This is a genomic window from Pleomorphomonas sp. PLEO (genome assembly GCF_041320595.1).
Lineage (GTDB): Bacteria > Pseudomonadota > Alphaproteobacteria > Rhizobiales > Pleomorphomonadaceae > Pleomorphomonas.
Genome location: NZ_CP166625.1, coordinates 5,224,313 through 5,281,505, shown reverse-complemented (window position 1 = coordinate 5,281,505; position 57,193 = coordinate 5,224,313). Strand labels below are relative to the sequence as shown.

The window sequence follows — 57,193 nt, the reverse complement described above, 5'->3', positions numbered from 1 at the left end:
CGCAGAGCCTGCGCGTCATCGTTCAGGCGCCCTGGCTGCTGCTGCCGGGCTTGGCGATCGTCATTATCGTTCTGGGCTTCAACTTCCTCGGTGACGGTCTGCGCGACGCTGCCGACCCGTACGGCCGGTGAGCATGCTTATGACTGAAGACACTCCTCTCGTTGAAATCACCGACCTTGGTGTCGAGTTTCGCATGCGCGAAGGCGTGGTGCGGGCCGTCGATGGCGTCTCGCTGCACGTCCGCAAGGGCGAAGTGCTCGGCATCGTCGGCGAAAGCGGATCGGGCAAGTCGATCTCGGTCCGGTCGATCATGCAGTTGTTGCCGAAAACGGCGTCGCTGTCGCGTGGCAGTGTTGTGTTCCGGACCCCCGAGGGCCGTGAAGTCGATATCGCCAAGCTCGATCGCAAGGGCAAGGAAATTCGATCCTTGCGCAGTCGGCATATCGGCATGATCTTCCAGGAGCCCATGACGGCGCTGTCTCCGGTGCACACCATCGGGCACCAAGTGATGACGCCGATCCGTCTGCATCTCCGCCTCGGCAAGAAGGAGGCACGCGACCGGGCGCGCGAACTCCTGCAACTCGTGCAGATGCCGCGACCCGACCAGATGCTCGATGCCTATCCGCATGAGCTGTCCGGCGGCATGCGCCAGCGTGCCATGATCGCCATCGCGCTTGCCTGTAATCCGAGCCTGCTGATTGCCGACGAGCCGACGACGGCGCTCGACGTCACGACTGAGGCGCAAATCCTCGATCTGCTGAAGTCGTTGCAGGAGCGGCTCGGCATGGCAATCATCTTCATCACCCACAACTTCGGCGTGGTGGCTGATATCGCCGATCGCATCGCGGTGATGTACATGGGGCGCGTCGTCGAAAGCGGACCGGTGGACGATATTTTCGAAAGTCCCCAGCATCCTTATACCCGGGCGCTGATGGCTTCGGTGCCGCGCCTTGGCGCGGAACGCCGACGCCGGCTTACTACCATTCCCGGTATGGTGCCGGATCCGTTCGAACTGCCCAAGGGCTGCTCCTTCCACACCCGCTGTTCGGAGGTGGTTGCCGGTACTTGCGACCGGCTGGATGCCCCTCTCATCAATCTTGCCGGCGGCCGCAATGTTCGCTGCCATCTTCACTCTCAGAACCAGACCGGAGGACCGGATGTCGGTTGAGCCGCTCAATTCCGAGACCTTGTTCGCGGTCGAAGGTCTCAGCAAGCATTTCGGCGGCGCGGCCAAGGGCTTGTTTCAGAAGGCGAAGCCGGTCGTCAAAGCCGTTAACGACGTGAGCTTCACCATTACCAAGGGCGAAACCTTCGGCCTGGTCGGCGAAAGCGGGTCGGGTAAGTCGACCGTGGCTCGATTGATGCTGCGCGCCTACGATGTCACGGCCGGTTCGATCCGTTTCCGCCGTGACGACGGCAACACCGTCGAACTGGCAACCGCTGGCAAGGCCGAGCTGCAGGCGCTGCGGCGCCAAATGCAGATGATCTTCCAGGATCCCTATTCGTCGCTCAATCCACGCATGACCTTGCGGGAATTGGTCGGCGAACCGCTGCTGGTCCACGGCGTCGCCAGCGGGTCCGAACTCGACAACCGGGTGGCTGATCTGCTGAAGCTGGTGGGTCTCCGGCCGGAGTTCCGCGGCCGCTACCCGCACGCTTTCTCCGGCGGTCAGCGCCAGCGTATCGGCATTGCCCGCGCGCTTGCCCTCAATCCCGCCTTCATCGCCGCCGACGAGGCCGTATCGGCCCTCGACGTCTCGGTGGCGGCCCAGAACATCAATCTGATGCAGGACCTGCAAGAGCAGTTCGGCCTCACTTATCTGTTCATCACCCACGATCTCTCGATGGTGCAGCATATCTCCAACCGCATCGGCGTCATGTATGTCGGGCGATTGATGGAGGTCTCCGGCACCGACCCGATGTTTGAGCAGCCGCTGCATCCCTACACCGAGGCCCTGCTGTCGGCGGTGCCGCAGCCTGATCCGAAACGCAATCGCGGCCGCAAGCGCATCATGCTGAAGGGGGAAATCCCCGATGCGTCCAATCCACCGACCGGCTGCGCTTTCCATCCGCGTTGTCCGTACGCCAAGGATATCTGCAAGGTCGAAGAGCCGGACCTGCGGGAGGCTCTGCCGGGCCGCTTCTCCCGCTGTCACTTTGCCGGCGAACTATCGTTGACCGGGGCCTACTGATGGGCGTTTGGGAAAAGCTGGTCGCCGACCACCGGCCAGTCCTTTTATGCTGCCGGACGGAGCCTTATCCACCGAGCCGGCTCGGTTGGTTCGTGACAACCGAACCGGCGCGGTCGCCATCCTCGTCCTTCGACCTCGTCCCGCGTGGCGCGGCTGTGATCGAGTATACTGTTTGGTGCGATTGGGACATCGGCCATCTCTACGACCTAGAACACGTCTGGGTGCATGTCGACGCCGCTGGAGATGTGATCGCCGTCGAAGGATCTCAGCACGGTCGGCGTGTCGATCTGACGGGGTGCGCCGTCGACGCCGGCCGGCCGGTCGTTTATCTTGAGCCCGGCAAGCACGCCATCTGGTCGAGCCCCGTCGCAATGCAGCCGGCGTTTGCGCGCATCGCTGCCCAGTGCGGGCCGTTCGCCGGAAATGACGGCGTGCATGTCGACAACCCGTTCGGCGATCGCGGCGAAATCACTGCGACGGCCCTTGACCACCGGCTCGCCGCGCTGAAGCTGAAGAGGGATGCCTTTCGTCCAGCTTTCGAGTTCTCGGCACCTTCGCCCTGTGAGGCCGCGCCGCTCGCTCCTTGGGCGGACCTTGCCGCGTGGATTCCAGGTCGGATTCAGTCGCTGATCTCCGACATTCGCCAAAGCGTGCCACATCTCGAGGCCGTCTTTCTCGACTGCGGCGACACATTGGCCGACGAAAGCACCGAGGTGAAGGACGAGACGACGGAGATCGTCAGTTCGGCGGACCTCATTCCAGGTGCTGAAAATCTCACCCGCCGCCTCATGGCACGCGGCTACCGCTTGGCACTGGTTGCCGATGGGCCACGCGAAACCTTCGTCAATATCCTCGGCCAGCATGGTCTGTGGAACGACTTCGAAGCGCACGTGATCTCGGGCGATCTCGGAGTCGCCAAGCCGCACCGCCGCATGTTCGAAACGGCGCTGGCCGCGCTCGGCCTTCCCGGTGAAGCGGCAAACCGCGTCGTCATGGTCGGCAACAATCTCGAACGCGACATCAAGGGGGCCAACGAGGCCAGCCTGATCAGCGTCTTCATGCGCTGGTCGACCCGGCGGACGCACACACCGAGGGACGCTTCGGAAAAGCCGCGCTTTGCCATCGACTATATCGAGGACCTGCCCGACCTTCTCGAGCGGATCGAGCTGTCGCTCTAGCAGTTTTGCCACGCTGAGCTGGCTCGCCAGTCCCCCGGCCTTTATCGCCTCGATTGTTGCAGGATCACGTGCGGGGCGATGTCTTCGAGCGACAGGACGGTGTCGACGCCGCCGCGCGCGATGGCTTCCTTCGGCATGCCGAACACCACGCAGCTATCCTCGTCCTGCGCGATGGTATAGGCGCCGGCCTCTTTCATTTCGAGCATTCCGCGGGCGCCATCATCGCCCATGCCGGTCATGATGACACCGATGGCGTTGGGGCCGGCTGCCCGGGCGGTCGAGCGGAACAGCACGTCCACGGAAGGTCGATGGCGCGAGACCAGCGGACCGTCCTTCACCGTGACGTAGTAGCGCGCGCCCTGTCGTTCGAGCAACAGGTGACGCCCACCCGGCGCGATTAGCACATGGCCGCGCAGCACCGGATCGCCGTCTTCGGCCTCCTTGACACTCACTTGGCACAAGCCATCGAGCCGCTTGGCAAAGGCAGCAGTGAAATGCTCCGGCATATGCTGCACGATGACGACGCCGGGGGAGTTGGCCGGAAGGGCCACGAGAAATTCGCGCAGAGCTTCTGTTCCGCCTGTCGAGGCGCCGACGGCGATGATGATCTCGGTCGTCTTGGCCATGGCGCGGTGCCCCGCCGGCGGCAGCATGGCGTCGGCCGTGAGTTTAGGCGCTGGTGTCTTCATTCCCGTTGCCATGGTGGTGGTCGGGGACTTGTTGCGCCGCGCGCCCACGCGGGCACGGGCCGCGCTCTTCACGGTATCGCAAATCAGCAGTGCCTGCTCAGCAAGGTGATCGGCGGCGGCGATCTTCGGCTTCAGAATAACGTCGACCGCGCCGGCTTCCAGCGTCTGCATCAGCGTTTCCGAGCCCTCTTCGATCAACGAAGAACACATCACCACCGGAATGGGATGCTGAGCCATCAACCTCTTGAGGAACGTTATGCCATCCATGCGTGGCATCTCGACGTCGAGCGTTATGACGTCGGGAATGTCTTCCCGCAGGCGCTTGGCCGCCACGAAGGGATCGGCGGCCACACCAATCACCTCTATCTCGGGATCATTGCCGAGAATGGTGGCCAATGTCTGCCTGACGGATGCAGAGTCGTCGACAATGAGGACGCGGATGCGCTTTGGGCTGGTCAACGTCACCTCGTTCAAAAAACGGGCGGGGGCTCGGCGGTGGTAGCTCATGCCTGCTGCTAACGGGCGCGCTAGACCCATTTGGCCTATCACGGTGGTAATCGAAGCAGCAAGTCAGCTTTGGACCCAGTCGATCGCCGCCCGAGGATGGGCGGCGCTTCGTGGCAGTGCGTCCTATATCTTCTGGAAGATCGTATTCGCCACCGTGCGAACAGGCAGGTTGAAGCCGGTGATCGATTCCGAATGACCGATAAACAGATATCCCCCCGGCGCCAGGCGGTCACACAAGCGCCCCAGAACCTTTGCCTGCGTCGGCTTGTCGAAGTAGATGAGGACGTTGCGGCAGAAGATGACATCCATCGGTTCGCCGACCGGATAAGCGTCATCCATAAAGTTCAGGCGCGCAAAACCGACCTTGGAACGGAGGGCCGGCGCTATGCGGACGAGGTTGTTGTTCGGCTCGCTTGAGCGTTTCACGAACCGTTGCATGTAGGCGTTTGGCACCGGCGCCAGCATGCCTTCGGGATAAATGCCCTTTCGAGCCGCGGCAAGAACGTCTGTGGACAGGTCGGTCGCAAGAATGAAGTAGTCGATAGGCCTGGACCGTTCGGCAAACCCGGCCATGACCATGGCGATGGTATAGGGCTCGGCTCCCACCGAACAGGCTGCGCTCCATAGCCGAAATGAGGTCCGGCCACCGCGCACGAAGGCTGGCAGTACCTGCCGTTCCAGATATTCGAAGTGTTTGGGTTCGCGAAAGAAATCGGTCTTGTTGGTCGTCACCGCGTCGATGAGCGCTACGGCTTCGGTATCGAGGCCGCCATTGTCGAACAAATAGGCGCAATACTCGTCGAGCGACTCGAAGCCGGTTGAGCGCATGCGGCGACGCAGGCGCCCTTCCAGCATCGTCTGCTTGCCCGAGGGCATCTTGATGCCGCTATAGCTGCTGACAAACGCCGACAAACGCCGAAAATTCTTGGCGCTGAGCTGGTCGACCGAACGATCGGAATAAGTAGCCTGGACAGACGACAAGGGCTCGGTCCCCATATGTGAAGGTTTGGTCTGATTGAAGGCCCGGCTCCGCCTTATTGGGCGGAGCCGGGCAGTGTTGTATCGGGTCAGGCAACGGCGCGGTTGGTATCCGCACCCCCAAGGGCGACAAGATCGCTGGTGGCCAGCAGTCTTCCGAGATCGATGACGACCACGAAGCCCTGATCTCGCCGGACGACGCCGTCGATATAGTCCGAGTTCCAGCGGACGCCGATGTCCGGCGCCGCCTCCATCTGATCACCCTGGAAGGCTACCACCTCGAACACCCGGTCGGCGACGAGGCCGAGCGACAACTGACGCTCGCCGAGTGTGATGTCGACCACCAGCACACGGGTGTGGGGGGTCGGCACGGTAGGACTGAGGCCGAGCTTCAGCCTGAGGTCGATCACCGGCACGCCCTGTCCACGCACGTCGCGCAGGCCGACCAAATAGTCCGGGCCGTTCGGGATGCGGAAGGCTTCCTCATGGTCGAGGATCTCCCGCACCACGGCGACGGGGACCGCGAACACCTCACTGCCGAGGGCGAAGGTGACGTACTGGGTCTCCGAAGAACGGGCCGTCATCATCAAGCGCTTTCGCGGAAGTCGGCGTCCTCGTCGTCAGGGCCGCCCATGTCGAGATCGAGCGCGAAACCACGCACGGCTTCCTGCTGGGCCTTCACCGTCTGACGCTGCGGCATGCCTGAACCATTGGCCCGCTTGACGAGCGGCTGCGCACGGCGTCCGGCTGCTTGGCCGCTGGCCGGCTTGGAGGCCCGTCCAGGTGCCTTGCGCTGGGTAGCCTTGGTATCGGTACTCGCGTTGTCGACGCGGAAGAAGGCGATCGAGGCCTGTAGTTCCTCGGCCTGGGCGGCGAGCTCTTCCGAGGTTGCCGACATCTCTTCGGAGGCGCCTGCGTTCTGCTGCGTCACCTTGTCGAGCTGCTGGATTGCCTGATTGATCTGCGCGCCGCCGATGTCCTGCTCGCGGCAAGCGGCGGAAATCTCCGACACCAGTTCGGCGGTCTTGCGGATGTCCGGCACCAGACGGTTCAGCATGTCGCCGGCTTGCTGGGCGGACGACACCGTGTCGACCGACATCTGCGAGATCTCGGTGGCGGCGGCCTGCGAACGCTCGGCGAGCTTCCTGACCTCCGAGGCGACGACGGCAAAGCCGCGGCCATGCTCGCCGGCACGGGCTGCCTCGACGGCGGCGTTGAGGGCGAGAAGGTCGGTCTGGCGGGCGATCTCCTGGACGATACCGATCTTCGCGGCGATGGTCTGCATGGCGGCGACGGCCTGGTTGACGGCCTGACCGGAGATCTCGGCGTCCTTGGCGGACTGGCGAGCGATCTTCTCGGTCTGAGCGGCGTTGTCGGCGTTCTGCTTGATGTTGGAGGCCATCTCTTCCATCGACGAGGACGCTTCCTCGGCAGATGAAGCCTGCTCGGTCGCACCCTGGGCAATCTGCTCGGAAGCCGACGACAGCTGCTGGCTACCGGCCGAAACGTTGTCGGAGGCAACGAGCGCATCGCTGACCACCGAGCGCAGGCGCTCCACCATGGTGTTCACGAGCATAAGCAGGTCGCCGATTTCGTCCTTCGGCAGCTTCTCCGCTTTCCATGTCAGATCGCCATCGGCAACCCGACCCATCACATTGCCGGCGTTGCGCAGGCTGCGGCTGATGGAAACGGACATCCACACGGCAATGACCAATGAGAATAAGCAGAGCAGGCCGATAGCGCCGATCAGCAGATTACGCGATGAGACATACTGTTCATTCGTTGCATCGTCGGTTTTGTTGAGATTGTCGTTGATATTCGCAGACATTTCATCGAGCAAAGCGTAGATCGCGTAGCCGACCTCAAGAGCTTTGCCCATGCTCGCCTGCGAAGCCTGCTCGTCTGCCTGATCTGTGTTCAGCGCGGCGAGATCGAGTATCTGGCTGGATAGTGGCGTACGCTGATCGAAGAGCGACGTGAATTTGGCAATTTCGGCGACGATGTCCGGGTCGGTGGATGTCGCGATCTTGTCGGCTAGATCGTGGATCGTCTGATTGCTCTGATCGATCTTCTGGCGGAAGGACGCGATCTGGCCCGCGTCGGAGCTCATGATTGCGTTCTTTTCGTTGCGGACCTCGGCATTGAATTCGTTGGTCAGGACTCGAATGTTCTCGAGGTCGGTCGTCGGCCCATTGACCAAATTGGTGACCGCCGTATTCAGCGAAGAGAGGTCGTTGACGGCAAGGGCCGCCATGGCCGCCGTGAGCAAGATTACGAAGCCGAAGGCGAACCCCAGCTTCGCTTTGATGGTGATACGCATGAACTCAATCCCCTATTTCGCTTGCCTAAGCTGGGTTTGATCTCTTGTTCAGCAGGGGCTCCCCAGTCCTTTTCGGTGTCGATAGCGTCGGCGCGAAATAGGGCTTGGTACCGGGCGAGCTCATTATGCTGCATGTAATGGGTATCGGGGGCAGCCGAAGGTGCTGCCCCACACGTTCTTCAAGCGACGGCGCGGGTTTTGTCTGTGCCGCCGAGAGTGGCGAGGTCTTTAGCGCTCAGCAGTCTTCCGAGATCGATGACGACTACGAAGCCCTGATCTCGCCGGACGACGCCGTCGATATAGTCCGAGTTCCAGCGGACGCCGATGTCCGGTGCCGCTTCCATCTGATCGCCCTGGAAGGCTACCACCTCGAACACCCGGTCGGCGACGAGGCCGAGCGACAACTGCCGCTCGCCGAGTGTGATGTCGACCACCAGCACACGGGTGTGGGGGGTCGGCACGGTGGGACTGAGGCCGAGCTTCAGCCTGAGGTCGATCACCGGCACGCCCTGTCCACGCACGTCGCGCAGGCCGACCAGATAGTCCGGGCCGTTCGGGATGCGGAAGGCTTCTTCATGGTCGAGGATCTCCCGCACCACGGCGACGGGGACCGCGAACACCTCGCTGCCGAGGGCGAAGGTGACGTACTGGGTCTCCGAAGAACGGGCCGTCATCATCAAGCGCTTTCGCGGAAGTCGGCATCGTCGTCGTCAGGGCCGCCCATGTCGAGGTCGAGCGCGAAACCACGCACCGCCTCCTGCTGGGCCTTCACCGTCGGACGCTGCGGCTTTGCAGCGGGCGCGCTCAGCTTCTTGGAGGTTGGAACCGATTGGGCGGGACGCCCAGTCGGCTGGCCGGAAGCCGGTCTGGCGGCTGCTCGTCCTGCTGTTTTGCGCTGGGCGGTCTTGGAGCCAGCTGCGGCGTTGTCGACACGGAAGAAGGCGATCGAGGCCTGTAGTTCCTCGGCCTGGGCGGCCAGTTCTTCCGAGGTTGCCGACATCTCTTCGGAGGCGCCGGCGTTCTGCTGCGTCACCTTGTCGAGCTGCTGGATTGCCTGATTGATCTGCGCGCCGCCGATGTCCTGCTCGCGACAAGCTGCGGAAATCTCCGACACCAGTTCGGCGGTCTTGCGGATGTCGGGCACCAAGCGGTTCAGCATGTCGCCGGCCTGCTGGGCGGACGACACCGTGTCGACCGACATCTGCGAGATCTCGGTGGCGGCGGCCTGCGAACGCTCGGCGAGCTTCCTGACTTCCGAGGCGACGACGGCAAAGCCGCGACCATGCTCGCCGGCACGGGCTGCCTCGACGGCGGCGTTGAGGGCGAGAAGGTCGGTCTGGCGGGCGATCTCCTGGACGATACCGATCTTCGCGGCGATGGTCTGCATGGCGGCGACGGCCTGGTTGACGGCCTGACCGGAGATCTCGGCGTCCTTGGCGGACTGGCGGGCGATCTTCTCGGTCTGAGCGGCGTTGTCGGCGTTCTGCTTGATGTTGGAGGCCATCTCTTCCATCGACGAGGACGCTTCCTCGGCCGATGAAGCCTGCTCGGTCGCACCCTGGGCAATCTGCTCGGACGCCGACGACAACTGTTGGCTACCGGCCGACACGTTGTCGGAAGCAACGAGCGCATCGCTGACCACCGAACGAAGCCGCTCGACCATATCCAGCAGCGACTTGCCGAGAATGTCCTTGTCCGAGAGTGGCTTCGGCGTCACGGTGAGGTTGCCGTTCGAGATCTCGGCAGCCATGCCGGCGGTCTCGCGCAGATTGGCGGTCATCTTCTGCATGGCAGAGATCAGGTCCTTGATCTCGTCATTGGCCTTGTGGGCGACATCGTGGCTGAGATCGCCGATGGCAACCGCTTCCGCCAGCTCGACACCGCGCTTAAGACCGCGGGCGATGGAAAGTGACATCCAAAGAGCGATACCGATGGAGAGGATCGCAACGGCGGTAATGAAGGTCAGCAGTATCGTGCGGGACTGGGCGTAGAGGTCGTTTGTCGCCTGGTCTGTCGCATGAAGGTCATCGGAGATGTTCGACGACATGGAGTTAAGTAACCCGAACAACGTATCGTTCAGCTGCTTCACGCCGACCATGCTGATCTGCGCAGCTTCGGCATTACTCTCGGTCGTATTGCGCTGGCCGAGCTCCAGGATGCGCTTCCGCATAGGCTCGCGATCCTGAAATGATTTCAAGAAATCGCTGGCTGCTGCGACGACTTCGGGATTGGTCGACTTTTGAAGGCTCGCCACAAACTCCTGAACTTTGTCCGCACTCGTGTTGGATGTTTTGACGTATCCGTCGATCTGGGCTGCATCCTGGTTCAGGATGCTGTTCTTCTCCGCCCGGATACTGTCATTGAATGCCAAGGCGAGCCCGCGGATATTGTTGAGGTCGGCGGCTGGACCGCTGACGATGTCCGAGATGGCCGAATTGAGCGATGCCAGGTTGGAAATGGCGAGTGTCGCCATGCCGGCCACGAGAGCGATGATGACGGCAAAGGACAGTGCAAGTTTGAGCTTGATGGTGAGACGCATGATACTGGTGTTTCCTATGCTGTGCCCGGACTTCCTGATCCAGGCTCGACATGGAGAAGTTTGGTGGGGGGCTACGGCTCAGTTCGGCTGGCTCGTGCGGCCCTTTGAAGCAAAAATTGCCATGAGATCGGGGAAGATGATGAAGCTACCTTCCCGATGAATCAGGCATTCGATGAACTGCGGCGGCCACTTGAGGCCGACGCGCGGTGGTGGTTCGCCAGCTGCTTTCGACAGCGTGGTAACTTCGTTGACGCGATCGGTTCTGAGCCCGACAAGCGAAGGCGTTCCATCGAGATCCAGCTCGACCACCACGATGCGGCTATCGATGGTGGTGGCAGCCATCGGCATGCCCATGGCGACACGGATATCGGCGAGCGGTATGACCTTGCCGCGGAAATTGATCACCGCGTTGACGAATGGCCGGCTGCCGGGAACGATCGCTTCCGGCAGAAGATCGAGAATCTCGCGGACGATGGCCGCCTCGAGGGCAAAGGTCTCGCCGCCGATCTCGAAGGTCAGTACTTCGATCTCATCGGCGGAGACGTTCTGAACGGCCTTGATCTTGAGGGCTAAATCACTCATGCGATTGCGCGCAATTGCGCCTCCTGCTCCTGGCCGAGCGATACCAGGTTGCCCACGTCGAGGATGAGCGCCACGGAGCCATCACCGAGAATGGTGGCGCCTGAGAACGTGGTCACGTCGTCGTGCAGCTTGGACATCGACTTGATGACGGTCTGGTGGTGACCGATGATCTGGTCGACGATCAGGCCGACGCGCTCCTCGCCGGTCGAAATAACCACCATCTTCTGGTAGAGATCGGGCTTCGTGCCGGTGGCGAACAGCTCGCGCAGGCGGATGAAGGGCACCAGCGTGTCGCGAAGCGACAGGAAGGCACGGCCGCGCGAGCGCAGATCCTCCTCCTGGCTGAGTTCGATACATTCCTCGACGGCCGGCAACGGGATCACGTAGTGACCTTCGCCCACCCTGACGAGCAGGCCATCGATGATGGCCAGTGTCAGTGGAATGCGAAGCGAGACGGTGGACCCTTCTCCGGGACGGCTGGTGAGGTCGATTGAGCCGTGGAGCGACTCGATCGCTTTTTTGACGACATCCATCCCGACGCCTCGGCCGGATAGATTGGTGACCGACGAGGCAGTCGAGAAACCGGGCTGGAAGATCAGCTGGAGCAGCTCCTGATCGGCAAGGGTCGCGCCCGGCTGGATCAGCCCGGCGGCTTCCGCTTTGGCCCTCACCCTGGCGCGATCGATGCCGCGACCGTCGTCGGTCACCGAAATGATCACTTCGCCGCCGGTTTGACGGGCCGACAGGCGAATGCTGCCGGCCTCGGACTTTCCTGCGGCACGGCGAGCTTCGCTGTCCTCCAGGCCGTGGTCGGCGGCGTTGCGGACGAGGTGAACCAGCGGATCGGCGAGACGTTCGATCACCGTCTTGTCCATCTCGGTGCTCTCGCCGTCGGTCGAAAGTTCGATCTTTTTGCCGGTGTCGCGCTGAAGATCGTGCACGAGACGGCGATAGCGATCAAACAGCGTAGCGACCGGCACCATGCGCAGCACCATCATGGTAACGCGCAGTTCGCTGCACAGGCGCTCCATCTCCTCGCTGACGGTACGAAGACCGATATCGCTGCTGGTGGCGGCGATCTGCTGAAGACGGGACTGGACGATGACCAATTCGCCGACACGATCCATCAGTTCGTCGAGACGTTCGGCGGGAACGCGGACGCTTTCCACCTTCCGACGTAGTTTGGGGTCGGCGGGGTCGGCAACCGGACGCGCAGCCACTTCGGAGACTGGCGGCTCCATTGGCGGTGGTTCGGCGGTAATAACGGTCGGCGGCGTGTCGACATTCGCGACGCCCTGCGACCCAGCATCTGTGGACGGCGTACTATCGCTCAGTGCTTCGATTTCGAGGGTCATGTCGTCCATGACGAACAGGAACACATCCTCAATGTCGGCGCGGCTCCGGTCGGTGATCAGCGTCACCTCCCAGGCGAAGTAGAGCGTCGTCGGATCGAGTTTTTCGAGGGGCGGAAGCGCCGATTTGTCGAGTACAACGTGGCATTCGCCCATCGCCCTCAACTCATCAAGGAAGCTCAGCGGATTGGTGCCGTTGATGAAGGTGTTGTCCGGCAGCCCGACCTTGATGCGCCAGGTGGTTGGCATAGTCGGGGTTGCCGCCTTGGTTGGCGTATCCGCGACAGATGTTGCGGCAGGCACAGCCTCGGCGCCGGAAACGGCTGCATGCAAGCGCTCGAGAAGATAGCGCTCCTCGGCAGCGTGGTCGCCGCTGGGATCTTCCACCAGAGCCCGCATGTGATCGCGGGCTTCAAGCACAGCCGAGACCAGCCCTGGTGTTGCTTCTGCCTGCCCTTTGCGGACGCGGTCGAAGGCCGTTTCGCAGTGGTGGGTGAAAGAGGCAAGTCGATCGAAGCCGAACATTGCGCCCGACCCCTTGAGGGTATGCAGGGCGCGGAAGACGGCGTCGACCAGCGTGCGATCGTCGAGACGATGCTCGAGATCAAGCAGACCTTGCTCCATTTGCTCGAGCAGTTCGGCCGCTTCGATGCGGAAGATATCCGCGGGATCGGGATTGCTCATTTGGCGAGCACCTTTTGCACGAGGCGGATCAGCTGATCCGCCTCGAAGGGTTTGACCAGCCAACCGGTGGCACCGGCCGACTTGGCGCGTCCCTTGAGAGCGGGGTCGGATTCCGTGGTGAGAAACAGGATGGGCACGCCGATCTGGTTCGGCAGACGCCGAAGCTCCTCGATCATGCGGAGGCCATCCATGTTTGGCATGTTGAGATCGGTAATGACGAGATCGAAGCGGGTCGTTCGGGCTTTGTTGAGGCCGTCGAGACCGTCGACCGCCTCCGTCACTTTATAGCCGGCTCCGGTGAGGGCGATGCGCGTCGTCATGCGCACCGACATCGAGTCGTCGACGGTCAGAATACTCGCGGTCACTGGGCGGTCTCCTCGTGGAGCCAGAATGAACGATCGGCAATTGTCGCGGCTGTCAGAAGACCGCTGCGGTCTAGCGCGCGCCTAAGCTCGCCGCTGGCCGGCTCAAGAAGAGAAAGGGACTTGCCCTGCTCGGTTGATTTCAGCCTTGCGGCTTCGATAATCTGGAGGAAGCTAAGGTCAACTGACGCGTCTGCGGGTATGGCCAGTTGAAGACTCGAAGATCCTTCCATCGCTTCTACGAGAGTAGAATAAGATGCGCGGATGTCTGAAACGCAAAGATTTGGATGCATCCGAATGACGGTTGGTTTCTCCATTGGACGGCTCCTGATAACGACGAAAATATGGAGCGCAATTGCTAAATTTCGATAAATCTCCCCATTTTGCTATCGAATTAAAAGAGAGGAAGTTCGATATAGATTCATGAGGATCCGAACGTGTGCGTTAATACTCCAGAGTCAACAGACTCGTATTGCGAGTACTAAGCTTGTAACAAACCGCAAGAATCGCGAACATTTAGCGGGGAAACGCTTTTGGTTCGGCGTCTGCGGACTCGTAAAGGTTGTCGCGGTAGTAAACGAAGGTGAGAGCCCTTAATGATTGTGAGGCCATGAAAAAAATGCCTACGTAGTATTACTTATTCACGTAGAGGTTAGCGTCGTTGGCCTGGGAATTATTGCCAAACGGACAACTTATCGATCGCGCCGTCGGCTGGCTTCGGACCGGAATGGCACGTCAGCGCTGCGATATGCGATGGCATTTGGCTCTACGGCATCTTGTCGAGTTCGACACCGCCAGACTGTGTGGGGAAGTATACTTGGCCTCTTGTCCGGCCGTTATTCCTGTCGATCAACTGGTGGGACAGCACTTTGTGAAGCCCAGCCGGGAGCCCCTTCTTCATCGTCACGAAGCGTACGGGCGATTTCCTCAATGTCCGGCCATTTCTCGCAGAACACTGTGACGCAGTCCGGATCGAAATGGCTGCCCGCCAGGCGCACGATCTCGTCGAAGGCGCGTTGAAGCGGCCATGCCTCCTTATAAGGGCGTGCCGAGGTCAGCGCGTCGAAGACATCGGCGATGGCGGTGATGCGCGCTTCGATCGGGATAGCGGTGCCCGAGACACCACGCGGATAGCCGCTGCCATCCCACTTTTCGTGGTGGCCACCGATAATGGCGACCGCGACGCGAATGAGTTCGGAGGTGCCGTTGTCGAGAAGCCGGACTCCATAGTCCACATGCTCGCGAATTTCGGCCATTTCCTCTGGAGTGAGCCGGCCTGGTTTGTTCAGCACCGCGTCTCGGATGCCGATTTTGCCGATGTCGTGCAATGGTGCCGCGAGATGGATCATTTGGCAGAAGTTGGGGGCGAGAGCGAGGCCCTTGGCAATCACCAGGCTAATGGCCGCCACACGCGACACATGGGCGCCGGTACCGCCATCGCGCATTTCTATGGCGCGCGCCAGACGCCAGATCATTTCCCTCTCGCGGGACGCCAGTTCGGCTGTTGCCTCGCGCACCGCCGCCTCAAGTTTATGGGCGTGGGCTGCGAGCTCGATTTGAGTACGCCGAAGCGAGATCAGGTTCGTGACCCTTGCCCGCAGTTCGATAGGGTCGAAGGGCTTGTTCAGAAAATCGTTGACCCCAGCAAGAATTGCTTTGAGCCTTATCTCGCTATCCTGCTCGGCGGTAATCATCACAATGGGAATGGCGTGATAGTCGGGCCGCCGGCGCAGGGCCTCGGTAACCTCGATGCCTGTGAGTTTCGGCATCAGATAGTCGACCACCACAAGATCATATTGCCGCGTGGTCGCGAGCGCCAAAGCTTCCTCAGGCGTGTCACAGAGATCGAGAACGAGGTCCGGTATTTCGGTGAGGGCGGTGCCCATCCACAACAATACCGATTTGCTATCGTCGACGATGAGCGCCCGCATGGGTCTATTGGATTTATTGGACAAGCCATGACCTTCAGTGAGCACGGTCTGGTTTCCTCCGGCGGCGCCCAGAAGCAGGAGTATAGGGCATGGCCCAAGCCGATCATCACCACCCATCTTGGCAGGCAAGGATGAAATAACGGTTCATCCCGCTGGAAGAACCCAGACAACGTTAGAAGAGCGGATTCGCGTGGCAATTCACGATGCGCTGGTGCCCGCTAGAACTTGTTAGCCGGCATGCGATGTGGCTTACGAAGCCGAGATGACTCGGCAGGCGCTCGCTGGCCCAAGGCGAATGCGTCGCCTTCCCGCTTGCCCCAAGTCTTTGCGGCGCAGGTGGCGGATGCGGGACCGGGCGGTTCGGTCACGGCCTTTCGCACGCAGAGTTCGCAATCGCCGCAAAGGCTTTCTTGGAGCGGGTTGTTCTTCGATCAGCCAAAGCGGCCGGTGATGTAATCGGCCGTGCGCTTGTCCCGCGGGTTGGTGAAAATTTTCTCCGTGGCACCAAACTCAACCAGTTCGCCGAGATACATGAAGGCAGTGTAGTCCGACGAGCGGGCTGCCTGTTGCATGTTGTGCGTTACGATGGCGATGCAGTAGTCCGAGCGAAGCTCGGAAATGAGTTCCTCAACCTTGGCGGTGGAGATCGGATCGAGCGCCGAGGCCGGCTCATCGAGAAGGACGACCGCCGGTTCGGTTGCGATGGTGCGGGCAATGCAGAGGCGCTGCTGCTGACCGCCGGAAAGGCTGAGCCCACTCTGGTTGAGCTTGTCCTTGACCTCGGCCCAGAGCGCGGCGCGCTTAAGGGCATATTCCACCCGGTCGTCGAGTTCTGATTTCGGCAGGGAATGGTAGAGCCGGATCCCGAATGCGATGTTCTCGTAGATGGTCATCGGGAACGGCGTCGGCTTCTGAAACACCATGCCGACCATGGCGCGCAGGGCGTTGAGATCTTGGTCGCGGTCGAGGATGTTGCGGCCGCCGATCATGACGGAGCCCTCCGCCCGCTGCCTGGGGTAGAGGTCATAGATGCGGTTGAAGATGCGCAGCAGCGTCGACTTGCCGCAACCGGATGGCCCCACGAAAGCGGTGACGCGCCGATCCTCGAGATCGAGATTGACGTTCTTCAGCGCCTGGAACTTGTCATAGTAGAAGTGCAGGTCGCGGACCGATACCTTGACTGCGGCGGTTTCGGCGTCGGCCGGTTTGGTATGCACTCTGGGACGGGGAGCGAGCGTTTGGCCGGCCATCGTCAAACCTTCAATTGGCTGCGCGACGAAACAACCCGCGCCAGCACGTTGAGAACGAGAATCGTAAAGGTGATCAGGAAGGCGCCGCCCCAGGCGAGTTGTTGCCAATCGTCATAGGGACTGAGGGCGAAGCGATAGATCACCACCGGCAGGTTCGCCATGGGCGCGTTGAGGTCCGTCGACCAGAACTGATTGTTGAGCGCCGTGAACAGCAGCGGTGCCGTTTCGCCGGAGACGCGCGCCGCCGCGAGCAGCACGCCGGTGAGCATGCCGCTGCCGGCCGCTCGCCAGACGATCGACACCATCACCCGCCATTCCGGCGCGCCAAGCGCCGCCGCCGCCTCGCGCAGCGGCACCGGCACCAAGCCGATCATATCCTGCGTCGAACGCACGATGACCGGCAGTGCGATCAGCGATAGGGCAATCGAGCCGGCCCAGGCCGAATAGTGCTGCATCGGCAGCACGGTGAAGCCATAGACGAACAGGCCGACCAGGATCGACGGAGCCGATAGCAGGATGTCGTTGATGAACCGGGCGACGCTGCCGAACCGGCTGTCGCGGCCATATTCGGCGAGATAGGTGCCGGCGAGCAAGCCGATCGGCGTGGCGATCAGCATGGCGAGCCCGGTCATCATCGCCGATCCGACGATGGCGTTGGCAAGGCCACCCCGGCTGCCGGGAGGTGGCGTTTCCAGCGTGAACAGATCCAGGTTGATCGCCGACAGGCCACGCGAAACCAGCGTCCAGCCGATCAGGGTCAGAAACGCGAGCCCTACCAGCGCTGTTGCGACCGAAAGCGACAGAACGACGATATTGACCACGCCGCGGCGGCGTACTCGGGCGCTCATCGGCGGCCCTCCCGCTTGTCGATCGCCATGAGCATCCATTTGGCGAGCGCCAGGACCACGAAGGTGATCAGGAATAGGACGAGGCCGAGCGCGATCAACGCCGACAGGTGCTGTTCCTCGAAAGCTTCGTTGAATTCGTTGGCGATCGCCGCCGAAATGGTCGTTCCAGGCGCCAGGAGCGACGCGCTGATCTGGTAGGTGTTGCCGATCACGAAGGTGACCGCCATCGTCTCGCCGAGCGCCCGGCCGAGGCCGAGCATCACCCCGCCGATGAGACCGACGCGGCAGTAGGGAATGACGATCTTCCAGACGACTTCCGTGGTGGTGCAGCCCATGCCATAGGCGGATTCGCGCAGGAGCGGCGGCACGGTCATGAACACATCGCGGGTAATCGAGGTGATGTAGGGCAACACCATGATGGCGAGAACGATCCCACCGTCGAGAATCCCGATGCCGAACGGCGGCCCTTGGAACAGCACGCCGATGATCGGCAGCGGGCCGAGATAATCGATCAGTACGGGTTGGACATATTCCTGCAATACCGGCGTCAGGTAGAATAAACCCCAAATACCAAAGACCACGCTCGGGATGCCGGCCAGGAGTTCGATAGCCGTGCCGATCGGCCGCCGCAGGACTCCAGGGCAGATCTCGGTCAGGAACATGGCGATGCCGAAGCTGACCGGGATGCCGATCACCATGGCGATTGTCGCCGTGATCAGGGTGCCGGTGATCGGAGCGAGCGCGCCGTAGATGTCTTCGACCGTGTCCCAGTCGGACGTCCAGAAGAAGGATGGCCCCATCGCGGTCAACGCCGGGATGGCGCCATGGACGAGGAAAACGATCATACCGGCAAGCACGACCACGACGAGCGCGGCCGACAGGAAGGTGATGGCGCGGAATATGGCGTCCTGCCAGCGGTAAAGACGCAATGTACCGGTCATCTCGGGAGCGACCCGTTGCTCATCGATGGCTGCGGCAAGGGTTTCATCGGTCATCGAGCAGAGCACCGCCGTGAGGATGGCGACCGGGCTTTAGTCGGTCGTGGAGACGGGGGCGCACCCGTGTGTGCGCCCCCGCAAGCTTCCTGTCGCGAACTCGCGACTGCTATTACGAACCCGGCTTGTAGAGCGGGGCGTTATTGTCGCCAGCGGTGACGTCACGAACCCAAGTGGCGCGGACCGAGGCCTTGACGGCGGCCGGCATCGGCACGTAGTCGAGCGCCTTGGCGGCGGCATCGCCGTTCGAATAGGCCCAGTCGAAGAACTTCAGAGCTTCGGCGGTAGCCGGCGGGGCCTTCGGACGAGCCTCGACCAGGATGAAGGTCGCGGCGGTCATCGGCCAAGCCTGGGCGCCGCTCTGATTGGCGAGGATCAGGTAGAAGCCAACGGCCTTCGACCAGTCGGCGCTGGCGGCGGCGGCGGTGAAGGCCGAGACGTCCGGAGAGACGACATTGCCGGCGGCGTTGACCATCTTGGTGAAGGCAACGTTGTTCTGCTTGGCATAGGCGTATTCGACAAAGCCGATCGAATTGGCGGTCTGCTTCACAGTGGCGGCGACGCCGTCATTGCCCTTGGCACCGATGCCTCCCGGCCACTTCACGCTGTTGCCCGAGCCGATCGACGACTTGAACGACGCGCTGACCTGCGAAAGGTAGTAGGTGAAGTTGAAGTTGGTGCCCGATGCGTCCGAGCGCCACACGGTGGCAATCGCTGTCGCCGGCAGGGTGAGGCCGGGGTTCAGCTTGGTGATCGCCGCGTCATTCCAGGTCTTGATCTTGCCGGCGTAGATGTCGGCGAGCGTCGGGCCATCGAGAACCATCTTGTTGGGGCCGATGCCCTTGAGGTTCACGATCGGGACGATGCCGCCCATGACGGTGGGGAACTGGACGAGGCCGGCGGCAGCCAGCGCGTCCTTCTTGAGCGGATTGTCGGTGGCACCGAAAGTGACGGTCTTGGCCTTGATCTGCTTGACGCCGCCGCCCGAACCGATTGCCTGGTAGTTAAGGCCGACGCCGGTCTTGGCCTTGTAGCTCTCGGCCCACTTGGAATAGAGCGGGTAGGGGAAGGTGGCGCCAGCGCCGGTGATCTCGGCGGCGGCAGCGGAGCCTGCCACGATGCCGGCGCCGAGGAGGAGCGCGCCGAGCTTCAGCGCGACGGACTTAAGGATTACCATAGGGTGGCCCCCAATAACTATTCATTGCCGACTGCGGTTGCAGCGGCAGCCTGCATCGCATAGGCCACCCGTGTGTCAGTTATGCTTCAGTTTTGTGAATGTTGCCCGACGCGCCGTCATTTCCGGAAAGCTGGCTCAAAGTCTCGCACCAACAAGGCGGGCTGTATTTGCCTGAAGTGGAGGTATTCGCCTCGCGTGGCTCGATCGTCCGCGCAACGCTAATGTCCCAAATCCAGCGAAAAACTATGGCTAAGAGAAACGCCTGCCGTATTTTGCAGGCGGCTTCCGGCGCTTGACCGCGTGATCGGGCTTCTGGCTGCGTTTCCAGTCAGATCGTCCAGACGATCGTAGAGGTCCAGCGACCATGTCGGAGAAATTTGGTAGCTGATCGAGGCGGTAAGACCGACCGATTTAAGTCCCCCTCCGGCATTGTAAGCCGAGAGACCCGACAAAGCGGCCTCGTGGGGCGAAACGCCAAAATAGCTTTGCATATATGATGCGTCGGCAAAGGAGAGGCGGGGGCCTAGCGCAAGGACCCAATCACTGCCCAGACGTTTGAACCAATCGATACCCGTATCGACCTCCAGGCCGCTGCCGTTGGTAAGGGCCTGTCGGATTTCTGTTCGGAAGCGCAGTTGGTCGGGAACAACCCAGGTTTGAAGAAAAACGCCCGCGTCTACGTCGAAGGACAGATCGTGCAATCCAGGGAAGCCCGCGGCGGATGAATTGCGCCGGTCCCGAAAGCCGATCACCGGGCCAAACTCAAAGCCTGCGATGTCCAGGAGGCTATAGTCGATACCGTCATCGGTAGCCGACAATTCCTCGACCTCGTCGAAACGTCGGATATCGATTGAAGGCAACCCACTTATGCCCTGCCGACGCGCACCTGGGTAATCCGGCGCCATCTCGACGGAGCCGCCCAGAGTGATGATGAAACCCGAATCCGGTGTGGACGCGGTCTGACCATCAACTGCGTGGGCCGGAACGGTCGAGAAGAACGCAGCCAGGACCGGGAGGCCTGCCAAGAGAGGGCTGCTTTTCGACCAACGCATCGTGCATATGCCCCAAAGTAACTCTGCTGTACCGCTATTGCTGGTTTGTCCGGCGCCCCGGTCTTTCTGCCCCAGGCTCGTTGGATACCAAGTCAGGCTGATGCGAATATGAAGCGGCAAGGCTCCGTTTGCCGACACCTCTTTCGCACTGCGGGTTCAGCGTTCGGAGGCAAGTTACGACGTGGATTTTTCGATGAACCTGCCTTCGCTGGGTAAGCCATAGCAGAGCGCAGGCGCCCATTGCGGCGCGAAGTCTCATTGTCCCTGGCGTGCCGGACTATCGACCGGCGAGTCTATTCGGCCAAGAAACCGGAGCGGCGGTCACGACACAATGATCGCCGCGCCATGCTTGAGGCTTGATCGGTCAGGAACGCTTAGGCTTCAGCATTCGCATCAGCGTCTCATCCTTCAGCAGGAAGTGATGATAGAGCGCTGCCGCTGCATGAAGAATGATAAGAACAATAAAGACGGGCTTACCAATGGTGTGTATGTCACCCCATGGGTCCCCGACGTACTTCGCCAGCAAACCGGTTACCGGAACGACGACCAGGAGGGCGTAGAATAGCCAATGCATCGCCGAGGCGGCCAGTGTTGCCAAGCCTGGTGTGCCAATTACCTCGGGAGTTCCTGTGAAAACTCGAACAATGAGACGGATCACCAGCAATACGAGTATAGCAATGCCTACCCACAGATGAGCCGATGAAAGCTGAAGATCGCCCGCGCTTGGTGTCGCCCCTTCCTCGAGGGCATCGACGACATTTGTCATGCTTTCGCCGAACACGAGTTGAAATAAGACGGCGACAACAATTAGCCAGTGTAGCGTTATTTGTATTGTCGAATATCCGTCGACAGTTTTCTTCACCATGCTAGCCCCCTACGATTGACCAAAGCGCAAAGCAGCTCTGGCTGACTTAAAACTAGACGATTTCGCGCCTTGCTACATTGTGGCACTTTGGGTGAAATTGGACGTCTGGGTTTTAATTGTTTTAGTCTATCGGCTTATTGTGCATTGGAAGTTCCGTTCTCGAAGGGGGGTGCCACAAGGCCGATTTTGTCTGGTCTGTGGCCGGCTCCCAAAGGATCACATTCGTCCGAAATCGGGGGTCAAGACGCTAGAGAACCAGAACGCCGTGCTGCAAAGCCTGATTATCCGGTTCGATATGGATGGTGACGGTGACGTCGCCAAACTCGTCCTTGATGGCTTGTTCGACCTTATCACAAATGTCGTGGGCTTCACTGACGCTAATCGCTCCGGGAACGACTAGATGGAATTCGACAAAAGTCATCTTGCCGGCGTGGCGCGTTTTTAGATCGTGGACTTCGATGGCGCCTATGGCTGCCGCCGAAATGATGGCGCGCATGGAAGCGAGCCTGTCGTCCGGGACCGACTCGTCGAGCAGCCCGCTGAGCGAGGATTTCACAACCTTCCAGCCCGACCATAGGATGTTGAGGGCAACGAGGCTGGCCAGTATCGGATCGAGAACATACCAGCCCGTGATCACCGCCAGGAGGACGCCGACAACAACAGCGCCGGACGATATTACGTCGGAAAGTAGATGATGGCCATCTGCCACCAAGGCCGGCGACTTATGCCTGCGACCTTGCACGAGCAGCATCCAGCACCAGAAGCCGTTAATCGCCGTGGCGAGGCCGTTGATCAGTAGACCTTCGAAGGGGGCATCGAGCGGGCGCGGGTTCAGAATGCCTTTGTAGGCTGCCTCGATAATCAGCAAGGCGGCGACGATGATCATCACCCCTTCTAGAACGGCACTAAAAAACTCGGCCTTGTGATGCCCATAGGGGTGTTGCAGATCAGCGGGAGTGGAGGCAACGCGGAGGGCGATCAAAACCACGAGCGCAGTGACGACATTCACGATGCTTTCCAGCGCATCCGACATCAGGGCGACCGAGCCCGTGAGCCAGTAGGCGATGGCCTTCAGCCCGAGGACGGCGATGCCGACGACGAGACTGCCAATGGCCAAGCGAAGCGTTGGGGTCATAGAATCGTGTCCGATCAATCTGCGATAGGGTTTCATTAAAGCAATGTCGGGGGTGGGCACAATGTATACGAAGGGCCTTTTGAAAAATACATGAGATATTTGGCGATAATGGGAACCATTACCAAATATCGATACGGATTTTGAAGTCTATTAAGCCAGCGTCAAGCAAATGAAGCGCGTGCTACATTCCTTCTGACGGATGCGTCCGCCAATTAACTGGGTGCGCGATCTCGTTGGCCAACCCACTACTGAGCCACGAGTCGCGCCCGCAGGTCCAACGATCCGTAATGGCGGAGAGCGTCGCGCCTGCGCAAACTCTGCACAAAAATCCTGACCAGCTGCTGAAAACCGCCCCATTCATTGTCTGTGCGGATGATGGTCCCGGCATCTCGCCGGCCAATCGCACGCACATCTTCGATCCTTTTTTCACCACCCATCGTGCCGCTGGCGGTACCGGCATGGGCCTTTCGATCGCCCGTGCCATGGTGGAGACTCACCGGGGCAGCCTCGATCTCGTCGATAGTGTCAGGGGTGCCGCCTTCCTGATCGACCTGCCTGTCGGCGGCACGTCACCAGACAAAATTCTCGATTGCTCGTGAGGTGGTGGCAGGGCCAGTTCTCCCGGGTAGTGGGCGACGCCAATTCGGGTAGAGTGCCTGAAGACTTCGACAGGGATTGGTCCGGCCATGACGACGGAAGACCTCGCTTGCTTTAACATACGCCAATCAACGACAGCGCTGTTCCGTCGGATTAATCTGACGCAGGCCGCGTTGATGGTCGTCTGTTCCGGCCGGAAGACGCTCGTCTTGCCAGACGGTCGGGTGCTAGCCGCCAACCCTGGAGAAGCAATCGCCGTCAGCGGTGGTCTCGTCGTCGACGTGGGCAACGACCCAGGATCAAGCCCCGACTATCGGGCGGAAGTCTTTATGTTTTCCAACAGCTGGCTAAACAGCCTGCCCTCCCGGACGGGGGATGATTGCGGCGCCGTTCGCGTTTCCGCGGATTTTTCTGAGACGATTTCCGCGTGCCGCCGAATAGTGAGCGAGAGCGAAGCGCTTCCGGCTGCGGTCCGCGCGCATCGGCTTTTGGAAGTTCTGGTCTGGCTCGAAAGCGAGGGCATTGCCCTTCATGGCGCGCCGGATACCTTGGCAGCGCGAATCCGGCGAATGGTCGCCGATCGACCCGAGCGGTCGTGGACCACAGAAGAGGTTGTCGCGGCGCTCGCCGAAGAGGGCCACGCCATGAGCGCGGCGACCCTGCGCCGGCGGCTGTCAGGCGAAGGAGCGGGGCTGACAGAGATTATCACCGACACGCGGCTTTCACTTGCGCTCGCCCGACTTCAGGCGAGCGAGGCACCCGTCAATCTGATTGCCGCCGAATGTGGATATGACAGCGCCTCCCGCTTTGCCATCCGCTTTCGTGCACGCTTTGGCCTGTCGCCTTCCGAAATTCGCCAGAAAAACGACATTGAGCGGATCGGCACCACCAATGAGCGGCGCGGCGTCGCGCTACGGGTGGTCGCGGGCTAGCTTTTTCATCTCTCAACCAACTGAGGATGGAAAAGATGTTTCGCCACGTCATGATCGCCGGCGCCTTGTTGTTTTTCACCGGAACGGCGATGGCCGATGAATTCCGACTGAGGAGCACCGACGTAGCCGAAGGAAAAGAGCTTGCCAGTGCGCAGGTCTTCAACGGCTTAGGCTGCGATGGAGGGAATACATCGCCCCAATTGTCTTGGCAGAATGCCCCTGCCGGGACGAAAAGCTTCGCTGTCACAGCCTATGATCCGGATGCTCCGACGGGCTCCGGTTTCTGGCACTGGGTGGTGTTCAACATCCCGGCTTCGGTCACCAAACTTGACGGCGGTGCCGGATCGGGCAAAGGATTACCAGCGGGCGCAGTCCAAAGCCGCACGGATTTCGGCGCGCCGGGCTTCGGCGGTGCCTGCCCGCCACCCGGCGCCGTTCATCGCTATATTTTCAAGGTGACCGCGCTCAAGGTCGAGGCGCTTGATCTGCCGGTTGAGACAAGTGCCGCCATGGTCGGCTTCATGACCAACGCCAACGCGCTTGGCAGCGCCAGCATCACCGCCGTCTATACCAAGTAACCAGATGGCCGGCATCTATCGGATGTCGGCTTTCATCCCGAGGGAGCGACATGATGACCAAGGGCATTATTGCTGCGGAAGCACCCCCTCGCGCCAAGGCGTCTCTCCTGCCCGAGCCGTTCGCAACCCGCGTCTCCGCCCGTATCAAGCGGCCGCTTGGAGACCTTTTCGGGTTGAAGAGCTTCGGCGTAAATCACGTCACCATACCGCCGGGAGCTATCACCTCGCTCTACCACCGCCATGGCGTTCAGGACGAATTCGTCTTGGTGCTGACCGGCACGCTGGTCCTCATCCACGACAGTGGCGAAACGGTGCTGGAGGCGGGCATGTGCGCGGGCTTTCCGGCGGGTGGCACGGCGCATCATCTCATCAATCGCGCGGACGAGCCGGCCACCTATCTTGAGATCGGCGACCGTCAGCGGGGTGACACGGTCGAGTATCCCAACGACGATCTCCAGTTGACGATGGACGACACGGGGCAGTGGGTTGCCAGCCACAAGAACGGCGCGCCTTACGCCTGACGGTCAGGGGAGTCTGGCAATTCCCGCCTCAGGACATGCAATATCCATCGCAACGACCCCCATGCGGATCGTTTCGCAGGACGCTCAAATTCCAAAAAGCCGCCGCGTCACCTCGGGAGGCTGACGACGCGGCGGCTGTCACTGAGGCTGCTCTGCCTTGGGCGGTCCCCGGGGGAAGACCGGCTGCCCATGCCGGCTCAGACGTCAGCGAGCCTTGTCCAGGCGGCATTGGCACGGCTGGATGCAACGGCCGCGTTGATGAAGCGAACGCCCCGTACGCCGTCGCCAACCATCGGCACCGCCATCGCGGCCGTGTTCGGACTCCGCTTCTCGATGCTGGCCGTGATAAGTTCAGCCGTGTCGGCATAGATTTGCGCGAAGGCTTCAAGATAGCCTTCGGGATGTCCGCCCGGAATGCGGCTTGCGTGCGCGGCAACGGTGTTGGCACCCGGACCTGAGCGTATGATCTTCTGCGTCGGTTCGCCGAACGTTGAAAGATAGAGCTCGTTGGGACTCTCCTGGGCCCATTCGAGACCAGCTCGTTCGCCGTAGATCCTGATGCGCAGGGCATTGGCATTTCCCGGCGCCACCTGGCTGCACCAGAGCATGCCGCGCACTCCGCCGGCAAAACGCAGCAGCATGCCGGCATTGTCGTCAAGGCGCCGGCCCGGCACGAAGGTGGTCAGATCGGCCGCCAGCGCCTCGCATTCGAGGCCGGAGACGTATTCAGCCAGTTGCATGGCGTGGCTGCCGATATCGCCGACGCTTCCGGCCGCGCCGGACCGGTCTGGATCGGTACGCCATTCGGCCTGCTTGGAGCCCATGGTCTCGGCGGCGACGGTCAGCCAGTCCTGCGGATACTCGACCTGGACCAGCCGGATCGGCCCGAGTTCACCGGCGGCGACCAGGGATCGCGCCTGCCTGACCATCGGATAGCCGGTGTAGTTGTGGGTGAGCACAAAGATCAGCCCGGTCTCGGCGACCAGCGCCGACAGCGCCTCGGCTTCGGCAACGGTGCGCGTCATCGGCTTATCGCAGATGACGTGGATTCCCGCCTTGAGAAAGGCGGTGGCGATGGGGGCATGCATGTGGTTGGGCGTGACGATTGCCACGACGTCAATTCCGTCCGGGCGTGCTGCTTCGGCTTTTGCCATTGTTTCAAAGTCGGCGTAGGCCCGGTCGGACGCGATATGGAGATCGGCGGCGCTGGCTCGCGCCCGCTCGGGGTCGGACGACAAGGCGCCCGCGACCAGTTCATAACGGTCGTCAAGTCGCGCCGCGATGCGGTGCACGGCGCCGATGAAGGCGCCTCGGCCGCCGCCGACCATGCCGAGCCGCAGGCGCCGGCCTATCGTGGTGGTGCTGGATGCTTCGATTGTCATGGCAACCTCCTCCAACGCATCGGATCGAAAAGTGGGCCCGCTTTTCGGAACTATCCGATGTGCAAACAGAAACATGGAGCGGCGCCCGGATATATCCGGGCATCGGTCGCTTCAAGCGATACCAAGGATCGCCTTGTTGGCCGCCAGGTCGGTCCCGGATCCGGCAAAGTCGTCGAAGGCCTTTTCAGTGACGCGAATGATATGGTCCGCGATGAATGGAGCGCCTTCGGCTGCGCCTTGTTCGGGATGCTTGAGGCAGCATTCCCATTCCAGCACCGCCCAGCCGTCAAAGCCATATTGGGCGAGCTTGGAGAAGATGGCCGAGAAGTCGACCTGACCATCGCCCAGCGACCGGAAGCGGCCGGCCCGGTTCACCCAGGACTGGAAACCGCCGTAGACGCCTTGGCGGCCGGTCGGGTTGAACTCGGCGTCCTTGACGTGGAACATCCGGATTCGCTCGTGATAGATGTCGATATAGGCGAGATAGTCGAGCTGCTGCAGCACGAAGTGGCTGGGATCGTAGAGCAGGCAGGCGCGCGGGTGATTGCCGACGCGCTCGAGGAACATCTCGTAGGTCACGCCGTCGTGCAGATCCTCGCTTGGATGGATCTCGTAGCAGACGTCGACACCAGCTTCGTCGAAGGCGTCGAGAATTGGCTTCCACCGCGCGGCGAGTTCGTCGAACGCGGTTTCGATCAAGCCTTCCGGCCGCTGTGGGAAGGGGTAGAGATAGGGCCAGGCAAGGGCTCCGGAGAAGGTGGCGTGGGCGGTGAGGCCGAGGTTGGCGGACGCTTTTGCCGCAAGCTTCATCTGTTCGACCGCCCAGGCCTGACGAGCCCTAGGGTTGCCATGCACGCTCGGCGGAGCGAAGCCATCGAGAAGGGTGTCGTAGGCCGGATGGGCGGCGATCAGCTGTCCCTGAAGATGGGTGGCAAGCTCGGTCACCTCGAGCCCGGCGTCGGCCAGGATGCCTCGCAGATCATCGCAATAGGTCTTGCTCTCGGCCGCCTGCGCGAGATCGATCAACCGTCCGTCCCAGGCCGGAATCTGGACTCCCTTGTAGCCGAGGCTGGCGGCCCAGCCGGCGAGACCGGCGAGACTGTTGAACGGTGCCGCGTCGCCGGCAAATTGGGCGAGAAAGATCGCCGGCCCCTTGATCGTCTTCATCGTGCTCCTCCCTGGTAACTAACATTTTTTCCCGACTGAGGCGTGTCGTCGGTCGCTGGGTGCTCAGTGCTCTTCCTCGCCGTCGAAATCGCCTTGCCGGTTCCTCACTGCAAGGTTGATCCGGATGGCGAGCCGTCCGGAAAAGGGCCGGGAGGAGGCCATGACGACATCCTCCCGGCGGCAGATATTAATAGCCGGGATTCGAACGGAACACCGGATCCTTAATATCGTAGATGAAGGCGCCGGCGTCACGCTTCTTCATGTAGTCGTCGTGGAAGAACGGCACGAGCTTGTCGACGTTGATGTCCGCCTTGCTGAACGGGATCACCGAGACGAACACGGCCTTCTTGTAGGGCTCCTTGGCGAAATAGGCCTTGATCTGCTGATGGGCGATGTCGGCTTCGAGCGTGGCGGTCTCGTTCACGTCCATGGTGACGGTGCCGTCAGCCACCCATTTCCAGGCCTTTTCCTTGCCATTGCTGGCACCGAGCCAATACTTGCTCGGATCGAGGCCGGCCTCTTCCATCGCCTGCAGCACGCCCGCCATCATCTCGTCATTGTGGACATAGGCGCCGTCGAAACCGTCCGGCCCGAGGCTGGTGATGGCGTCCTGCATGACCTTCTTGGCCGGATCGGCGAACCAGCCGCCCGAGCCCCAGAACACGACCTGCAGATCCTTGCCGCCCGCACCCTTCACGCCGACGCTCTCGGCGAGATTGCCGATGTCCTTGCCAGCTTCCTTGTAAGACTTGAGGAAGCCGTCCGTCTGACCGGAGGCGGTGCCCTGACCGAGCTTGCCTTCGATCATGATCAGCCGCTTGACGTTATGCTTCATCGCGGACTGGCCGGCGTACTCGCCGATCTTCACCCAGTCGTAGCCGGCAAAGCCACCCAAACCGGGCTCGTTCGGCGGATTGTGGGTGAGATGGAACTCGGGGATGCCGGCGGCCGCCGCCAGCTTCAGTGTTTGGGACGTGGTCTCGGGCGAATTCTGGACCACGAGCAGTGCGTCGACGCCCTGAGTGATGAAGTTCTCGACGGCCGAGATCTGATCCGGCGCGGTGCCTTGACCGACAACGTCGAGAACGGTCCAACCTTCGCGCTCCGCCAGGGTCTTGAAGACCTCGAAGCCCGCCTTGTAGAAGTCGTCGGAGTTGTCCATGTAGTAGCCGATGGTCTTGGAGCCGGCTTGGGCAACGCCGATGAGGCTGACAGAGCTGATCGCGGCCAGCGCCAGAAGCTTGAGTGCCAGTATTTTCATTTCGTTTCTCCCTACGATTGTTGTTTTGTCGTGTTGTCCTTCCCGATCCGTCAGGCGGACGACTTCTGCATGCCCGACTGCGCTCCTCCCTGCGCAGGCCCTCCTCCTTTCATCCTCTCCGCGGCCGCGGCCTGAGCATCGGCCTGGTCGCGCTTCAGAGCGCGGAACTCTGAAATCCTCGAAGAAATGTCCCCAGCCGAAACGGCGATGACGACAACCAATCCCTTGGCCAGGAACTGCACTTCCGATGGCAGCCGCAGCATGTTCATCGCGTTGGCGATCGACCCTAGGAACAGCACGCCGATCAGCGTGCCGACGATGTTGCCCCGGCCACCGGACAGCGCGGTTCCGCCGATCACCACCATGGCGATGGTGTCGATCTCGAGGTTTTGGCCGAGCGTGATGATGCCTGTGTTGATGCGGGCGAGCAGCAGGGTCGCTCCGATGCCCACCAGCAGCCCCTGGATGACGTAGACGGCGAGCCGCATGTTCTTGACGTCGATGCCCGACAGGAAGGCGGCCCGCTGATTGGTGCCGACCGCGTAGATGCGCCGGCCGAACTTGGTGAACTTGAGGGTCAATCCACCGATCAGTGCGATCGCGAAGAACAGCAGAACGTAAGGCGGCAGGCGCAGATCAAGCCCGGTGACCGGATCCTTGGCGCCGCCGATCAGATTGGCGGTCAGGAAGGAGAGTTCCCCCTTCATGACGACCTCGCGCGAGTTGCACAGCAGCAGCGCGATGCCCTGGAACGAGATCATGCCGCCGAGCGTGATGATGAACGGCTCGATCCGCGTCCTTGAGATGATGAACCCCATCATCGTCTCGAGGACAACCGCCGAGACCACGCCGAGCAGGATCGCTGGACCGACGCCAAGCCCCCACTGTGAAATGCCCATCGCGACGACGATCGAGACGAGCGAGGCGAGCATGCCGACCGAAAGGTCGATACCGCCGGAGATCATCACCATCGTCATGCTGACGGCGATGATGCCGGGCACGGCGACCTGCTGGAGAATGTTGAAGATGTTCACGGGACTGATGAATGTCGGAAACCGCGAACCGCCCGTCGTGATCAGTTGAAGGGCAACCACGATCACGACAAAGCTGACGAAAATGGACAGGACCGTAAGGTTCTCATACCTCTTGAAGAGAGACTCCTTGCGCGGCTCCGTCGAATTTGAGGTGTCGTGGGTGTTCACTCTTTCTGTCCTCCAATCGAGAGGGTGAGGATGTTTTCTTCGGTTATGTCTTCACCGCTCAACTCGCCCGCCACTTCGCCGCGCCTGAAGACGAGCACGCGATCGCTCATCGAAATGACCTCAGGCATATCGGAGGAGACCATCAGGATGGCTTTGTCTTCCTTCAGAAGATCGACCATGACCTTGTAGATTTCCTGCTTCGATCCGACGTCGACGCCGTGCGAGGGTTCGTCGAAGATGAAAATTTCTCCGCCGGTGTTGAACCACTTGCCGAGCACCACCTTCTGCTGGTTACCGCCGGAGAGGTTGACCGCTCGGGTCCGCGCGTTCGGTGCCTTGATGTTCAGGAGCTTGCGGTATTTCTCACCGACGGCGAACTCGTCGGCCGGGCGCACCACGAATTCCCTGGTGTTCACCATGTTGGCGACCGCGACATTCTCGGCGATGGTCTTGGTGAGGAACAGGCCGGTGTTCTGACGGTCCTCGGTGATGAAGCACATCTTGTTGCGGATGGCATCCTCGGGGCTTCTGTGTCGGACCGGTCGTCCGTCGATCAGGATATCGCCGTAAACCAGTGGCGCCGCGCCGAACAGTAGCTCCATCAGCTCCGACCGGCCGGAACCGACCATGCCGGCGATACCGAGCACCTCGCCCCGGTGCAGCGCGAAGGAAATATCCCGCACACCGTTGCCGGTGACGTTTCTGACTTCGAGCGCCACGTCGCCGCGGGCAGTACGCTCGCGCTTGTAGAAGGTCGACGGATCGCGTCCGACCATGTCCTTGATCAGCGTGGATTTGGAGAGACCGGCGATGGGATAGGTGCTGACCTTCTGGCCGTCCCGTATCACGGTTGCCCGGTCGCCGATCTCGAACACCTCGTCGAGGTGGTGCGAGATGTAGATGATGCCGATGCCGTCTTCCTTGAGGGTCTTGACGATGTCGAGAACGGTCTCGATCTCCCGCGACGAGAAGGACGCCGTCGGCTCGTCCAGGATGATGACGTCGCTGCGGAAGACCAGCGCCTTGGCGATTTCGACGATCTTCTGCTGACCGCTGGTCAGGTCGCTCATCCTCATGTCGGGCGACAGGTCGCTCTTGAGGTAGTGCAGCACACGCTCGGTCTGCTCCCGCATCTCCTTGCGTTGTGGAATCCCCCAGCGAGCGATTTCGGCGCCAACGAAGATGTTCTCGGTGATGTCCAGGGCGTCGAAGACGATATGCTCCTGATAGATCGTGTGGATTCCCATTTCGAGGGCGGTGCGGGGCGTCAGCGACACCTCCGACCCGTTGAAGAAAATCCGCCCGCCTTCGTCGGGCTGGTAGGCGCCCGACAGGATCTTGATCAGGGTCGACTTCCCCGCGCCATTCTCCCCGCACAGGCAGTGAACCTCTCCCCGCCTGAGGTCGAAGGAGATCTCCTGCAGTGCCCTTACGCCGGGGAAAGTCTTGGATATTTGCGACAGGCGCAGAATCTCATCCATGCTTTGACTCGCTGAGAAGGAAGACGGCATCGGGCTGCGGATCAGCGCTTCTGAAAGTCCGGCACCTTGACGATTTCGCCGCCTTTGAGCGCCGACTGATGTGCGCAGATGCCGACGGACGTCCAGTTCGCCGACTGCTCGACGTTGGGGAACGGGTCGCGATCCTCGAGAAGCGCGGTGATGAACTCGTTGACGAGGTGGGGATGCGAACCGCCGTGACCGCCGCCTTGGATAAAGGACAGATGGCCTTCGTCGACGATGCCACGGGTGAACTTGCGGATCGGCTCCGGCAGCAGGTGGGCATAATCGGGTACCTTGACGCGCTCGGCGATTTCCGGCTCGGGCTTCTTGGCCGTATGCAGCACCGGTTCCTCATTGCTCATCAGCTGCCACTCGAACGACTTCTTGGAACCGTAGACGTCGATGCTCTCGCGATATTGGCGTGCCGTATCCCACAGGAAGCGCCAGATATGCGCCGCCAGGTCGGAATCCTTGATCTTGATATGGCAGGACTCGACGGCAAACTTGCTGCCGGACCGGCGAGCGCATTCGTCGTTGATCGTGCCCGAACCAAAGCAGCTCACCGCCTCGGCCATGCCGCCAACCATGGCCATCAGCGGGCTGACGACATGGGTGGCGTAGTGCATCGGCACCATGTCCTTCCAGTAGTCGGGCCAGCCTTCCATGTCCTGGGGATGAGAGGCGGCGAGATACTGGATCTTGCCGAGCTCGCCCTTGTCGTAGAGTTCCTTGATGAAAAGATACTCTCGGCTATACACGACGGTTTCCGCCATCATGTACTTGAGGCCGGTCTCGCGGACGAGGCCGACGATTTCTTTTGCTTCTTCGACGGTGGTGGCCATCGGCACGGTGCACATGACGTGCTTGCCGGCCTTGAGCGCGGCGATCGACTGCGGAGCGTGGTCGGGAATCGGGCTATTGATATGGACGAAATCGACGTTTGGATCGGTCAATACTTCCCGGAAATCTGTATAGCGGGTAGCGATTCCAAATTTATCGCCGATCTCATCCAGCTTGGCGCGCGAGCGCTGACAAATCGCAACGACTTCGGCATTTGGATGAGCCTGATAGATCGGAATAAATTCGGACCCAAAACCAAGTCCAATGAGTCCAACTCTTACCTTCTTCATGATGGCTCCCCAGTTCATTTGTAGTGGCAGTATTGGGGAGCCAGAAGAGAAAGAGAATGAACATTCGCGCGAGATTTATGAGGTATTTTCCCGCGCTCACTACGAGGTCAGTCGGCAATCTTGAGGAAGGACCTCCCTCGAACCTGATCGCGATACTCCCTTGGTGTTAGTCCGGTTTCTTTCTTGAAGAAAACACTGAGATATTCAGGATGTTCGATACCGAGCGCCTCGCTGATTTCCGAAAGCGACATTTCCGTCTCCAGCAGCAGTTCACGCACGGCGTTGGTTCTGACGCGCAGGATTTCCTGATGCGGCGTGCGGTTCAGTGCCTTGCGGAACCGTGCCTCGAGCACGCGCCGCGACAGCGGCACTTCACGCAACACGTCCTCGACGCCGATGTTCGAATGGGCATGCTGCCGGATGAAGGCCACTGCCTTGGCGACCTGTGAGTCGGCAACGGTCAGTACGTCGGTCGATACCCGTTTTCGCACGCCGAGCGGCTCGATCGAATGCTTGCGCTCGGACAGCTTCTCCCCGCTCATCATCCGGTCGAGAATCTCGGCGGCATAGACGCCGGTTCGGAATGCGTTGGGGATGACGCTCGACAGGCTGGGCGTTGCCAACTCGCACAGCAGTTCGTCGTTGTCGACGCCGATCACCGCGACATCCGCGGGAACCTTGAAATTGTAGTAGCGGCAGATTTCCAGCAGTTGCTGGCCGCAGCCATCGTAACAGGCGAAGATGCCGACAGGCTTGGGCAGGCTTTCGAGCCAGCTCCGGATCTCCTCGCGCTGGGTCCACCAACGGACGCGCGGCTCCTTGCGGGCGGGGAGGTTGAAGATGCGCGAGCGGATGATGTCGGGCCGCCCGAGGATGCGTTCGAAATTCTGCTGCCGCCAGATCGACCAGTTATAAAAGGGGTCGCCGAAGAAGGCGAAGTTCTGCAGGCCGCAGTCGCGCAGATGCCCGAGGGCGAGACGGGTAATTGCCTCGTCGTCGGTCTCGACCCAAGGAATGCCGCTGATCAGCCGGGCGGCGCTGACATCCACCGTCGGCACGTCCATCGTCGTGATGATCTTGGCCATCAGGTCGGTTTCTATGCGGGCGATGGCGCCATCGAATTTCCAGTTGCCGGCGAAAGACTGGTCGATCTCGTGGCGTCCGTGTTCGGTGAGATAGAGCGTCCAGCCTTGGCGCGAGCGGGCATAGTCATGTATCCCGCGCAGGATGCCCCGGGCATAACTGTTCGAAGTCTCGACGATGATCGCGACGTTCCGCTCTTCCACCCCACTCCCCACTCCATCTCCTCGCTGCAACGGCTCCTCGGTCCGGCTGGCACCCCTCAAGCGCCCTCCGCCCACTCCACGCCCGGAATGTTCCTCGACCCATTGTCGCGGAGGCAACCCCGTTTGTGAAGGGTATCATAGGACCTATCCGAACCGCCGAACGACTTTCGCCGGGTCTGATCCGTCCGTGATTTGTCCAGAGCTTAGTTGAGCAGCGACCTCAGGAAGTGCGCACCGCCGACCGCCAGTTCATCCTGAGAAGGGGCGAGCGGCCGCCAGATGGACGCTGCCTTGGCGATTTCGACTGCGCACGGCGTGAAGGATTCAATCACCACCGGGCCGTTGTAGCCGATCTCATGCAAGGCATCGCGGATGCCGTTCCAGTCCTGATGGCCTGTGCCGGGAATGCCGCGGTCGTTCTCGCAGGCGTGGACATGGCAAAGCAGTTCCTTGCCCGCCAGGCGGATGGCATCGGGAATGCTCTTCTCTTCAATGTTGGCGTGGAAGGTGTCGATATGGATGCCATAGGCGGGGCTACCCACGTCGCGCACGATGGCAATGGCCTGATCGACCAGATTGACCATGTCGCTCTCGAAGCGGTTGAGCGGCTCCACGCCGACCCGCACTCCGGCGTCGCCTGCGACCTTGGCGAGCGCTCTGAGATTATCGATGCACCAGTCTCGCTCGCGCTTTTTCTGCTCGTCGGCGATCATGCGGGTCTTGCCGACCGACGAATAGACCGGACCGGAGAACAGGTGACTGCCGACCGTCTCGGCGAAGCGGATGCCGTCGCGTATGTAGTCGACACCGATCCGCCGAAGTGCCGGATCCTCATTCGAAATGTCGCGCGTCGGCCCGAAGGCGCCACAGACGGTGATTTCAAGACCATTGTCGTCGGCGATCCGCTTGAGTTCCTTGGCATCGATGATCGCGGGATCGTCGAGGGCGACCTCGAGAATATCGAAGCCCATCTGCCGGATCTTGGGAATAAGGTTGAAATCCTTCGTGCTGAACGGCGATGTCCAGACCCAGGTGTTCACACCGATCTTCATTTGGCACTCCTCCCAGGATCTGTTTGGCTGTAAACCGCCAATTTGGATCGATCCCCATAGTGCCAGTGTCCACCGGTCCGCGTGCTCGGTAAATGAACAATCGCGCGAGTTTCTTGAGAAATCTGACCGTAACAATTGTGCGGCAGCGAGATGCCGAAACGGCTCATATACCCTCGTAAAGGTTGGCCGGATCAGAGCCCTACGCTGTTCTGCATGATGCCGCCATCGGCGAAGACGGTCGTCGCGGTCAGATAACTTGCTGCGTCGCTGGCTAGGAAAACGGCCACGCCGGCAATTTCCTCTGGCTCAGCCATTCGGCCAAGCGGAATGGCGCTGTTCAGTTTGGCTAAGGTTGAAGGGTCGTTCATCGTCGATGTGTTGATCGGGGTGGCGACTGCGCCGGGACCAAGGCCAACGACGCGTATTCCGTGCGGGGCAAGCTCGACGCCGGCTGTGCGGGTCAGCATGCGCATCCCCCCTTTGGCGAGGCAATAGGCCGTGTTGCCCGGCATCGGCCAATCCTCGTGCACCGAAGTAATGTTGATGATCCGGCCGCCACCGCCTTGCGCGATCATTTGTTTGGCAGCGAACTGGGTGCCGAAAAAAGCGCTCTTCAGGTTGATGTCGAGCACCTTGTCGTATTGCTCTTCGCTTGTCTCAAGCACCGACGTGCGCGTCTCGATACCGGCGTTGTTGACCATGATATCGAGGCGACCAAATTTTTCGACCGCCGCGTCAACGAGACGCTTGAGGTCCTCGATCTTACCGACATCGGCGCTGACGCCGATCGCATGGCCACCGATCCGCTCGATCTCGACGATCAGCGCGTCGGTCGCCTCCGGATGCACGATATAATCGATGACGACTTTGGCGCCCGCTTTGGCGAGGGCAAGCGCGATCGCCCTCCCAATTCCGCTGTTGCCGCCGGTGACGACCGCAACCTTATCCTCAAGCAACATAGGCATAGGTTGTCCCTCGCATTGGGCGCGCAGCTAGGCAACGTTTCAACTATGTCTTCTGGCCCAGCCTATCGGGCAGGCACCACTTCGATGCGGTGGTCTTGACCTTCCCACGTCTGCTGTTCGAGCCAGAAAAGCGTGAACTCGATTGTATTGCCCTCAACGAGTTCCGCGACGGGCAGATCGACGACATAGAGACCCAAGCCGGTATCGACCGTCGTGGTATCCGCAATATTGGTCCAGCCGTTGATGCCCCAGTGAACGAGCGCCGGCGCGGTGAGCGCGATCGTCAGCCTGTGGCCGGCGGTGATGTGATGTCCTCGTAGGTTTGGTCCCCAGATCGTGTAATCGATCGCCGGGCGCTTTCCGCCATACCGGCTGGAAGTCGCGAGCGGTCGATCGACCGGGCGGCCAAGGACCCAACTGTAGACGAGCTTGACGAATTCGGCGTGCGCCCAAACAAGCGGCATTGCCGATCCGCTCGGACGGCCGGGCTCAAGCCCGTATGCCGGGATGGCGGCGGTGTCCCATATCTGCTCGGGGATAAGGCCGAGCGGGCTGCTCATGGCGATGATGGCGTCGATATAGGGCAGCACGTCCTCGCCGGCGGCGAGCGCGTAATGGCCGCGTTCGCCTGTCAGCAGCGGCCAACCCCTCCCATGGCCGACGCCGTCGAACGCCTGGCCGTCCTCATGCTCGCCATAGCCGTCGCTGTTGTAGCGATGCCATACCGGTCCGCTTGGCGTGTCGGTCTTCAAAACCGCGTCGACCACCTTGAGGCTTTCAAGAATGTGCGGATCGTGCGGGTCGCGTAGGCCGAAACGCACCAGCTGCAGGAAATCCGTCGCGATCTGGGCATTTGCCGGAAGGTTTGGATCGATCGCGAGGTTCTTGATCGCGAGAGGCGCGGCGAGGGCGTCTCGATGCGTCGGGGCACCGAGCGGCAGCGTACGGATGTAATAGCCAGTCGCGCCGCTCTCTTCCGCGATGGCGGTGCCTTCCACATAGGTCCAGTCCTCGATACGAGCATTCCAGTAATCAGCCAATTTCAGCGCGAAGACCTTGGCGTTCTCGGGCAGAAACGCGCTTGCCTCGACAAGGGCGGCAATCGCGACGGCAAGCGTGAACAGATTGACGCCGGAATCCTCCTCCCAGCGATCCTGATCGCTCGCAGGGCCAGTGCGCGCAACAAAGCTGGCGGCTCGCATGACCATGTCGCTGACGGAGATGCCATCGAGCTCGCCGTGCTCTTTGAGGGCCGCGACAAGAAGAATGGGAAGGCCGGCTTCGTCGAGCTGGACGCCCTGCCAGAATGCACTGCCGCCAATCCACTGGTTTTGGAACCAGTGTCCATCTTCTTGCTGGGTGGCAATCAGATAGCGCAGAATATCCTGCGCATCCCCGTAAGATCCGAACGCAACGAGAGCGCCGGCGGTTTCGACGAGATCGCGTGACCAGACGAGGTGATAGCCGCCTCTGCTTTCGCTGGCGTCGCCCCACGGCACTGACAGGCTGGCGACGGCCGCGCCGCAAAAGGTGCGATCCTGATGCACCTTGAGCATGGTTGCCGACAGCGCCAGTGCACGATCGATATCCGGGCGCAGAACGAGGCGGTGGCTATCGCCGAGCCACGACTTCCAGACACTCACCTGTTCGTCCCAGACGTTGGAAAAGTCCTCCAACAGGTTTGAAATCGCCAGTGTCGCCGCCGCTTCCTTGCTGCTGCCGAAGCCGAGCGCAAGTGTGCCCGACGGTGGCAATTCGCCCATCAGCACGACTGCGCCGGGACCGGCTGTTGCGTATTCCCAGGTCATGCGGCCGTTCATCTGGAAGTCGGTCCAGCCGTCGCTCAATTCGGAACTGCCAACCGACGTGCGCTGCCAGCTGTCCGCTGCGTCGTCTGTCACTGCCAATAGCGCAAGACCAAATGGTCCCTGCTCGGCCCAGAGGACCTTTCGGCCGCCGTAAGTTCCTGCGCCGGCGATGTTGTTTTCGCTGTCGCCACCCAGCCGCGCCTGAAGCAGGGCATAGGGCTTTAGCGATGGATCACCTTCAAGCCGATACTGCAGCATAAGGACGTCGCGGCGCTGCGATGGTGCAACGCGGAGCGTGAAGGTGAACCGCGCGTGCGAATGAACGATCTCGATGGCCGGCACGCCTGGATCTGGCAATGACGCGGAATAATGAGCCGGCTTGCGCAGTTCGACATGGAAGCCATTGTCGTCGGATATGATGAACCCGAGATCCTTGACCTGAGGGATATCGATGCGCGGGTAATAAACCTCGGAAACAATGCCCTCGGCGACCGTGAACCAAAGTCGCGACGAACCCAGCGCATTGCCGACGATATCCTTTCGGGCGGAAGCCCAAGTGGTATGGCGCACATTGCTCGCGGGTGCGTGGCCTCTCGGAGTGGCACCATCTCCCAGGTCAGTCGATGCCATCGCGTCCCTCGGGATGTCCAGAATTGGGTTGGCTCGCTCATGCTGAGGTCAATATCTCGACCACCGAACCAAGATATGAAGCCATTTGGGCAATATGAAGATCTGCGGTCGAACCTTGAGTGGCAGGCGGTCGGAGAAGAATTCAACCGCGCCGGATTGATTGCGGCTTCCATCTCGGCGCCTGCGAGATACCGGCGTGCGACCTCAACGAGTGATGCTTTTCCAGGAGGCGAGCCCTTTTGGCACTAGCGGAACGAACTGATCAGGACCCTGAATGCCTCATTCAAACCGCCGAGCTTCTGCATGAAGCCCTGCGAGTTGCCATACTGGCAGCTGGAATTTTGCATGAAGGCGTTCAAGGCCAACAGGAAGAGGCCCATGAAGATCAGCCGATTCACGATGAATGTCAGAGCCCATCTGATCATATCGCCGACTCGCTCAGGTCTCTAACCCGCTGCGCCAGCATGTCGCGTTCTTTTTTCAGCTTTCGTATCTGATGCGCCAGCTCAATCGGGACGACTGTCCCAGTATCTGTGCCCACGAATGCGATGCCCAGCGCCTTTGCCTGTTTCCAGACGACGCGCACCAGGCGACTGTTTCCTTTGAGTGGGATGATCAAGTCGAATTCGTTGGGTAAAAACACCGGATTGGCGAACTCAATCCTTGCGCCATTCTGCGACAGGTTCCGCACCAGGCAGTCGAAAGTAGACCAACGGTTGTTGAAAGCGACCTGGCCTCCCAAATAGGTACGGCCCCGACGCTCCATACGCCGATCAAACATTGTAAATGCCCCCCTTTGAAACACATTGACGCTTCATGCTCTTATTCGGAGCAAGCGGGATGCCAGTGCAGTTCAGGGTGGTATTTGGGCTGATTTCCAAGTCATCGCTTCGTACCGAAGTCGATGTGTCTCTTGCCTCCTGGCACCGAGAGACGAACCCGTAGGACACCAGGCTGCCCTTCACAAAAGTCCGGTACGAGCAGCCGACCAGGTGACCTCACCAGCGGATTACTGCGCTGTGTTGGTCTGCTCGTGAAGCGATCTCCGGTCCTCACCGCACAGCAAGATGCGCTGATCGGCTGCCTGGCGGAACGAGATCAGTCTGCGGGTCTGCTCATCCCACAAAACCAGCTTCACGCATCGCAGGCTTTGCCAGAGTGTGATCCGGCCAATTTCACCGAGTTCCGGATGGTTTCGAAGGACCTCGGGCAGGCGGTAGTAGGGGACCTTGCTCGAGAGATGATGCACGTGGTGGATGCCGATATTGGCGGTCACCCAGCGCAAGACGAATGGCAGATCGTAATGGGAGGCGCCGTGCAAGGCGGCTTTCGGAAACTGCCACTCCGGTTTTCTCGACCAGTGCGTCTCCTCGAACTGATGCTGCACGTAAAAAAGCCAGACGCCGATAGACCCCGCCAAAAGGACGATCGGCAGATGAACGACGAGAAAGGATACGGGGCCAATCGCCCAGATCAAGAGCGCGGCGATCACAACGACCGCAACGTTGGTGGCCATGGTCGACATCCATGGAAGGATCCCGTCGCGCATCATGCCGAATGGCAGACGTTGCTGGAACAGGAAAAGCCAGGCAGGACCAATGCCAAACATCACCAGCGGATGCCGATAAAGGTGGTAGCCGAGCCGTCCCCATCGGGACCGCGCGTAGTATTCCGTCACGGTAAGAGTCGTGATGTCGCCGACGCCGCGCTCATCGAGATTGCCAGCCGAGGCATGATGCGTTGCGTGCGCCCTGCGCCAATAGTCATAAGGGGTGAGTGTCAGGACACCGAGAATACGGCCTGTCCAATCATCGAAGCGCCGCCGGGCAAAGAAGGAGCCATGGCCGCAATCGTGCTGGATCATGAAAAGCCGCAGCAGAAATCCGGCGGCCGGAACGATCAGGATCAGGCCCCACCAGATGCCGTAATGGACGGCTATCCATGTGAGAACCCACAAGCCGGCAAAAGGGATGGCTGTTACTGCCAACTCGAACGTGCTGCGGCCCGCGTGGGGCGTGCGGTATTTCGATAGAATCCTCAGCCAGGCTTTTTCCGCGTCGTCGGCAGCGTTGGAAATCGTGTCTGCGATCATTGTTGGTCGCCTGCCTTCTGTAGGGCTGCCGCTCGAAAATAGTGTTCGGCATGTTGGAGGAGATTTTGCGCCTCGATCATGTCGCCCGACCGGGCGCTTTCACGTGCAAGCACCACATACTGCATATATCGGCGTTGTAAGCTATCCGAAGTCGTGTTTGCCGCGGCGGCGATGACCTCGCCCGCGCGCTTGCGTCCCGGGTGAAAGTTTTGGCGAGGTGAGCTCAATTAATAGTTCAAGCCTTTGATATGGCTTGCTCCTCGAAGTTCGGTATCTCGGGAATGATGGACGGCGACCGGCGTGGGCTGTTTGCCAAGTGTATCACCGCCTTTGGCGCCACATCGCAGTCCGAGGAGTATCTATCCTACCATTGCGGCCTTTTCATGTGGTTCAGCCGGAATGGGGCAAAAGAGCACCGATAAACTATGCTGGACATATCCTCACGCATAAGGTGAGCACTTTAGACATGGAGCTTCTTCGCTATCCGCGCTCTGAGAACCTGGCAATAGCGCCGAAATAGCTTCGATAACGATCTGTGGACTGCTTCAAGTTCTGCGATCCGAGCCAGGTAAGCAGCACTGGCACGTTCGAAGTCCTCACGGAGCGCACGTTCGACGTTCTCATAGAGCACCGTGTTCCCACTAGACTGCCCGTCGAGAAAGCTTTGGTTTGTCTGCTGTGCGATGTCGCGGTCTTCGTCCAGAAAGCTCTGCAGCGAGTTGGTGACATGCTCGGAAAGCGGCGGCGGTAGGATACCAGGCCCCTCGTGACTGGCACGCACCGCTTCGAGCAGGACGTGGCCTGTGTGGTGAGCAACGTAGTGAGCCCGCGATAATTCGCTGTGATGCCTCAGCAATCCGGGTGTGATGGCAGATAGGGCTTTGAGAAGTTCGCCGACGTCGCGCCAACGCAGAGCTCCGGGATAGGAGATATCCGCACCGCAATACATTCGATGCCGGTAATTCTGATGCATAAGCAAGGGAATGCCGGCAGCCATCGCCTCGATCGCAGCCTTGCCTCCGCCGAAGGGGAAAGAGCCGATATAGAGATCTACAGCACGCTCTCGTAACGTCTGAGCGACTGACGAGACCCAGGGAACGAACTCAACCCTAGACAGATCGACTCCCTGACGGGAAAAGCTCTCCTCCAAGCGTGACATCATCTCGCTGGGAAGATTTCCGATGTGAATATGACGCCCTTTGGTGGCAGCGAGAATGACCGGCAGCAACTCAATGTAATCGAACGCATATCCTCGCGCGTCAAACTTTTCCGGGCGGCCAACGGCACAGGAAAGTATTCCATCCGTCAGATTGATATGTGTGAGTCTTGGCTCGATGGTTTCGATGCGAGATATCAAGGGCCAATAAACATTGCCATGGATACCCAGGGCATGGCGGCAATTGTCGAAGGCGATGTTGGCGAGGTCCACGTGGACAAAATTCGGCAACGTCACGCCTAGGCTCAAATGGTGGTCACCGTGATGGATGTAGATGATCCGCTCACAATGCGAAGCGAGCGCAGCGCAAATACCGATAGTATCCTGGTTATGAACGAGGATGACCAATGTCGAAGGGCGCAATCGGCGCAGGTTCGACACTATTGAAGCAAATCGCGAGGCGGTGTCAGCACCGTCAGCGATGGAGACTTCGATGCCTTCGGCAGCGGCAAAGCGAGCTGCCACCGAGGGATCTGCCCGCCCGAAGCAGTCAGTCAGAGCCACCCGCACAGGCGCTTCAAAAACCGCCAGCTCGATGTAGTCCTTGATGACCTCGACATGGCCTCCGGCCATCACCAGTTCGGTTGCCAGGATGACGGTGCCGCCGCTCTGTTCAGAATCCTTGCGCGGCACGTCCGGCGACGCTCGACTAGCCGCTTCACCAACAAGCACGCAAAGCCGGTCCAACTCCTCGCTGGCCAGCACACGCGTCGTCGCACGCGGGTTATTAAGTATCAGGTCGACGAAAGCACGAATAGCGTCCATGGCTTCGCCGAACGCCTCGATCCCGACCAACCGCCGGACTTCCGTTTCGAGTTCAGCAAGCGTTCGCGAAACGGGGTTGGTCATGGGTTATTCAGTTCGGCCAGAATAGTCATGCAGATATGATCGACGGCGCCTTCAGATAGGTGCGGTCCGATCGGCAGGCTCATCACTTCGGAGGCCAATTGGCGCGCCTCAGGGAAATCCTCCGGAGCCCATCCATAATCCCCATAGGCTTCCTGCATGTGTGGTGGAATGGGGTAGTGAACTTGGGTCCCGATCCCATTCTTCGCACAGGCAGCTTGCAAACGACCTCGCTGAGGGTGCCGGATGACGAAAAGGTGCCAAGCGGGTGTACATCGCTGCGGCACAGCCGGCAGTGTAATTGTTTTGTTGGCGGAAAGCAGAGCCGCATATCGAGAAGCGGAAACCGCCCGTCGCTCATTCCACGCGTCCAAGTAAGGAATTTTCACACGCAGGACTGCTGCTTGGATCGGGTCAAGGCGGCTATTGTAACCACAGACGCGATTGACGTAACGTTCCTGCGAGCCATAGTTTCGCAAGATGCGGATTCTCTCGGCCAGAGCTGGGTCGTTGGTAGTCACCGCACCGGCGTCGCCCATCGCACCCAGATTCTTGCTCGGATAGAAGCTCCAAGCAACCACATCTCCATGTGCCCCGATCCTCTTGTCATCATAACGAGCGCCGTGAGCTTGTGCTGCGTCTTCCATGACCATGAGCCCCCGACGGCGAGCGATTTCAAGAATCGGTTCCATATCCGCAGGAAGTCCATAGAGGTGCAGTGCCAGGATAGCCCGAGTTCGCGGCGTGATGGCCGCTTCGATTCGACCTGGGTCAATGTTATGGGTCTGCGGCAACGGCTCGACTGGCACAGGAATAGCTCCGCACTGCGTCACTCCTAGCCAAGTCGCGATGTAGGCGTTCGACGGGACAATAACCTCGTCGCCCTCGCCGATTCCCATAGCTCGTAGCCCGAGATGGAGCGCATCCAGACCGCTGGCAAGGCCGACGGCGTGTTTCGCGCCACAGTAGTCGGCAAAGGCGATTTCGAACGCTTCCACCTCCTCGCCTAGCACGTACCAGCCAGAGTCGAGCACCCTCGCGATTGCTTCGTCCAGCTCGTCCTTCAGCTCCAGGTACGACGCACGCAGATCAAGAAAAGGCACATTCATCGAACGGTTCCCCGAGCCGTGAGAAAGGCATCGTAGTCACGAATGTAGTCATCCTCTTCATAATGCATCGAGGCGAGCACAAGACACACTGATCCCGGATCGAAGTTAACCTCCGACGCCCAGATCATGGGAGGAATATGCAGGCCCTGCCACGGTCGATTGAGATGGATCGTCCGTTTCTCGTAGCCGTCGTCGGTGGCGACGTCGAAACTGCCAGACAGACAGACGAGGAATTGATGCAACTCTTTATGCGCGTGGGCGCCTCGGCCTTCGGCAGTCGGAACGTCATAAAGATAGAAAATTCGCTTTATATCGAAGGGTACGTGATGCCCCCCTTCAATGAAGGTCAGGTTGCCGCGAGGATCCGCCCTTTTCGGAAGTACGGTAATGGCTAGATCGGAAACTCTCATAATTGACCCTCAGTGAGGCTGAGTTCATAGTACTCGTGTACTATTCCCCCCCGCCGAATTCCGACTTGAAGCGGTAAAGACCCGTGTTGAGAACGGTACCGGCGTTTTCGTTGCTCGTTCCAAAATCAAAATAACGACACCCGGCTACAGTTGCTTCAGCGATTATCGTCTCGAATACGGTATCGAGAGCGCATGTGCTGTAGCCAACCTCGCTTGAGGCTATGTATTGAGCGTGCCAAACGCGGCTTGTCAAAAAGAGAACGACGCCTGCGACGACCTCATTATCAACAAGCGCTACGCGAACGGCGATTTCATCAGGGAATCGGCCCAGTAGATCGCCAATCTCGGCGCGACTATGCACCGGCTGCGCATTGTGTTTGCGCGAGAGGTTTTCGGAAAGAACCTCCCACAGACCGTCTATATGGGTCAGATCGCTCGATATTTCGACGTACCGCTGCGATTTCCGCAAGGCACGCCTGCGACGCTCGCTTACGGGAAGGCGATGAGCAAGATCGACCGCAGACGACAAGTCACAGCGGACACGTCGCGCACCCAAGCGGAAGAGTGCATAGAGATCGTCGCCGGCAGGAACCCGAGCGTAGGAGTGAGGAATAGCTTTATAGAGCAACCGCCGACTACCACTCTGGGCCATGAATGCGCCAACCGCTTCGAAAGCTTCCAGCATCCTCTCGCCAGTAAGGTAACCGTCATGGACGAAACCACCGTAGGTGGTGCCAGGGTGGCTTACCACCAGTTTCTCGTCGTTGGGGTCTCGGGCCGCCGGCAGAAGCGCTATGAGGCGCGCCCCATCACGCACCGAAACTGAGAGATCATGAAACCGATCGCCGTGGTACCCGAGAAAAAGCCGCGAATGAAGGAAGGTGCCATTGACCGATTTCCGGCAGAACGCATCCCATTCCTCCGCGCCGGCAGGTGTGTACGCTACGACTTCGAGAGTCATTCTACCAGCTCCGCGACGGCAAACCCCTCCTTGCCGAAGTCATTACCATTGTAGAAACAATAGGTCTTTCCGTGCGCCGAAACGACGGCCGAATACATAATGGCCTGTGAGTCGAATCCGACGGGCGAGACATCAAGCCCCATCTCTTCGTCTTTTCGCACCCAATCGATACCATTGTTCGACTCGGCATAGCCTAGGCGATACGCCCCGAGCGACTTCCGACGCACGGAATAGAACAGTTGATAGTCCTGGGGGGCACGCCGCACCACCCACGGGCGGCCGAATCCATGTTCGTCATCATGAGTGAGCGCAAGCGAAACGCGCCCCGTCTGGGGCCAATGCTGTCCGTCGACAGATTCGATGTAACGCATGTCATAGACTGGCATTTGCTTGCCGCCGAGGTCGATCCAATTGTCGCCTGCAACGTACCACATCCGAAACGCGTCACCCTCCGCAAGAACGAAGGGGCCGCCCCGGAAGTAAAGTTCGCCATCAGCTCGATCGAGGATTGGCACACGGCTATAGCGGAGGAACGTCCGGCCGTTATCTTCACTGACGGCCAAGCCCGTGAAAATTCTGTAGCGAATATGCCGACAAAGCTCGAATCCTGCATAATAGAGGAAAAGCTTGTCGTTGGCACTCCGCACTAGACTAAGGGGCATTAGCCCGTTGTCGTCGAATGCGCCGGGCTCTCCCGGGCCTAGTACCTCGTGACGAGAGGTACCGAGAACTTGCTTCGGATTATAGGCCGAAACATCCACATATCTGGCATGCCCGCGACCTTCCGTATCAATGACCGTTAGATAGATGCGCAGAACGTCGTCACTTAGTAGAAAAGGAGTGGGCGCCATCCCATGTGTGAAAGCGGGCATATCAGCCCCACCGGCGGACCAGACCAGTCCAAGTTTTCGCCACTTCATGACCGCACCCTGAAGAACCGCTTCGGCGAAACCTTTGACGGCTCCGGCTGCAAACCCTTAAACAACTGATTTTCTTCCGTATTTTGCAACAGCGTGACGCCCGGGCCAATCCAGTTGTCCCGCCCGACCTGAATGTTGTTAGCCAATGAGGCATTGACGCCGATGAAGGTGTTGGCTCCGACGTCACAAAAACCGGACACCACGACGTGTGAGGAAATGAAACAGTTGTCGCCAATCCGGGAATGGTGTCCGATATGGTTTCCGCTCCATAACACTACGTTCTCCCCTACCACGACAAATGGCTGAACAGTATTGTCTTCAAAAATGAAGGCGTGCTCGCCGAGTTTCACATTGTGCCATACGAAAGAACGGCTGCTGACGTAGGATGCCGGACGGAATCCTTTAGATTTAGCTACGTGCATAAGGCGCGTTCTTAGCCGATTGAGCTCCGTATAGACCAGGGCTGCGTAGAAATATACGTTCTCCGGGTCGAAGCTTTGTTCGAGCGTCTCCAGCGCAACCACCGGCAGCTCGAACAGTTTGTTGCGCTGAAGAAATGCAGCCTCTACTGCAAAGCCTATGACTTCGTAAGGCGAATCATGCGTGAAGCATTCGTAGGCGACTTCTGCGAAAGCGCTGTCGCCAAGAATGACGATTTTCTTGTTTTTTTCCATGACCGGCTCTCAAGGGCGAATGATCAGAATATCTTCCCGCCGGTTCGCCATCGGCAAGCTAGGCGTCTGTGGAATGATATAGGCATCGAATCCCGATAATCTCGCTCGTTGGACGAGCGACATGACTACAGCGTCATCGATCTGATCATGCTCGACCTGGTTGAATTCGACGTACGGTATATCGGTCGTGTTCATGAAATTTTGATGGAAGCGAATTCCCGTTTCGCTTGCAAAGAAGCGCTTTCTCTTGGAAGCATTCGGTATGTCGCCAATCAACATTTGTCCGCCAGGAGACAGCAACGACAGGGAAACGTCGAGGAAGCGATAAAATGCTGCCTCCGCGAAAATGTAGTGCAAGACACTGTAACAAAGAATTACGTCCAGCGCCCCACGGTTGGCCTCAATAAACATTGGACAGTCGGGATAGAATGCAGGAAGCTTCTCGATTCCATCTCCATCAGGCAGATGAGCCAGCATTTCCGCGCTGTCTATTAGCGATAGCGAGTGCCGGTGGGTTCTGCACAGCTCGACAAGCATCACAGGCAGATCGCTGCACCCGGGACCGATGTCGAGAACTTTGCGACCGGACAGATTAAGGTTTGTGAGCTTGGTGCGGATATCCTCGAATATCGCCGGCTCAAAACCTTCCCGATAGGAATCAGGAAAGCCGATCCTCTCATATCGTGACAGCTCGGGGTCCTGCGCCATGCGTTGGAAATCGGCGAAACCAATCCCGGTGAATTGAGTTGGCGTCACCATGATGCTCCTCCACTACAAGCAAGAACCAAATCGTCCACCGCATTCCGCGTCCTGCGGTGGACTCATCGTACACGCAGGACCTTTGTGGGCTCCGCCGTTCCTTTCGAAACGAGTCGACAGCGTCTGAGCACATCTATCGAACCACGAAGCGCTATCCTACATGCTCCCAGGAGAGCGGAATTCCTACCACCCATGCTCATGAACAGTTCGCAGTCTTTTTGAACCAAAAGTTCACATGCTGCCCCGGAGTCGGCGTCGGAACGCTCTTTGAGACTAGATAGCCCGCTTCAGTTAGGGCTTCTACCATTTTCTCGATGTTAGGATAGGGATGGAATTCGCCGAGATTACTGTCGAGCAAAACGACCACGCAAGCTTCGCTCCCGCCGCCTGAGCGAAGCCAATCGAGATAGTCATCCTGGGTGTTTTTGCTTAGGCTCGGCTCTATTTGAATGGCGGAAGAAATTCTACCGTAACGCTTAATCTGCTCAAGCGAAACGGTGTTCGTATTGAACAATGCGTGACGTGAACCGTAAGCGACTAGACCCCGTCCGCCTGGGAGTAGGCGGCTGATTTCGTCGGCAGCCGTTACGCTCAGATCCCTCCACTTTCGCGAGATATCCTGATCAAGATTAGGAGGAGCTGACGGATCGCGAGTGTCCCTGGAAACCAACCCTTCTACTCCATTGCTAGTTATGTATTTGTAAATAGGCTCCTCACAATCAAATAGTATGGCCGCTCCTTGACCGAACATGTCCAAATTCTGAGGAAAGACAGAGCAGGCCTTAATATCCTGACTAGCGTAGCCAACCACACCGCTGGCTAACAGCAGTAAAATGTAAATTGCATTGCGAACAAGGGTCTTCCGTAGAGCCAAATTTATTCCAACGGCTGCAACTATAACAAGCAACGGCATAATCGGTATGGAAAATCCATTTCCTCGATTGCGCGATGTGGCCAATACAAAGAGGCATCCAAAAGCCAATAGCGCATAATAATAAATTATTGAATTCGAATTGTGCTTTCTAAAATCGAATTTATTCCAAATTCCGACCGCTAAAACACAAACGAACGCAGGGAAAACGATAAAGAAATGGATAGCATGGAAAGCTCCAAGTAGAGCCTCAATTCGCGAAGCCAAGTTGGCTAGCGTGAAGATGCCGACCTCGCTGCCATACTCCGACGCAGCGGCACCGTAGCCAAAGGTAAACAGATAGCCGAAAACATTATGGAAATTCCGGAGATACCAAGGCGCTGCTACCAGAAAGAAAGCTCCGATAGCCAAGAGGATGTTTCGCCGGCGTTGCACATCGATACCGGTCGTCAGGGCGGCGCTGACCAAAAAAACAATCGCAAAGACTGGAAGAAACGCCACGGCCATTGTGCGAGAAAGGGTCATTAGCGCTAAACACACGCCGACAAGTATCGAAGGCGCGCGTTTCTCAAAATCGTTGGAACGCAGATGGAAGTAGACGGCAGACGAAAAGAACAGAGCCGCGCCCATCGCAAATTGGAAGTTACGAGAAAAGTCGGTAATTAGTGGTGTTGTCGCAACCAAAAACGCCGCCAATAAAGCCGTCGTCGTGTCGGAAAGGCGTCGTGTAGTCGCATAGACAACGATGAGAAGGCAGGCTTCGAGCACGGTGTTCGTCAACAGGGCCGTATTCTCGGAAACACCGTGGATTGACATCGTAATTGACGCCACCGTGGACGTCAGAGGAGCGATGGATATCGGTGACCAGAGCGCATGTAACCACCCCGAAATGCCACCGTAGATCATGGCACGCGCATACGACACCGCCAGAGCGATGTATCCCGCCTCGTCGATATCGAGAAGCATACCAAATCGGTAACTTCGCATCCATAAATAGTTGAGACAACAAAACGTAACAACCATGAGGAGCATCAAGGCCGCTCCAGCGTTGGTTTTATTCTGAAGGAGCCGGCGCATTATTTTCCTCAATGATCACAGCATTCCCCCGCGCGGGGCATGTGGCAGTTGCGAAGTAGGCTGTACTGAGCTCGCCTAGCTAGCACAAGTGGTTCTGTGGGTAAGATGACAGCTCATCCCCTTATCCGAAAATAGCCCGACACTCCGTAGTTATCCCCGAGGGATCAACGTTCAAGGAAGATTAATGATCGTCGCTCGTCACTTCCTAGCCTCAGCTCGAACAACTCCGTTAGGCGGTATGCCGGAGCATTGGCCATCCATATCGGCACGAGAGGGAGCATCAAACGCGATGCATCCAGCCTTTAGGAAGCTGACGTCGCCCTTGGATTTAGCAGGCTGTTGAAAAAGGCCTCGCCTCGTCAATACTGGCATGATTCACTCTGTCCGAACGGTGATTTGGAGGGTGGTGGATGCGGGGTGGAGACGAGCGGAGCGGCGAGCTTTTCAGCTATGTCGATCTTGAGGCGCGGGTTCGGCGGGATCATCCGCTGCGGGTGATCCGGGAGATCGTGAACGCGGCCCTGACGAGCCTGGCAGCAGATTTTGCAGCGCTTTACTCGCCGATCGGGCGGCCCTCTATCCCGCCGGAGAAGCTGTTGCGGGCGATGCTGTTGCAGGCCTTCTATTCGATCCGCTCGGAGCGGCTTTTGATGGAGCGGCTGGAATACGACCTTTTGTTCCGCTGGTTCGTCGGGATCGGCGTGGACGATGCGGCCTGGGATCATTCGGCGTTCTCCAAGAACCGCGACCGGTTGCTGGCAGGGGCCGTCGCGGCGAAGTTCCTCAGGGCGGTTCTGGCGCAGCCCAAGGTGAACAAGCTTCTGTCCACCGATCACTTCTCGGTCGACGGGACGCTGATCGAGGCGTGGGCCTCGATGAAGAGCGTTAGGCCCAGAGACGGATCGGACACGCCGCCTTCGGGTGGTGGTGGCCGCAATGCCGAAGCCGATTTTCATGGGCACAAGCGGACCAATGATACCCATGTCTCCACCACCGATCCGGAGGCGCGGCTCTACAAGAAGGGCAAAGGCAAGGAGGCGAAGCTGTGCTTCATGGGGCACGGCTTGATGGAGAACCGCCACGGTCTTCTGGTCGATGCCAGCCTGACCCAAGCCGATGGCCATGCCGAACGGGTGGCGGGCCTTTGCATGGTCGAACTGCGTGCCGACCGGCCGGAGGCGATCACGCTGGGTGCCGATAAGGCCTACGATAGCGAGGACTTCGTCAACGAGTTGCGGTCGATGAACGTGACGCCGCACGTGGCCCGGAATACCAGCGGGCGAAGCTCGGCCATCGACGGGCGCACGACACGGCATGAGGGTTATGGTGTCAGCCTGCGCATTCGCAAGCGCATCGAGGAAGCCTTTGGCTGGATCAAGACGATCGGCGGGCAGCGCAAGACCAGGTTCCGGGGCATCGACCGCGTCGGATGGGCCTTCACCTTCTGTGCCGCCGCCTACAATCTGGTGCGGTTGCCCAAACTCCTGGCGGTACCCACATGAGCGTGCCAACGGACTGCCAGTTGATCGGCCGCTGGCGCATCATCGAAGCCGACATCTGGGATCGCGATTATCTCGATCTGTGTGGCCCGGCCACAATCACCATCGGGGCCAACAGCCGTGGCGAAATCGCCTTCGGCGCCATGCAGGCCAACCTCGAACTCGGCTGCAGCCGCTCGATGGTCGTCTTCACATGGGCCGGATCAGACGAAATGGACGAGGTCACCGGCGACGGTGACGCCGAATTGCTCGACGATGGCTCCATCGAGGTCACCTTCGCCTATCACAACGGCGACCAAGCCACCCTCAAAGCCATTCGGGTGACTTCTTCAACAGCCTGTTAGGCCGGTTTGATCTGGAATTTTCCACATATTGAAGCGCCACCCGTTTTTTAGGCCAGCCGGAGCTGGAAAATTCCGGCCTGTTGCCTCATTCCGTCGGGGGTGTCGGAAAGGCATGCTGCGGCTTGGCGAGACGCGCGGCAGAGTCGACGTTGTCGCCGATCAGATTGGCAATCCCACCTCGGGCCCTCGATATCGCCAACGGTCTTCTCAAGGTGGCAGACAACCTGCTGGCGTCAGACAATGTGGCGCCGCGCGGCGTCTTCCCTGCCGAGGATGTTTAGGATTGTACTCAGCCAACAGCTCTTAAGCCGCCTCTCGTTCGCGAGCTCGCTTGTTGCGATTTGATCACTACCAACGTGAAGATACGGCCTTGAAATTCCCCTCAGCTTCCACCACGGTGCGCCTCGTCTGGCGCGCAGATGGCATACGCCAAGCGCGGCGGCTGGTGTTCTGACCTTGCCGATTACAGTAGAGGCTATCGCTTCCATGGACTGCCCAGTTCCTACCCTCTCTGCTCCTGAATTGTCGATTGTCGTGCCAACGTTCAACGAGAGCGCCAATATCGCCCCACTGGTCCGTCTGCTTGATAAGGCATTAAGTGGAATTGCCTGGGAGGTAATTTTCGTTGACGACAATAGTCCGGACGGAACCTCGCGGGTGGCTAAAGAACTTGGACTAATTGATTCGCGCGTGCGTTGCTTGCGGCGAGTCGGTCGACGCGGCCTAGCCGGAGCCTGCGTTGAGGGCATAATGTCCAGCGCAGCGCCGACGGTCGCAGTAATGGATGCCGACCTGCAACACGACGAGACGATCTTGCCGGCAATGCTCTCTGCCATCCGCAACGGAGCCGACCTTGTTGTTGGCAGTCGTTATGTTGAGGGCGGCTCATCATCAAGCGGCCTGTCGTTGATCCGACAGTGGGGATCAGAAACTGCGACAGCGCTGGCAAAGCGCTTTCTACGCATCGAGCTTTCCGATCCGATGAGCGGCTTCTTTATGATCCGTCGAGAGAAAGTCGAGGCAATTGCCAGTGTACTGTCGAGCGACGGCTTCAAGATCCTGCTCGACATTGTTGCCTCAACGCCGGAGCGTCTGAACACAGTCGAGATCCCCTTTACGTTTCGCGAACGAAAAGCTGGGGAATCCAAACTCGGTACACTCGTCACTGCCGAGTATCTCGGATTGCTTTTTTCCAAGATCTCTGGCGGTCTATTCCCTGTGCGTTTCTTGATGTTCCTGGCGGTAGGAGCTTCGGGTATTGTTGTGCATTTGGCTACTTTGAAGATTACCACTCTTGCCTTCGCACTTACCTTTTCATGGGCGCAGTTTGCGGCCACAATGGTAGCGATGACCTGGAATTTTGTTCTGAATAATCAGCTGACTTATCGAGACCGCCGCCTTTCAGGACTTCAGTTCATCTTTGGCCTTGTCATTTTTTATGCTGTTTGCTCGCTAGGGACACTCGCTAACGTTGGTGTCGCGAGCTGGATCTATGGCTTTGGACCAAACCAAATGTTGGCCGGACTCGCCGGGGCCATTTTAGGCTCAGTGTTCAACTACGCTGCTTCTTCTGTCCTGACGTGGCGCAAATGAGTCAACCGGAGTTAAGATCAGGACTCATTGGTTGAGCCAGAAGATGACGGTTGCTGCGATGCAGATGGCGGACAAGAAGGTTTGTGCGCAGCGGTCGTAGCGGTGCGGATGTGCGGCCAATCCATGAGCCTGCCAAACATATCCTCGATCTTGTGGCGCTGGCGATAGAGCACGGCATCGTGCTCGATCTGGCCCTGTCGATTCTTCTTTGACGGGATGCATGCGCTGATATCGCTGTCTGCAAGCACCTTGCGGAACCAGTCGGCGTCGTCGCCTTGCCGCCGAGCTGAGCTCTGGCCCTGGGCAATGTCAGCCGCAAAGCCGATTATCTCGCGCAGAATGTCAGCGTCAGGGGCTTGTTCCACGAGGTCGCAAAAGTTCATGATGTCCATGGCCATCGTTGGTCTCTTCGGTCTGTGGTTGGTGTTAGCAGCCAGACCCTACCGAACATTGCCGGTGACCACCTCACTCGGATCCTGTACCGTGACCGGGGACGGAATCCTTCCACTTTACGGCCCATGCCCTTCGCTGTACGGGCCACGGGGGGCATAATTTGAGCCGTGTGTCCTTCCAACAGGCCTTACGATCATCAAGCGGGAACACTCGGGGCGGACGTGCTAGCCTCCCTTTTAAGCTTGTGGTTTTGGATTGACCGATTCCGACAATTCTGCTCCTAGTGCCTCCGCTTACGACAATTTTACGCGACATCAGAGCGTGAAATTTCGCACGAAAGAGATATTCCTGTATTGTAGAATACTTGAGATAATAAGTATTATTATGTATTGGACGGAAAAGGTCGGTTATGGCTATGCGATCTGTTGAGAACTCCTCAGCGCCTTTGGATGACAACAAAGCGGAAGAGGTTGCAGCGCCTGCCTTCGTATTCGAGCTCCTGACGGAAAATAGAGATCTGCGCGCAAAACTCGCCGGAGAAACCGACGAGTTGCGCCGGCAATTGGCGGCCGCTCGTTCCCGCCCGTTCAAGACGCTCTTCCGTTACCTCAAATTTAAGATTCTCATCCGTCTTTCAAGGCTGGGACCGCCGGTTCCAAAATCAATGGCGTCGCGATTTGCTCGGAGCGCAGCCAAGCGCGATCCAAAGCGCTCACTGAGCGACCGTCAAAAGGCCAGCGTCGCGATCAAGGAGCCGCACCGTACGCATGACCTTTCTCTCGCGAATGCGCTGCAAGCTGGCAGAGCGAAGCCGCTGATACCTGATCGTCGTACCGTTATAGTGGTCAGTCACGAAGCGTCACGTACCGGCGCCCCCATTCTCGCCTTGAATCTGGCTCGAAAGCTGGCTGAAAAATATAACGTCGTCTCGTTGATCCTTGGCGACGGACCATTGTTGGACGACTTTGAATCAACCTCCATCGCCACCTACCAACTCAAACGCGGGGAGCCCGCTGCCAAAACGGATGCCCTTCTCTCTCAGATATGCAAGACACATGATGTGGCATATGCGATGGTGAATAGCGCCGAGTCGCGTAGCATTATGGCAAACATCAAAGCCTGCGGCGTACCGCAGCTCGCGCTCCTACACGAGTTTGCCGCCTATACGCGACCGAACACAGCCTTCGCCGACATTTTCGATAACGTCGACAGCGTCGTCTTTTCAACCCGGATTACTCTTGAAAACGCCCTAGACGAACTCGGACGAACCCGCGGGTCAGCGATCCACGTCCTCCCGCAGGGAAAATGCGCAATCCCGGTCGGCCAACAAGATCAAATGATCGTCGATCATGAACGCCTCTGGTTGCAACGCCTATTGCGACCGGAAGAGACGGAAGATGCCGAGTTCGTGGTTCTTGGAGCAGGCACTATTGAACCGCGCAAGGCAGTTGAGCTCTTCATCGAATGTGCGACCCGTGTCATCAACGGCCCGGGCGGAGGACGCTACCGGTTCGTGTGGATCGGCAATGGTTATGACCCGGAGACCGGCGCGGCTAACTCGATGTATCTCGCCGATCAGATTAAGCGTGCTGGCATCCAGGAGCAGATGACCATTGTACCGGCGACCAGTCAGATCGAACTCGCCTACCAGCTCTCAGACGTTTTGCTCTTGAGCTCACGTCTTGATCCGCTGCCTAACGTCGCGATCGACTCTCTGGTAGCGGGTAAGCCGGTGCTCTGCTTTGAGCGAACCACCGGCATTGCTGATTTCCTAATTGAGAGCGATCTGGCGAGCGCCTGTGTTTCCCCCTACATTGACACGGCTGACCTCGCGCAAAAGATTCGTTGCCTCGCCGAAGACGCCTCATTTTATTCTAAAATAGCTTCGAAGGCTCAGTTAGCCGCGCTTCGAAGATTCGATTTCGATCGCTACGTCGAGAGACTTGATGAGATCGCGCTCGCTATAGTGCCATTCGAGCGACAGATCGACCAAGATGCTGCCCAAATTGCGCTCAGCGGCCGCTTCCGTGCTGACTTTTTCGCGTCACCCAGCAGTATTCCGGCAAAAGAAAGTGAAGCGATCCATGATTATCTGAAGGCCAACCGCTCTGGGTTGAAGGCGCGTAAACCGGCACCCGGATTCCATCCGGCAATTTATCAGATGCATCATCAAGCCGAGATCGGTGTCGATCCGTTTGCTGGCTTTCTGCGTGAGGGCGAGCCATCCGGACCGTGGGCGCCACGCGTGATCGATGCCACCGCCCCGATCAAGCCCTCTGCCGAAAAAAGCCCCGCCTTGCACCTGCATGTCTCAAAACCGGAACTATTGCCTTCCCTTTTTACCGCATTGAAGATGTGTTCTACGAGGGTGGATATCTTCATCAGCACCGCCAAGAACCAAGCCGAAACAGTTCGCGCCGCCTTCGAGAGCGCAGATATAGGGCCGATCACCGGTTTCTCGACGGTGCCGGCGCGCTCTGGCGGGCTTGGCGCACTAATGACGGGCTTTGCCGACTGTCTATTGGCCGACTACACACTGATCGGCCATTTGGATGTCGGTGGCCAATTGGCCAAGCCTCCTCTCGCTTCGGTTGCTGCGATAGAGACGGTTGTGGGAGGTAACGCCGGAGGCGCTATGCTTGACCGCGTTCTCACGGCGATGCAAGGTGACCCAGAAATGGGCTTGGTATATCCCGGCGACCCTGAGATCCACTCTTGGGGGGCCTCTTTGGCAACCGCCGAAAATCTCGCCAAACGCATGAACATCGGGCGGCTTCCTGATCAGTTTGACTATCCGACGCTTGGTGCCTTCTGGTGCCGCCGCGAGGTTCTCGCTGTCGTCGCCTCGGCTAAGCTAGAGTGGGTGGATTATCCCACGTATGGAACAGGCTCGGAGGCGACACTGCGTGCATTGGCTCGCATCTTTGGCGTAGTGCCAGAGAGAATTGGAATGCGTACTGGTGTCATCAATGTCCGCAGCATTTCATGGTAATGGCACCATGTATAAACGTGGATTGCCGCCACAATGAAGATCCTAGTGGAGCGAATCTGACATTTGAGTCCCGCCTGACGTAAGGCTCTCGGTCAAATGTCAAATTCAAAAGCTCAACTAGAAAAATAACTTGCTAGTGGCTCTTATGACACCGACATTTGCTCCGAGGCCGACATCCGGCGGATACAAATGTCTGATTCAAACCACTAGAGCGCGTCACCATCTGTTCGACCAGCCGGGCGCGGTGCTTAGAACTGCGGCCATATTGCTCACGGCACAGCTTGGCGATCTCCAGCTTGAGGTGCAAGATCATCGCCTCGTAGGTCGACAACACCGCACGGGCCGTCGCCAGTTCGGCGCGCAGGCGGGCAATCTCGGCATCAAGATTGGACATGCCAAAAGCCTACCGCACCACCGTGGTAATTCCCATTGGAAACAGCCGATAAGGCCCATCACCCGGCTTTTGCCGGGCGCTGTGTCCAGCGAGGATTGCGCCAGTCGATCCCGCAGAGAAGATAGCCAAGCTGAGCCGCCGAAATCGGCACAGCACCCCGCCCGCGATCCACACCCTCGCGTCGGCCGGGAAGGCGATCATGGTCCCTTCAGGGCGGACAACAGGCGGCTGAATACAGTCGGATCGATCGAAGCTGGAACCGTCAGCCGACCTCCGCTCAACAACACGATCTCGATCTTCGTATCAGCGCTCGAAGCCACAGGTACCATGACATCTCACCGCGCCACCTCTGGCGCCGGAAGGGAAACAGGCGTGAATGCCGGCACTGTCGAAT

Annotated in this window: 53 protein-coding genes (1 of these 53 only partly in view); 12 read left to right on the top strand and 41 right to left on the bottom strand. The window is 59.4% G+C overall.

Annotation, left to right across the window (positions count from 1 at the left end; translation table 11 throughout):
* From AB6N07_RS24410 to AB6N07_RS24395, 4 genes are all read left to right on the top strand, one after another.
* Positions 1–131, top strand: partial view of an ABC transporter permease gene (locus AB6N07_RS24410; RefSeq protein ID WP_370675626.1) — the final stretch only. It extends 1,009 nt beyond the left edge of the window; the window shows 131 of its 1,140 coding nt (coding positions 1,010–1,140); the start codon falls outside the window, past its left edge; the stop codon is at positions 129–131.
* Positions 132–139: 8 nt separating this feature from the next.
* A complete protein-coding gene (locus AB6N07_RS24405; protein ID WP_370675625.1) occupies positions 140–1,168 on the top strand; it encodes an ABC transporter ATP-binding protein in 1,029 nt (342 codons plus the stop codon).
* Positions 1,158–2,192: an ABC transporter ATP-binding protein gene (locus AB6N07_RS24400; RefSeq protein WP_370675624.1), complete on the top strand. Its 1,035-nt coding sequence runs from the start codon at positions 1,158–1,160 to the stop codon at positions 2,190–2,192. The genes AB6N07_RS24405 and AB6N07_RS24400 overlap by 11 nt, the downstream gene beginning before the upstream one ends.
* 92 nt (positions 2,193–2,284) lie before the next feature.
* Positions 2,285–3,370, top strand: a complete 1,086-nt coding sequence (locus AB6N07_RS24395; protein ID WP_370675623.1) for an HAD family hydrolase — start codon at positions 2,285–2,287, stop codon at positions 3,368–3,370.
* Positions 3,371–3,411: 41 nt separating this feature from the next.
* On the opposite strand, the gene AB6N07_RS24390 is transcribed toward AB6N07_RS24395, so the two are convergent.
* The 18 genes from AB6N07_RS24390 to AB6N07_RS24305 all read right to left on the bottom strand — a co-directional run bounded on the left by AB6N07_RS24390 (position 3,412) and on the right by AB6N07_RS24305 (position 22,672).
* Entirely contained in the window at positions 3,412–4,518 is a 1,107-nt protein-coding gene (locus tag AB6N07_RS24390) for a chemotaxis response regulator protein-glutamate methylesterase (RefSeq protein WP_370675622.1), read from the bottom strand.
* Between the two features lie 171 nt (positions 4,519–4,689).
* Positions 4,690–5,547, bottom strand: coding sequence for a protein-glutamate O-methyltransferase CheR (locus AB6N07_RS24385; RefSeq protein ID WP_370675621.1), 858 nt, complete (start codon positions 5,545–5,547; stop codon positions 4,690–4,692).
* Positions 5,548–5,633: 86 nt separating this feature from the next.
* The gene (locus AB6N07_RS24380; protein ID WP_370678316.1) at positions 5,634–6,128 is read right to left on the bottom strand and encodes a chemotaxis protein CheW; all 495 of its coding nucleotides are present in this window, start codon (positions 6,126–6,128) and stop codon (positions 5,634–5,636) included.
* Between the two features lie 2 nt (positions 6,129–6,130).
* A complete protein-coding gene (locus AB6N07_RS24375) occupies positions 6,131–7,864 on the bottom strand; it encodes a methyl-accepting chemotaxis protein (RefSeq protein ID WP_370675620.1) in 1,734 nt (577 codons plus the stop codon).
* Positions 7,865–8,043: 179 nt separating this feature from the next.
* On the bottom strand, positions 8,044–8,538 hold the full coding sequence (locus AB6N07_RS24370; protein ID WP_370678315.1) for a chemotaxis protein CheW: 495 nt from the start codon (positions 8,536–8,538) through the stop codon (positions 8,044–8,046).
* A gap of 2 nt (positions 8,539–8,540) precedes the next feature.
* Entirely contained in the window at positions 8,541–10,403 is a 1,863-nt protein-coding gene (locus AB6N07_RS24365; RefSeq protein ID WP_370675619.1) for a methyl-accepting chemotaxis protein, read from the bottom strand.
* A gap of 78 nt (positions 10,404–10,481) precedes the next feature.
* Entirely contained in the window at positions 10,482–10,985 is a 504-nt protein-coding gene (locus tag AB6N07_RS24360; protein ID WP_370675618.1) for a chemotaxis protein CheW, read from the bottom strand.
* A complete protein-coding gene (locus AB6N07_RS24355; protein ID WP_370675617.1) occupies positions 10,982–13,021 on the bottom strand; it encodes a chemotaxis protein CheA in 2,040 nt (679 codons plus the stop codon). The genes AB6N07_RS24360 and AB6N07_RS24355 overlap by 4 nt, the downstream gene beginning before the upstream one ends.
* The gene (locus AB6N07_RS24350; RefSeq protein ID WP_370675616.1) at positions 13,018–13,386 is read right to left on the bottom strand and encodes a response regulator; all 369 of its coding nucleotides are present in this window, start codon (positions 13,384–13,386) and stop codon (positions 13,018–13,020) included. Before AB6N07_RS24350 ends, AB6N07_RS24355 begins: the two co-directional genes overlap by 4 nt.
* Positions 13,383–13,700, bottom strand: coding sequence for a hypothetical protein (locus AB6N07_RS24345; protein ID WP_370675615.1), 318 nt, complete (start codon positions 13,698–13,700; stop codon positions 13,383–13,385). Before AB6N07_RS24345 ends, AB6N07_RS24350 begins: the two co-directional genes overlap by 4 nt.
* A 519-nt stretch (positions 13,701–14,219) precedes the next feature.
* A complete protein-coding gene (locus tag AB6N07_RS24340; RefSeq protein ID WP_370675614.1) occupies positions 14,220–15,314 on the bottom strand; it encodes an HD domain-containing phosphohydrolase in 1,095 nt (364 codons plus the stop codon).
* 431 nt (positions 15,315–15,745) lie between these two features.
* Positions 15,746–16,564: a phosphate ABC transporter ATP-binding protein PstB gene (pstB, locus tag AB6N07_RS24335; protein ID WP_370675613.1), complete on the bottom strand. Its 819-nt coding sequence runs from the start codon at positions 16,562–16,564 to the stop codon at positions 15,746–15,748.
* A 2-nt stretch (positions 16,565–16,566) separates the two neighbouring features.
* A complete protein-coding gene (gene pstA, locus AB6N07_RS24330; RefSeq protein ID WP_370675612.1) occupies positions 16,567–17,412 on the bottom strand; it encodes a phosphate ABC transporter permease PstA in 846 nt (281 codons plus the stop codon).
* Entirely contained in the window at positions 17,409–18,407 is a 999-nt protein-coding gene (pstC, locus tag AB6N07_RS24325) for a phosphate ABC transporter permease subunit PstC (RefSeq protein ID WP_370675611.1), read from the bottom strand. The genes pstA and pstC overlap by 4 nt, the downstream gene beginning before the upstream one ends.
* A gap of 112 nt (positions 18,408–18,519) precedes the next feature.
* Positions 18,520–19,584, bottom strand: a complete 1,065-nt coding sequence (pstS, locus tag AB6N07_RS24320) for a phosphate ABC transporter substrate-binding protein PstS (RefSeq protein ID WP_370675610.1) — start codon at positions 19,582–19,584, stop codon at positions 18,520–18,522.
* Between the two features lie 218 nt (positions 19,585–19,802).
* Positions 19,803–20,756: a MipA/OmpV family protein gene (locus AB6N07_RS24315; protein ID WP_370675609.1), complete on the bottom strand. Its 954-nt coding sequence runs from the start codon at positions 20,754–20,756 to the stop codon at positions 19,803–19,805.
* A 244-nt stretch (positions 20,757–21,000) separates the two neighbouring features.
* Entirely contained in the window at positions 21,001–21,501 is a 501-nt protein-coding gene (locus tag AB6N07_RS24310; protein ID WP_370675608.1) for a cytochrome b, read from the bottom strand.
* Positions 21,502–21,748: 247 nt separating this feature from the next.
* Positions 21,749–22,672: a cation diffusion facilitator family transporter gene (locus AB6N07_RS24305; RefSeq protein WP_370675607.1), complete on the bottom strand. Its 924-nt coding sequence runs from the start codon at positions 22,670–22,672 to the stop codon at positions 21,749–21,751.
* A 251-nt stretch (positions 22,673–22,923) separates the two neighbouring features.
* On the opposite strand from AB6N07_RS24305, the gene AB6N07_RS24300 reads away from it, so the two are divergent.
* The 4 genes from AB6N07_RS24300 to AB6N07_RS24285 all read left to right on the top strand — a co-directional run bounded on the left by AB6N07_RS24300 (position 22,924) and on the right by AB6N07_RS24285 (position 25,264).
* A complete protein-coding gene (locus AB6N07_RS24300; RefSeq protein ID WP_370675606.1) occupies positions 22,924–23,235 on the top strand; it encodes an ATP-binding protein in 312 nt (103 codons plus the stop codon).
* Between the two features lie 327 nt (positions 23,236–23,562).
* The gene (locus AB6N07_RS24295) at positions 23,563–24,165 is read left to right on the top strand and encodes a helix-turn-helix transcriptional regulator (RefSeq protein WP_370675605.1); all 603 of its coding nucleotides are present in this window, start codon (positions 23,563–23,565) and stop codon (positions 24,163–24,165) included.
* A 35-nt stretch (positions 24,166–24,200) separates the two neighbouring features.
* Complete coding sequence (locus AB6N07_RS24290; RefSeq protein ID WP_370675604.1) at positions 24,201–24,743, top strand: YbhB/YbcL family Raf kinase inhibitor-like protein; 543 nt, start codon at positions 24,201–24,203, stop codon at positions 24,741–24,743.
* Between the two features lie 53 nt (positions 24,744–24,796).
* Positions 24,797–25,264: a cupin domain-containing protein gene (locus AB6N07_RS24285; protein ID WP_370675603.1), complete on the top strand. Its 468-nt coding sequence runs from the start codon at positions 24,797–24,799 to the stop codon at positions 25,262–25,264.
* A 197-nt stretch (positions 25,265–25,461) separates the two neighbouring features.
* Here AB6N07_RS24285 and AB6N07_RS24280 read toward each other — a convergent pair whose 3' ends face one another.
* From AB6N07_RS24280 to AB6N07_RS24180, 21 genes are all read right to left on the bottom strand, one after another.
* Positions 25,462–26,646 carry a Gfo/Idh/MocA family protein gene (locus AB6N07_RS24280; RefSeq protein ID WP_370675602.1) on the bottom strand — a complete coding sequence of 395 codons (1,185 nt, stop codon included), beginning with the start codon at positions 26,644–26,646 and terminating at the stop codon, positions 25,462–25,464.
* Positions 26,647–26,757: 111 nt separating this feature from the next.
* Entirely contained in the window at positions 26,758–27,813 is a 1,056-nt protein-coding gene (locus tag AB6N07_RS24275) for a sugar phosphate isomerase/epimerase family protein (protein WP_370675601.1), read from the bottom strand.
* 187 nt (positions 27,814–28,000) lie between these two features.
* Positions 28,001–29,074, bottom strand: coding sequence for a substrate-binding domain-containing protein (locus AB6N07_RS24270; protein ID WP_370675600.1), 1,074 nt, complete (start codon positions 29,072–29,074; stop codon positions 28,001–28,003).
* 50 nt (positions 29,075–29,124) lie between these two features.
* On the bottom strand, positions 29,125–30,276 hold the full coding sequence (locus tag AB6N07_RS24265) for an ABC transporter permease (RefSeq protein WP_370675599.1): 1,152 nt from the start codon (positions 30,274–30,276) through the stop codon (positions 29,125–29,127).
* Complete coding sequence (locus tag AB6N07_RS24260; RefSeq protein WP_370675598.1) at positions 30,273–31,757, bottom strand: sugar ABC transporter ATP-binding protein; 1,485 nt, start codon at positions 31,755–31,757, stop codon at positions 30,273–30,275. The genes AB6N07_RS24265 and AB6N07_RS24260 overlap by 4 nt, the downstream gene beginning before the upstream one ends.
* Positions 31,758–31,798: 41 nt before the next feature.
* Positions 31,799–32,908 (bottom strand): Gfo/Idh/MocA family protein, encoded by a 1,110-nt coding sequence (locus AB6N07_RS24255; RefSeq protein WP_370675597.1) that lies wholly within the window; start codon positions 32,906–32,908, stop codon positions 31,799–31,801.
* A gap of 107 nt (positions 32,909–33,015) precedes the next feature.
* Positions 33,016–34,206 carry a substrate-binding domain-containing protein gene (locus tag AB6N07_RS24250; protein WP_370675596.1) on the bottom strand — a complete coding sequence of 397 codons (1,191 nt, stop codon included), beginning with the start codon at positions 34,204–34,206 and terminating at the stop codon, positions 33,016–33,018.
* 191 nt (positions 34,207–34,397) lie between these two features.
* Positions 34,398–35,246 (bottom strand): sugar phosphate isomerase/epimerase family protein, encoded by an 849-nt coding sequence (locus tag AB6N07_RS24245; RefSeq protein WP_370675595.1) that lies wholly within the window; start codon positions 35,244–35,246, stop codon positions 34,398–34,400.
* Positions 35,247–35,437: 191 nt separating this feature from the next.
* Positions 35,438–36,211 carry an SDR family NAD(P)-dependent oxidoreductase gene (locus AB6N07_RS24240; protein WP_370675594.1) on the bottom strand — a complete coding sequence of 258 codons (774 nt, stop codon included), beginning with the start codon at positions 36,209–36,211 and terminating at the stop codon, positions 35,438–35,440.
* A gap of 62 nt (positions 36,212–36,273) precedes the next feature.
* Positions 36,274–38,649 carry a glycoside hydrolase family 15 protein gene (locus AB6N07_RS24235; protein WP_370675593.1) on the bottom strand — a complete coding sequence of 792 codons (2,376 nt, stop codon included), beginning with the start codon at positions 38,647–38,649 and terminating at the stop codon, positions 36,274–36,276.
* Positions 38,650–39,070: 421 nt separating this feature from the next.
* Positions 39,071–39,430: a PilZ domain-containing protein gene (locus AB6N07_RS24230; protein ID WP_370675592.1), complete on the bottom strand. Its 360-nt coding sequence runs from the start codon at positions 39,428–39,430 to the stop codon at positions 39,071–39,073.
* A gap of 228 nt (positions 39,431–39,658) precedes the next feature.
* Complete coding sequence (locus AB6N07_RS24225) at positions 39,659–40,741, bottom strand: fatty acid desaturase (RefSeq protein WP_370675591.1); 1,083 nt, start codon at positions 40,739–40,741, stop codon at positions 39,659–39,661.
* A complete protein-coding gene (locus AB6N07_RS24220; RefSeq protein WP_370678314.1) occupies positions 40,738–40,866 on the bottom strand; it encodes a DUF4167 domain-containing protein in 129 nt (42 codons plus the stop codon). Before AB6N07_RS24220 ends, AB6N07_RS24225 begins: the two co-directional genes overlap by 4 nt.
* A gap of 335 nt (positions 40,867–41,201) precedes the next feature.
* On the bottom strand, positions 41,202–42,806 hold the full coding sequence (locus AB6N07_RS24215) for a hypothetical protein (protein WP_370675590.1): 1,605 nt from the start codon (positions 42,804–42,806) through the stop codon (positions 41,202–41,204).
* Positions 42,803–43,912 carry a DegT/DnrJ/EryC1/StrS family aminotransferase gene (locus tag AB6N07_RS24210; RefSeq protein WP_370675589.1) on the bottom strand — a complete coding sequence of 370 codons (1,110 nt, stop codon included), beginning with the start codon at positions 43,910–43,912 and terminating at the stop codon, positions 42,803–42,805. Before AB6N07_RS24210 ends, AB6N07_RS24215 begins: the two co-directional genes overlap by 4 nt.
* Complete coding sequence (locus AB6N07_RS24205; RefSeq protein ID WP_370675588.1) at positions 43,909–44,322, bottom strand: FdtA/QdtA family cupin domain-containing protein; 414 nt, start codon at positions 44,320–44,322, stop codon at positions 43,909–43,911. Before AB6N07_RS24205 ends, AB6N07_RS24210 begins: the two co-directional genes overlap by 4 nt.
* Positions 44,323–44,362: 40 nt before the next feature.
* The gene (locus AB6N07_RS24200) at positions 44,363–45,283 is read right to left on the bottom strand and encodes a GNAT family N-acetyltransferase (protein WP_370675587.1); all 921 of its coding nucleotides are present in this window, start codon (positions 45,281–45,283) and stop codon (positions 44,363–44,365) included.
* Positions 45,280–46,203 (bottom strand): glucosyl hydrolase, encoded by a 924-nt coding sequence (locus AB6N07_RS24195; RefSeq protein ID WP_370675586.1) that lies wholly within the window; start codon positions 46,201–46,203, stop codon positions 45,280–45,282. The genes AB6N07_RS24200 and AB6N07_RS24195 overlap by 4 nt, the downstream gene beginning before the upstream one ends.
* A complete protein-coding gene (locus tag AB6N07_RS24190) occupies positions 46,200–46,877 on the bottom strand; it encodes an acetyltransferase (protein WP_370675585.1) in 678 nt (225 codons plus the stop codon). The genes AB6N07_RS24195 and AB6N07_RS24190 overlap by 4 nt, the downstream gene beginning before the upstream one ends.
* Before the next feature lie 9 nt (positions 46,878–46,886).
* A complete protein-coding gene (locus AB6N07_RS24185; protein WP_370675584.1) occupies positions 46,887–47,636 on the bottom strand; it encodes an SAM-dependent methyltransferase in 750 nt (249 codons plus the stop codon).
* A 196-nt stretch (positions 47,637–47,832) separates the two neighbouring features.
* Complete coding sequence (locus AB6N07_RS24180; protein ID WP_370675583.1) at positions 47,833–49,539, bottom strand: ArnT family glycosyltransferase; 1,707 nt, start codon at positions 49,537–49,539, stop codon at positions 47,833–47,835.
* A 455-nt stretch (positions 49,540–49,994) separates the two neighbouring features.
* On the opposite strand from AB6N07_RS24180, the gene AB6N07_RS24175 reads away from it, so the two are divergent.
* The 3 genes from AB6N07_RS24175 (at position 49,995) to AB6N07_RS24165 (ending at position 53,020) form a co-directional block, all read left to right on the top strand.
* Positions 49,995–51,086, top strand: a complete 1,092-nt coding sequence (locus AB6N07_RS24175; RefSeq protein ID WP_370674004.1) for an IS5 family transposase — start codon at positions 49,995–49,997, stop codon at positions 51,084–51,086.
* On the top strand, positions 51,083–51,427 hold the full coding sequence (locus AB6N07_RS24170; RefSeq protein WP_370674005.1) for a hypothetical protein: 345 nt from the start codon (positions 51,083–51,085) through the stop codon (positions 51,425–51,427). Before AB6N07_RS24175 ends, AB6N07_RS24170 begins: the two co-directional genes overlap by 4 nt.
* Before the next feature lie 486 nt (positions 51,428–51,913).
* Positions 51,914–53,020 (top strand): glycosyltransferase family 2 protein, encoded by a 1,107-nt coding sequence (locus tag AB6N07_RS24165; protein ID WP_370678313.1) that lies wholly within the window; start codon positions 51,914–51,916, stop codon positions 53,018–53,020.
* A 17-nt stretch (positions 53,021–53,037) separates the two neighbouring features.
* Here the strand turns inward: AB6N07_RS24165 and AB6N07_RS24160 are convergent, their stop codons facing one another.
* Positions 53,038–53,418, bottom strand: coding sequence for a hypothetical protein (locus AB6N07_RS24160; RefSeq protein ID WP_370675582.1), 381 nt, complete (start codon positions 53,416–53,418; stop codon positions 53,038–53,040).
* Positions 53,419–53,822: 404 nt separating this feature from the next.
* Here AB6N07_RS24160 and AB6N07_RS24155 point away from each other — a divergent pair, with 404 nt between their 5' ends.
* Entirely contained in the window at positions 53,823–56,405 is a 2,583-nt protein-coding gene (locus AB6N07_RS24155; RefSeq protein ID WP_370675581.1) for a glycosyltransferase, read from the top strand.
* A 133-nt stretch (positions 56,406–56,538) separates the two neighbouring features.
* Here AB6N07_RS24155 and AB6N07_RS24150 read toward each other — a convergent pair whose 3' ends face one another.
* Positions 56,539–56,799, bottom strand: a complete 261-nt coding sequence (locus AB6N07_RS24150; RefSeq protein ID WP_370678328.1) for a hypothetical protein — start codon at positions 56,797–56,799, stop codon at positions 56,539–56,541.
* Positions 56,800–57,193 lie beyond the last annotated feature (394 nt).

Excerpts from the sequence above, each read along its gene's own strand:
- AB6N07_RS24405 (WP_370675625.1), top strand. The coding sequence starts at position 140 with ATGACTGAAGACACTCCTCTCGTTGAAATCACCGACCTTGGTGTCGAG.
- AB6N07_RS24400 (WP_370675624.1), top strand. The coding sequence starts at position 1,158 with ATGTCGGTTGAGCCGCTCAATTCCGAGACCTTGTTCGCGGTCGAAGGT.
- AB6N07_RS24380 (WP_370678316.1), bottom strand. The coding sequence starts at position 6,128 with ATGACGGCCCGTTCTTCGGAGACCCAGTACGTCACCTTCGCCCTCGGC.
- AB6N07_RS24375 (WP_370675620.1), bottom strand. The coding sequence starts at position 7,864 with ATGCGTATCACCATCAAAGCGAAGCTGGGGTTCGCCTTCGGCTTCGTA.
- AB6N07_RS24370 (WP_370678315.1), bottom strand. The coding sequence starts at position 8,538 with ATGACGGCCCGTTCTTCGGAGACCCAGTACGTCACCTTCGCCCTCGGC.
- AB6N07_RS24365 (WP_370675619.1), bottom strand. The coding sequence starts at position 10,403 with ATGCGTCTCACCATCAAGCTCAAACTTGCACTGTCCTTTGCCGTCATC.
- AB6N07_RS24360 (WP_370675618.1), bottom strand. The coding sequence starts at position 10,985 with ATGAGTGATTTAGCCCTCAAGATCAAGGCCGTTCAGAACGTCTCCGCC.
- AB6N07_RS24355 (WP_370675617.1), bottom strand. The coding sequence starts at position 13,021 with ATGAGCAATCCCGATCCCGCGGATATCTTCCGCATCGAAGCGGCCGAA.
- AB6N07_RS24345 (WP_370675615.1), bottom strand. The coding sequence starts at position 13,700 with ATGGAGAAACCAACCGTCATTCGGATGCATCCAAATCTTTGCGTTTCA.
- AB6N07_RS24340 (WP_370675614.1), bottom strand. The coding sequence starts at position 15,314 with ATGCGGGCGCTCATCGTCGACGATAGCAAATCGGTATTGTTGTGGATG.
- pstB (WP_370675613.1), bottom strand. The coding sequence starts at position 16,564 with ATGGCCGGCCAAACGCTCGCTCCCCGTCCCAGAGTGCATACCAAACCG.
- pstA (WP_370675612.1), bottom strand. The coding sequence starts at position 17,412 with ATGAGCGCCCGAGTACGCCGCCGCGGCGTGGTCAATATCGTCGTTCTG.
- pstC (WP_370675611.1), bottom strand. The coding sequence starts at position 18,407 with ATGACCGATGAAACCCTTGCCGCAGCCATCGATGAGCAACGGGTCGCT.
- pstS (WP_370675610.1), bottom strand. The coding sequence starts at position 19,584 with ATGGTAATCCTTAAGTCCGTCGCGCTGAAGCTCGGCGCGCTCCTCCTC.
- AB6N07_RS24310 (WP_370675608.1), bottom strand. The coding sequence starts at position 21,501 with ATGGTGAAGAAAACTGTCGACGGATATTCGACAATACAAATAACGCTA.
- AB6N07_RS24305 (WP_370675607.1), bottom strand. The coding sequence starts at position 22,672 with ATGAAACCCTATCGCAGATTGATCGGACACGATTCTATGACCCCAACG.
- AB6N07_RS24300 (WP_370675606.1), top strand. The coding sequence starts at position 22,924 with ATGGCGGAGAGCGTCGCGCCTGCGCAAACTCTGCACAAAAATCCTGAC.
- AB6N07_RS24295 (WP_370675605.1), top strand. The coding sequence starts at position 23,563 with ATGTTTTCCAACAGCTGGCTAAACAGCCTGCCCTCCCGGACGGGGGAT.
- AB6N07_RS24290 (WP_370675604.1), top strand. The coding sequence starts at position 24,201 with ATGTTTCGCCACGTCATGATCGCCGGCGCCTTGTTGTTTTTCACCGGA.
- AB6N07_RS24285 (WP_370675603.1), top strand. The coding sequence starts at position 24,797 with ATGACCAAGGGCATTATTGCTGCGGAAGCACCCCCTCGCGCCAAGGCG.
- AB6N07_RS24280 (WP_370675602.1), bottom strand. The coding sequence starts at position 26,646 with ATGACAATCGAAGCATCCAGCACCACCACGATAGGCCGGCGCCTGCGG.
- AB6N07_RS24275 (WP_370675601.1), bottom strand. The coding sequence starts at position 27,813 with ATGAAGACGATCAAGGGGCCGGCGATCTTTCTCGCCCAATTTGCCGGC.
- AB6N07_RS24270 (WP_370675600.1), bottom strand. The coding sequence starts at position 29,074 with ATGAAAATACTGGCACTCAAGCTTCTGGCGCTGGCCGCGATCAGCTCT.
- AB6N07_RS24260 (WP_370675598.1), bottom strand. The coding sequence starts at position 31,757 with ATGGATGAGATTCTGCGCCTGTCGCAAATATCCAAGACTTTCCCCGGC.
- AB6N07_RS24255 (WP_370675597.1), bottom strand. The coding sequence starts at position 32,908 with ATGAAGAAGGTAAGAGTTGGACTCATTGGACTTGGTTTTGGGTCCGAA.
- AB6N07_RS24245 (WP_370675595.1), bottom strand. The coding sequence starts at position 35,246 with ATGAAGATCGGTGTGAACACCTGGGTCTGGACATCGCCGTTCAGCACG.
- AB6N07_RS24240 (WP_370675594.1), bottom strand. The coding sequence starts at position 36,211 with ATGCCTATGTTGCTTGAGGATAAGGTTGCGGTCGTCACCGGCGGCAAC.
- AB6N07_RS24235 (WP_370675593.1), bottom strand. The coding sequence starts at position 38,649 with ATGGCATCGACTGACCTGGGAGATGGTGCCACTCCGAGAGGCCACGCA.
- AB6N07_RS24230 (WP_370675592.1), bottom strand. The coding sequence starts at position 39,430 with ATGTTTGATCGGCGTATGGAGCGTCGGGGCCGTACCTATTTGGGAGGC.
- AB6N07_RS24225 (WP_370675591.1), bottom strand. The coding sequence starts at position 40,741 with ATGATCGCAGACACGATTTCCAACGCTGCCGACGACGCGGAAAAAGCC.
- AB6N07_RS24220 (WP_370678314.1), bottom strand. The coding sequence starts at position 40,866 with ATGCAGTATGTGGTGCTTGCACGTGAAAGCGCCCGGTCGGGCGACATG.
- AB6N07_RS24215 (WP_370675590.1), bottom strand. The coding sequence starts at position 42,806 with ATGACCAACCCCGTTTCGCGAACGCTTGCTGAACTCGAAACGGAAGTC.
- AB6N07_RS24210 (WP_370675589.1), bottom strand. The coding sequence starts at position 43,912 with ATGAATGTGCCTTTTCTTGATCTGCGTGCGTCGTACCTGGAGCTGAAG.
- AB6N07_RS24205 (WP_370675588.1), bottom strand. The coding sequence starts at position 44,322 with ATGAGAGTTTCCGATCTAGCCATTACCGTACTTCCGAAAAGGGCGGAT.
- AB6N07_RS24200 (WP_370675587.1), bottom strand. The coding sequence starts at position 45,283 with ATGACTCTCGAAGTCGTAGCGTACACACCTGCCGGCGCGGAGGAATGG.
- AB6N07_RS24195 (WP_370675586.1), bottom strand. The coding sequence starts at position 46,203 with ATGAAGTGGCGAAAACTTGGACTGGTCTGGTCCGCCGGTGGGGCTGAT.
- AB6N07_RS24190 (WP_370675585.1), bottom strand. The coding sequence starts at position 46,877 with ATGGAAAAAAACAAGAAAATCGTCATTCTTGGCGACAGCGCTTTCGCA.
- AB6N07_RS24185 (WP_370675584.1), bottom strand. The coding sequence starts at position 47,636 with ATGGTGACGCCAACTCAATTCACCGGGATTGGTTTCGCCGATTTCCAA.
- AB6N07_RS24180 (WP_370675583.1), bottom strand. The coding sequence starts at position 49,539 with ATGCTCCTCATGGTTGTTACGTTTTGTTGTCTCAACTATTTATGGATG.
- AB6N07_RS24175 (WP_370674004.1), top strand. The coding sequence starts at position 49,995 with ATGCGGGGTGGAGACGAGCGGAGCGGCGAGCTTTTCAGCTATGTCGAT.
- AB6N07_RS24170 (WP_370674005.1), top strand. The coding sequence starts at position 51,083 with ATGAGCGTGCCAACGGACTGCCAGTTGATCGGCCGCTGGCGCATCATC.
- AB6N07_RS24165 (WP_370678313.1), top strand. The coding sequence starts at position 51,914 with ATGGACTGCCCAGTTCCTACCCTCTCTGCTCCTGAATTGTCGATTGTC.
- AB6N07_RS24160 (WP_370675582.1), bottom strand. The coding sequence starts at position 53,418 with ATGGCCATGGACATCATGAACTTTTGCGACCTCGTGGAACAAGCCCCT.
- AB6N07_RS24155 (WP_370675581.1), top strand. The coding sequence starts at position 53,823 with ATGGCTATGCGATCTGTTGAGAACTCCTCAGCGCCTTTGGATGACAAC.
- AB6N07_RS24150 (WP_370678328.1), bottom strand. The coding sequence starts at position 56,799 with ATGTCCAATCTTGATGCCGAGATTGCCCGCCTGCGCGCCGAACTGGCG.